53 protein-coding genes, 1 tRNA gene, 3 rRNA genes, 3 pseudogenes and 1 riboswitch (1 of these 61 running past the window's edge) are annotated in these 57,671 nt (G+C 71.4%); of the genes and pseudogenes, 47 read left to right on the forward strand and 13 right to left on the reverse strand.

Features of this window, described 5'->3' with window-relative positions:
- The 4 genes from A6R01_RS07245 to A6R01_RS07260 all read left to right on the forward strand — a co-directional run.
- Positions 1–198: ribosomal RNA gene (locus A6R01_RS07245) — 16S ribosomal RNA — on the forward strand; the annotation flags it as partial.
- Between the two features lie 514 nt (positions 199–712).
- Positions 713–3,805, forward strand: a 23S ribosomal RNA gene (locus tag A6R01_RS07250).
- A 167-nt stretch (positions 3,806–3,972) separates the two neighbouring features.
- A 5S ribosomal RNA gene (rrf, locus tag A6R01_RS07255) occupies positions 3,973–4,089 on the forward strand.
- A gap of 193 nt (positions 4,090–4,282) precedes the next feature.
- Entirely contained in the window at positions 4,283–4,657 is a 375-nt protein-coding gene (locus A6R01_RS07260; RefSeq protein ID WP_292604800.1) for a single-stranded DNA-binding protein, read from the forward strand.
- Here the strand turns inward: A6R01_RS07260 and A6R01_RS07265 are convergent.
- A complete protein-coding gene (locus A6R01_RS07265) occupies positions 4,632–5,663 on the reverse strand; it encodes a DUF1015 family protein (RefSeq protein ID WP_292604801.1) in 1,032 nt (343 codons plus the stop codon). The genes A6R01_RS07260 and A6R01_RS07265 overlap by 26 nt on opposite strands.
- A 22-nt stretch (positions 5,664–5,685) precedes the next feature.
- Between A6R01_RS07265 and A6R01_RS07270 the strand changes: the two genes are divergently transcribed.
- From A6R01_RS07270 to A6R01_RS07375, 22 genes are all read left to right on the forward strand, one after another.
- Positions 5,686–6,702 carry an HAD-IIA family hydrolase gene (locus A6R01_RS07270; RefSeq protein ID WP_292604802.1) on the forward strand — a complete coding sequence of 339 codons (1,017 nt, stop codon included), beginning with the start codon at positions 5,686–5,688 and terminating at the stop codon, positions 6,700–6,702.
- Between the two features lie 9 nt (positions 6,703–6,711).
- Positions 6,712–6,900, forward strand: a complete 189-nt coding sequence (locus A6R01_RS07275) for a hypothetical protein (protein ID WP_292604803.1) — start codon at positions 6,712–6,714, stop codon at positions 6,898–6,900.
- Between the two features lie 5 nt (positions 6,901–6,905).
- Complete coding sequence (locus A6R01_RS07280) at positions 6,906–7,757, forward strand: TlyA family RNA methyltransferase (protein ID WP_292604804.1); 852 nt, start codon at positions 6,906–6,908, stop codon at positions 7,755–7,757.
- Entirely contained in the window at positions 7,754–8,686 is a 933-nt protein-coding gene (locus tag A6R01_RS07285) for an NAD kinase (protein WP_292604805.1), read from the forward strand. The genes A6R01_RS07280 and A6R01_RS07285 overlap by 4 nt, the downstream gene beginning before the upstream one ends.
- The gene (recN, locus tag A6R01_RS07290; RefSeq protein WP_292604806.1) at positions 8,683–10,434 is read left to right on the forward strand and encodes a DNA repair protein RecN; all 1,752 of its coding nucleotides are present in this window, start codon (positions 8,683–8,685) and stop codon (positions 10,432–10,434) included. Before A6R01_RS07285 ends, recN begins: the two co-directional genes overlap by 4 nt.
- Positions 10,435–10,473: 39 nt before the next feature.
- Positions 10,474–12,165, forward strand: a complete 1,692-nt coding sequence (locus tag A6R01_RS07295; RefSeq protein WP_292604807.1) for a CTP synthase — start codon at positions 10,474–10,476, stop codon at positions 12,163–12,165.
- Complete coding sequence (locus tag A6R01_RS07300; protein ID WP_292604808.1) at positions 12,162–12,764, forward strand: NUDIX hydrolase; 603 nt, start codon at positions 12,162–12,164, stop codon at positions 12,762–12,764. Before A6R01_RS07295 ends, A6R01_RS07300 begins: the two co-directional genes overlap by 4 nt.
- A gap of 638 nt (positions 12,765–13,402) precedes the next feature.
- Complete coding sequence (gene ald / locus A6R01_RS07305; RefSeq protein ID WP_292604809.1) at positions 13,403–14,452, forward strand: alanine dehydrogenase; 1,050 nt, start codon at positions 13,403–13,405, stop codon at positions 14,450–14,452.
- An 11-nt stretch (positions 14,453–14,463) separates the two neighbouring features.
- A complete protein-coding gene (gene xerD / locus A6R01_RS07310) occupies positions 14,464–15,417 on the forward strand; it encodes a site-specific tyrosine recombinase XerD (RefSeq protein ID WP_292604853.1) in 954 nt (317 codons plus the stop codon).
- Positions 15,414–18,008: an RNA helicase gene (locus tag A6R01_RS07315; protein WP_292604810.1), complete on the forward strand. Its 2,595-nt coding sequence runs from the start codon at positions 15,414–15,416 to the stop codon at positions 18,006–18,008. Before xerD ends, A6R01_RS07315 begins: the two co-directional genes overlap by 4 nt.
- A gap of 105 nt (positions 18,009–18,113) precedes the next feature.
- Positions 18,114–18,440: a GNAT family N-acetyltransferase gene (locus tag A6R01_RS07320; RefSeq protein WP_292604811.1), complete on the forward strand. Its 327-nt coding sequence runs from the start codon at positions 18,114–18,116 to the stop codon at positions 18,438–18,440.
- Positions 18,441–18,514: 74 nt separating this feature from the next.
- On the forward strand, positions 18,515–19,396 hold the full coding sequence (locus A6R01_RS07325) for a ParA family protein (RefSeq protein ID WP_292604854.1): 882 nt from the start codon (positions 18,515–18,517) through the stop codon (positions 19,394–19,396).
- Between the two features lie 2 nt (positions 19,397–19,398).
- Entirely contained in the window at positions 19,399–19,752 is a 354-nt protein-coding gene (locus tag A6R01_RS07330) for a hypothetical protein (protein ID WP_292604855.1), read from the forward strand.
- The gene (locus A6R01_RS07335; protein ID WP_292604812.1) at positions 19,749–20,651 is read left to right on the forward strand and encodes a segregation/condensation protein A; all 903 of its coding nucleotides are present in this window, start codon (positions 19,749–19,751) and stop codon (positions 20,649–20,651) included. The genes A6R01_RS07330 and A6R01_RS07335 overlap by 4 nt, the downstream gene beginning before the upstream one ends.
- Positions 20,644–21,324 (forward strand): SMC-Scp complex subunit ScpB, encoded by a 681-nt coding sequence (scpB, locus tag A6R01_RS07340; RefSeq protein WP_292604813.1) that lies wholly within the window; start codon positions 20,644–20,646, stop codon positions 21,322–21,324. Before A6R01_RS07335 ends, scpB begins: the two co-directional genes overlap by 8 nt.
- Positions 21,321–22,091: a pseudouridine synthase gene (locus A6R01_RS07345; protein ID WP_292604814.1), complete on the forward strand. Its 771-nt coding sequence runs from the start codon at positions 21,321–21,323 to the stop codon at positions 22,089–22,091. The genes scpB and A6R01_RS07345 overlap by 4 nt, the downstream gene beginning before the upstream one ends.
- 58 nt (positions 22,092–22,149) lie before the next feature.
- Complete coding sequence (gene aroH, locus A6R01_RS07350; protein WP_292604815.1) at positions 22,150–22,539, forward strand: chorismate mutase; 390 nt, start codon at positions 22,150–22,152, stop codon at positions 22,537–22,539.
- 3 nt (positions 22,540–22,542) lie between these two features.
- Positions 22,543–23,628, forward strand: coding sequence for a prephenate dehydrogenase (locus A6R01_RS07355; protein ID WP_292604816.1), 1,086 nt, complete (start codon positions 22,543–22,545; stop codon positions 23,626–23,628).
- Positions 23,629–23,639: 11 nt separating this feature from the next.
- Positions 23,640–24,356 carry a (d)CMP kinase gene (cmk, locus tag A6R01_RS07360; RefSeq protein ID WP_292604817.1) on the forward strand — a complete coding sequence of 239 codons (717 nt, stop codon included), beginning with the start codon at positions 23,640–23,642 and terminating at the stop codon, positions 24,354–24,356.
- Entirely contained in the window at positions 24,353–25,123 is a 771-nt protein-coding gene (locus A6R01_RS07365) for a 1-acyl-sn-glycerol-3-phosphate acyltransferase (RefSeq protein ID WP_292604818.1), read from the forward strand. The genes cmk and A6R01_RS07365 overlap by 4 nt, the downstream gene beginning before the upstream one ends.
- Positions 25,120–26,484 carry a ribosome biogenesis GTPase Der gene (gene der, locus A6R01_RS07370; RefSeq protein ID WP_292604819.1) on the forward strand — a complete coding sequence of 455 codons (1,365 nt, stop codon included), beginning with the start codon at positions 25,120–25,122 and terminating at the stop codon, positions 26,482–26,484. The genes A6R01_RS07365 and der overlap by 4 nt, the downstream gene beginning before the upstream one ends.
- 82 nt (positions 26,485–26,566) lie before the next feature.
- Positions 26,567–26,640: transfer RNA gene (locus A6R01_RS07375), tRNA-Pro, on the forward strand.
- Between the two features lie 259 nt (positions 26,641–26,899).
- Here the strand turns inward: A6R01_RS07375 and A6R01_RS07380 are convergent.
- The 4 genes from A6R01_RS07380 to adhP form a co-directional block, all read right to left on the reverse strand.
- Positions 26,900–28,155 (reverse strand): IS3 family transposase gene (locus tag A6R01_RS07380; protein ID WP_292604820.1). Its coding sequence is split into 2 segments (ribosomal slippage): positions 26,900–27,870 and positions 27,870–28,155, totalling 1,257 coding nucleotides; the frame shifts between segments, so codons are not numbered across the junction.
- A gap of 212 nt (positions 28,156–28,367) precedes the next feature.
- Complete coding sequence (locus tag A6R01_RS07385) at positions 28,368–28,607, reverse strand: hypothetical protein (RefSeq protein WP_292604821.1); 240 nt, start codon at positions 28,605–28,607, stop codon at positions 28,368–28,370.
- A 29-nt stretch (positions 28,608–28,636) separates the two neighbouring features.
- Positions 28,637–29,674 (reverse strand): nitroreductase/quinone reductase family protein, encoded by a 1,038-nt coding sequence (locus tag A6R01_RS07390; RefSeq protein ID WP_292604822.1) that lies wholly within the window; start codon positions 29,672–29,674, stop codon positions 28,637–28,639.
- Between the two features lie 5 nt (positions 29,675–29,679).
- Positions 29,680–30,696: an alcohol dehydrogenase AdhP gene (gene adhP, locus A6R01_RS07395; RefSeq protein ID WP_292604823.1), complete on the reverse strand. Its 1,017-nt coding sequence runs from the start codon at positions 30,694–30,696 to the stop codon at positions 29,680–29,682.
- A 159-nt stretch (positions 30,697–30,855) separates the two neighbouring features.
- Here adhP and A6R01_RS07400 point away from each other — a divergent pair, with 159 nt between their 5' ends.
- From A6R01_RS07400 to A6R01_RS07425, 6 genes and pseudogenes are all read left to right on the forward strand, one after another.
- Positions 30,856–31,260, forward strand: a complete 405-nt coding sequence (locus A6R01_RS07400) for a pyridoxamine 5'-phosphate oxidase family protein (protein WP_292604824.1) — start codon at positions 30,856–30,858, stop codon at positions 31,258–31,260.
- Between the two features lie 9 nt (positions 31,261–31,269).
- A complete protein-coding gene (pta, locus tag A6R01_RS07405) occupies positions 31,270–33,366 on the forward strand; it encodes a phosphate acetyltransferase (RefSeq protein WP_292604825.1) in 2,097 nt (698 codons plus the stop codon).
- The gene (locus A6R01_RS07410) at positions 33,363–34,565 is read left to right on the forward strand and encodes an acetate kinase (RefSeq protein ID WP_292604826.1); all 1,203 of its coding nucleotides are present in this window, start codon (positions 33,363–33,365) and stop codon (positions 34,563–34,565) included. The genes pta and A6R01_RS07410 overlap by 4 nt, the downstream gene beginning before the upstream one ends.
- A gap of 83 nt (positions 34,566–34,648) precedes the next feature.
- Positions 34,649–37,063, forward strand: coding sequence for a phosphoketolase (locus A6R01_RS07415; RefSeq protein ID WP_292604827.1), 2,415 nt, complete (start codon positions 34,649–34,651; stop codon positions 37,061–37,063).
- Positions 37,064–37,143: 80 nt separating this feature from the next.
- Positions 37,144–37,362, forward strand: a pseudogene (locus A6R01_RS07420) (ATP-binding cassette domain-containing protein); the annotation flags it as partial.
- Positions 37,363–37,930: 568 nt separating this feature from the next.
- On the forward strand, positions 37,931–38,950 hold the full coding sequence (locus A6R01_RS07425; RefSeq protein ID WP_292604828.1) for a hypothetical protein: 1,020 nt from the start codon (positions 37,931–37,933) through the stop codon (positions 38,948–38,950).
- Positions 38,951–39,000: 50 nt separating this feature from the next.
- On the opposite strand, the gene A6R01_RS07430 is transcribed toward A6R01_RS07425, so the two are convergent.
- The 5 genes and pseudogenes from A6R01_RS07430 to A6R01_RS07450 form a co-directional block, all read right to left on the reverse strand.
- A complete protein-coding gene (locus A6R01_RS07430) occupies positions 39,001–40,011 on the reverse strand; it encodes a S66 peptidase family protein (protein ID WP_292604829.1) in 1,011 nt (336 codons plus the stop codon).
- Positions 40,008–40,226, reverse strand: a complete 219-nt coding sequence (locus A6R01_RS07435; protein ID WP_292604830.1) for a hypothetical protein — start codon at positions 40,224–40,226, stop codon at positions 40,008–40,010. Before A6R01_RS07435 ends, A6R01_RS07430 begins: the two co-directional genes overlap by 4 nt.
- A gap of 97 nt (positions 40,227–40,323) precedes the next feature.
- Positions 40,324–40,770, reverse strand: a pseudogene (locus A6R01_RS18265) (MBL fold metallo-hydrolase); the annotation flags it as partial.
- A gap of 88 nt (positions 40,771–40,858) precedes the next feature.
- Positions 40,859–41,176 carry a hypothetical protein gene (locus A6R01_RS07445; RefSeq protein ID WP_292604832.1) on the reverse strand — a complete coding sequence of 106 codons (318 nt, stop codon included), beginning with the start codon at positions 41,174–41,176 and terminating at the stop codon, positions 40,859–40,861.
- 24 nt (positions 41,177–41,200) lie between these two features.
- The gene (locus A6R01_RS07450; protein ID WP_292604833.1) at positions 41,201–42,880 is read right to left on the reverse strand and encodes an AarF/UbiB family protein; all 1,680 of its coding nucleotides are present in this window, start codon (positions 42,878–42,880) and stop codon (positions 41,201–41,203) included.
- 183 nt (positions 42,881–43,063) lie between these two features.
- Here A6R01_RS07450 and A6R01_RS07455 point away from each other — a divergent pair, with 183 nt between their 5' ends.
- Entirely contained in the window at positions 43,064–44,299 is a 1,236-nt protein-coding gene (locus A6R01_RS07455; protein ID WP_292604834.1) for an NADH:flavin oxidoreductase/NADH oxidase family protein, read from the forward strand.
- An 18-nt stretch (positions 44,300–44,317) separates the two neighbouring features.
- Here A6R01_RS07455 and A6R01_RS07460 read toward each other — a convergent pair whose 3' ends face one another.
- Positions 44,318–44,605 (reverse strand): DUF1330 domain-containing protein, encoded by a 288-nt coding sequence (locus A6R01_RS07460; protein ID WP_292604835.1) that lies wholly within the window; start codon positions 44,603–44,605, stop codon positions 44,318–44,320.
- A 52-nt stretch (positions 44,606–44,657) separates the two neighbouring features.
- Positions 44,658–45,152: a hypothetical protein gene (locus tag A6R01_RS07465; protein ID WP_292604836.1), complete on the reverse strand. Its 495-nt coding sequence runs from the start codon at positions 45,150–45,152 to the stop codon at positions 44,658–44,660.
- A 369-nt stretch (positions 45,153–45,521) separates the two neighbouring features.
- On the opposite strand from A6R01_RS07465, the gene A6R01_RS07470 reads away from it, so the two are divergent.
- Together A6R01_RS07470 and A6R01_RS07475 are read left to right on the forward strand one after the other, a co-directional pair.
- Entirely contained in the window at positions 45,522–46,295 is a 774-nt protein-coding gene (locus A6R01_RS07470; protein WP_292604837.1) for a spermidine synthase, read from the forward strand.
- Positions 46,292–46,780: a hypothetical protein gene (locus A6R01_RS07475; protein WP_292604838.1), complete on the forward strand. Its 489-nt coding sequence runs from the start codon at positions 46,292–46,294 to the stop codon at positions 46,778–46,780. Before A6R01_RS07470 ends, A6R01_RS07475 begins: the two co-directional genes overlap by 4 nt.
- Positions 46,781–46,793: 13 nt before the next feature.
- Here A6R01_RS07475 and A6R01_RS07480 read toward each other — a convergent pair whose 3' ends face one another.
- Positions 46,794–47,843 (reverse strand): hypothetical protein, encoded by a 1,050-nt coding sequence (locus A6R01_RS07480; protein ID WP_292604839.1) that lies wholly within the window; start codon positions 47,841–47,843, stop codon positions 46,794–46,796.
- Between the two features lie 181 nt (positions 47,844–48,024).
- Between A6R01_RS07480 and A6R01_RS07485 the strand changes: the two genes are divergently transcribed.
- The 12 genes and pseudogenes from A6R01_RS07485 to gcvP all read left to right on the forward strand — a co-directional run.
- Positions 48,025–49,380 (forward strand): hemolysin family protein, encoded by a 1,356-nt coding sequence (locus tag A6R01_RS07485; protein ID WP_292604840.1) that lies wholly within the window; start codon positions 48,025–48,027, stop codon positions 49,378–49,380.
- Positions 49,377–50,450: a hemolysin family protein gene (locus A6R01_RS07490; protein ID WP_292604841.1), complete on the forward strand. Its 1,074-nt coding sequence runs from the start codon at positions 49,377–49,379 to the stop codon at positions 50,448–50,450. The genes A6R01_RS07485 and A6R01_RS07490 overlap by 4 nt, the downstream gene beginning before the upstream one ends.
- Positions 50,443–51,036: pseudogene (locus A6R01_RS07495) on the forward strand (CDP-alcohol phosphatidyltransferase family protein); the annotation flags it as partial. The gene A6R01_RS07490 and the pseudogene A6R01_RS07495, both read left to right, overlap by 8 nt.
- 291 nt (positions 51,037–51,327) lie before the next feature.
- A complete protein-coding gene (locus A6R01_RS07500) occupies positions 51,328–51,816 on the forward strand; it encodes a DUF881 domain-containing protein (protein WP_292604856.1) in 489 nt (162 codons plus the stop codon).
- Positions 51,813–52,145, forward strand: a complete 333-nt coding sequence (locus A6R01_RS07505) for a small basic family protein (protein WP_179531229.1) — start codon at positions 51,813–51,815, stop codon at positions 52,143–52,145. Before A6R01_RS07500 ends, A6R01_RS07505 begins: the two co-directional genes overlap by 4 nt.
- A gap of 11 nt (positions 52,146–52,156) precedes the next feature.
- A complete protein-coding gene (locus A6R01_RS07510; RefSeq protein ID WP_292604842.1) occupies positions 52,157–52,945 on the forward strand; it encodes a DUF881 domain-containing protein in 789 nt (262 codons plus the stop codon).
- 32 nt (positions 52,946–52,977) lie between these two features.
- Positions 52,978–53,361 (forward strand): glycine cleavage system protein GcvH, encoded by a 384-nt coding sequence (gene gcvH, locus A6R01_RS07515; RefSeq protein ID WP_292604843.1) that lies wholly within the window; start codon positions 52,978–52,980, stop codon positions 53,359–53,361.
- A gap of 161 nt (positions 53,362–53,522) precedes the next feature.
- Positions 53,523–54,041 carry an FHA domain-containing protein gene (locus A6R01_RS07520; protein WP_292604844.1) on the forward strand — a complete coding sequence of 173 codons (519 nt, stop codon included), beginning with the start codon at positions 53,523–53,525 and terminating at the stop codon, positions 54,039–54,041.
- Between the two features lie 69 nt (positions 54,042–54,110).
- Complete coding sequence (locus A6R01_RS07525) at positions 54,111–54,806, forward strand: MerR family transcriptional regulator (RefSeq protein ID WP_292604857.1); 696 nt, start codon at positions 54,111–54,113, stop codon at positions 54,804–54,806.
- A gap of 42 nt (positions 54,807–54,848) precedes the next feature.
- On the forward strand, positions 54,849–55,322 hold the full coding sequence (locus A6R01_RS07530) for a bifunctional nuclease family protein (RefSeq protein ID WP_292604845.1): 474 nt from the start codon (positions 54,849–54,851) through the stop codon (positions 55,320–55,322).
- A gap of 292 nt (positions 55,323–55,614) precedes the next feature.
- Positions 55,615–56,199 (forward strand): MerR family transcriptional regulator, encoded by a 585-nt coding sequence (locus tag A6R01_RS07535; RefSeq protein ID WP_366925097.1) that lies wholly within the window; start codon positions 55,615–55,617, stop codon positions 56,197–56,199.
- Between the two features lie 46 nt (positions 56,200–56,245).
- Positions 56,246–56,342: riboswitch (glycine riboswitch) on the forward strand.
- An 84-nt stretch (positions 56,343–56,426) separates the two neighbouring features.
- A protein-coding gene (gene gcvP, locus A6R01_RS07540; protein WP_292604847.1) for an aminomethyl-transferring glycine dehydrogenase crosses the window boundary here: on the forward strand, positions 56,427–57,671 show its start. 1,614 nt of this gene lie beyond the right edge of the window; the window shows 1,245 of its 2,859 coding nt (coding positions 1–1,245); the start codon lies at positions 56,427–56,429; the stop codon falls past the right edge of the window.

Consider the following 57,671-nt stretch of genomic DNA (forward strand, 5'->3'; position numbering starts at 1 on the left):
GTAATCGCAGATCAGCAACGCTGCGGTGAATACGTTCCCGGGCCTTGTACACACCGCCCGTCACGTCACGAAAGTCGGCAACACCCGAAGCCGGTGGCCCAACCCTTGTGGAGGGAGCCGTCGAAGGTGGGGCTGGCGATTGGGACGAAGTCGTAACAAGGTAGCCGTACCGGAAGGTGCGGCTGGATCACCTCCTTTCTAAGGAGCACACGCCCCGATCACCAACGAGTGTTTGGTGACGCATGGTGGTGTTCACTAGTGGAATCGTCGACGTACGCTGCCGATCGGTTCGGTTCGTGTCCTCAGTACTACCCGATGTCTGCCCCGCTGTTGTGTGGGGTGGGTGTGTGGGTGTGGAACCTGGGTGCGGAACGGTCTGGTGGGTGGTTGGCACACTGTTGGGTGTCTGAGGGATCAGATGCCTCTGTTGCCTGAGCTGGTGCTCATCTTCCTTGGATGGGGGGTGGGTGGGGTTCTGGGCTTGATACCGCCTTGACCGGGTGGGCCTCCTTGGGGGGTTTGCGCCGGTGGGTGGGTTTGGTTTGTGAATAGTGGACGCGAGCATCTTGTAGCAATACGAGAGGTCAAGGTGGCCCTGGCCGGCGGCGCATGCGCATCGTTGGTGGTGTGGTGTGTGGTTGGTGGGGTTGTTCTTGGTCTTGTGTGTTAGCTGTAGTTTCTTTGTAGTTGTGTTTCTTGTTGAGTGTTTGTGAGACAAGCTATGAAGGGCACATGGTGGATGCCTTGGCATCAAGAGCCGATGAAGGACGTAGTAGCCTGCGATAAGCCCTGGGGAGTTGGCAAACGAGCTGTGATCCGGGGGTGTCCGAATGGGGGAACCCAGCACGAGTCATGTCGTGTTACCCGCGCCTGAATATATAGGGTGTGTGGAGGGAACTCGGGGAAGTGAAACATCTCAGTACCCGAAGGAAGAGAAAACAACAGTGATTCCGAGAGTAGTGGCGAGCGAAATCGGATGAGGCTAAACCATGCACATGTGATACCCGGCAGGGGTTGTGTGTGTGGGGTTGTGGGACCGCGTGGATCTATCTGCCGGTAGGTCGCACAGTAAGAAAGTACGCGTGAAGTCGAAGTCCGTTGGAAAGCGGCGCCGTAGAGGGTGATAGCCCCGTAGGTGTAAGTGTGTGCCTGTGTCGCGGTATCCCAAGTAACACGGAACCCCTGAAATTCCGTGTGAATCTGGCGGGACCACCCGTTAAGCCTAAATACTCCTTGATGACCGATAGCGGACCAGTACCGTGAGGGAAAGGTGAAAAGTACCCCTGGCGGGGAGTGAAATAGTACCTGAAACCGTGTGCCTACAATCCGTCGGAGCTAAGCCCTCGTGGTGAGGTGACGGCGTGCCTTTTGAAGAATGAGCCTGCGAGTTTGCGTTGTGTGGCGAGGTTAACCCGTGTGGGGCAGCCGTAGCGAAAGCGAGTCCGAATAGGGCGTGTTAGTCGCACGATCAAGACCCGAAGCGAAGTGATCTATCCATGGGCAGGTTGAAGCGCGGGTAAGACCGCGTGGAGGACCGAACCCACTTAGGTTGAAAACTGAGGGGATGACCTGTGGATAGGGGTGAAAGGCCAATCAAACTTCGTGATAGCTGGTTCTCCCCGAAATGCATTTAGGTGCAGCGTTGTGTGTTTCTTGCCGGAGGTAGAGCACTGGATAGCCGATGGGCCCTACCAGGTTACTGACGTTAGCCAAACTCCGAATGCCGGTAAGTGAGAGCGCAGCAGTGAGACTGCGGGGGATAAGCTCCGTAGTCGAGAGGGAAACAGCCCAGACCATCAGCTAAGGCCCCTAAGCGGTGACTAAGTGGAAAAGGATGTGGAGTCGCATTGACAACCAGGAGGTTGGCTTGGAAGCAGCCACCCTTGAAAGAGTGCGTAATAGCTCACTGGTCAAGTGATTCCGCGCCGACAATGTAGCGGGGCTCAAGTCATCCGCCGAAGCTATGGCATTCGTACATCAACCACCAACGTGGGTACGGATGGGTAGGGGAGCGTCGTGTTCCGAGTGAAGCGGCCCAGTGATGGAGTCGTGGATGGGACACGAGTGAGAATGCAGGCATGAGTAGCGAATGACGTGTGAGAAACACGTCCGCCGAATGATCAAGGGTTCCAGGGTCAAGCTAATCTGCCCTGGGTAAGTCGGGACCTAAGGCGAGGCCGACAGGCGTAGTCGATGGACAACGGGTTGATATTCCCGTACCGGCAAAGTAGCGCCCATGACGAACCTGGTGATGCTAACCATCCGAAGCCACCCATGACCGATCCCTTCGGGGTGAGGCGGGGTGGTGGAGCATGGGACCCGAGCTGGTAGTAGTCAAGCGATGGGGTGACGCAGGAAGGTAGCCCAACCACAGCGATGGTTGTCTGTGGCCAAGCGTGTAGGGAGTCAGATAGGCAAATCCGTCTGACGGTGCGCATGCACGATCCTGAGACGTGATGGGGACCCCGTATGGGGGAAGTGGGTGATCCTATGCTGTCGAGAAAAACCTCTAGCGAGCTACGCGCCGCCCGTACCCCAAACCGACTCAGGTGATCAGGTAGAGAATACCAAGGCGATCGAGCGAACCATGGTTAAGGAACTCGGCAAAATGCCCCCGTAACTTCGGGAGAAGGGGGGCCCGGATCGTGTACCCACTAGCTGGGGAAGCGTGAAGGGCCGCAGAGACCAGGGGAAAGCGACTGTTTACTAAAAACACAGGTCCGTGCGAAGTTGTAAGACGATGTATACGGACTGACTCCTGCCCGGTGCTGGAAGGTTAAGAGGACCTGTTAGAGAGCAATCTCGAAGCGGAGAATTTAAGCCCCAGTAAACGGCGGTGGTAACTATAACCATCCTAAGGTAGCGAAATTCCTTGTCGGGTAAGTTCCGACCTGCACGAATGGAGTAACGACTTTCCCACTGTCTCAACCGTGGACTCGGCGAAATTGCACTACGAGTAAAGATGCTCGTTACGCGCGGCAGGACGGAAAGACCCCGGGACCTTTACTATAGTTTGGTATTGGTGTTTGGTTCAGACTGTGAAGCAGCCACGCCAGTGGTTGTGGAGTCATCGTTGAAATACCACTCTGGTCGTACTAGATGTCTAACCTAGGTCCGTTATCCGGATCAGGGACAGTGCCTGATGGGTAGTTTAACTGGGGCGGTTGCCTCCTAAATGGTAACGGAGGCGCTCAAAGGTTCCCTCAGCCTGGTTGGCAATCAGGTGGCGAGTGTAAGTGCACAAGGGAGCTTGACTGTGAGACAGACATGTCGAGCAGGGACGAAAGTCGGAACTAGTGATCCGGCCACGGCATGTGGAAGCGTGGTCGCTCAACGGATAAAAGGTACCCCGGGGATAACAGGCTGATCTTCCCCAAGAGTCCATATCGACGGGATGGTTTGGCACCTCGATGTCGGCTCGTCGCATCCTGGGGCTGGAGTAGGTCCCAAGGGTTGGGCTGTTCGCCCATTAAAGCGGCACGCGAGCTGGGTTTAGAACGTCGTGAGACAGTTCGGTCCCTATCCGCCGCGCGCGCAGGAAACTTGAGAAAGGCTGTCCCTAGTACGAGAGGACCGGGATGGACGAACCTCTGGTGTGCCAGTTGTCCCGCCAGGGGCACGGCTGGTTAGCTACGTTCGGAAGTGATAACCGCTGAATGCATCTAAGCGGGAAGCACGTTTCAAGATGAGGTTTCCCACCGGGACAACCGGGTAAGGCCCCCAGCAGAACACTGGGTTGATAGGCCGGAGGTGTACAGCAGCAATGCCCAGCCGACCGGTACTAATAGGCCGAGGGCTTGTCCCACACTCACTCAACAAGACACACAAACACACATGTGTCACGACGATGGTGAGACTGCACTGCGCACACGTGTTCGCGTCCACACACAAATCACACATAGATTTGACCACCACACCCCGCCACCCGCACGTGGGGGCACACACCCCGGGGTTGTGGTGAGTCGCCAGAGTTACGGCGGCCATAGCGAAAGGGAAACACCCGGTCCCATCCCGAACCCGGAAGTTAAGCCTTTCAGCGCCGATGGTACTGCGACCGCGAGGTCGTGGGAGAGTAGGACGCCGCCGGACATATCAGAGGCGGGGCTGCTCGCATTTCACCCCCAACACCCGCGACTCCGGGCCCCTCTCGTCGTCCCGGCTCCCGGTCTCAGCCCCCTGGTCATGCACAGGAGTGCGCTGAGGTCGATCGGTCCACAGGCCGCGGAAGCCGTCTACTGCTGCCAGCCGGCCGTGGGCACAGTGCCTCCCGGAGGTGGTGCAGATGGCACGTGAGAAGACCGAGATCGAGCAGCGGACCGATGACCGGCCCGCCGATCGCAACGACCTGGTGCTGGTCGGGAGGGTGTCGGCCGATCCCGAGGTGAAGCAGCTGCCCAGCGGGGACTGCGTGTGGCTCTTCCGACTGGTCGTGCGGCGACCCGAGGGAGCGGCGTCGCGACAGACGGTCGACACCCTGGAGTGCAGCGCCTGGTCGCCGCGCGTCCAACGCAGCGTGAGCGGGTGGCGGGAGGGGGACATGGTCGAGGTGACCGGCTCGGTGCGACGGCGCTTCTTCCGCGCCGGTGGGGTGCCCCAGAGCCGGGTCGAGGTGGAGGTCGCGACGGCGCGGCTCAGACGTCGCGCAGCCGCCGGGTGAGGACGCCGGGACGCGGCTTGGGCTGGAAGGACGTGGCCTTTTCCGGGAGCAACCGGCCTTGGCGCACGACGGCGAGCACCTCGTCGAGCGTGGGAGCGGGGAGCAGGATCGCGCTGCGCTCTCGGCGCCGAGCCTCCGAGAGCGCGGCGTCGGCTTCGTGGTGGTAGGCCGTTTCCGTGAGCGGCAGTCCGCTCAACATCCGGTCCAGTGCGAGCACCGGCATGGTGGCCGTGGTGACCAACCCCGATCCTCCCGGTGGTCCCGGGGTGGGCGGGAGCGTCAGGACGTGCGTGCGGCCCGACTCCCAGACGACGATGCGACCGGGGGCCATCTCGTGCAGGGGGTTGCTGGTCGCGGTGGGCGTGACGCCCCAGCCCTGCCGGCGGGCGGTCTCGACGACGCGGCCGGGAACCACCCGGTGGATCGCACCGAGGTGCAGGGGAGTGTCGTCGTGGTCGACGAGGACGCTGAGGGCGCGGTCGGCTCCGCGCGTGCCGGAGGTGTGCAGTCGCAGGTGTGCTGCGTATCGGTGATGCCCGTCCGCGAGCAGGGCGCTGGTGCGCGAGAGCTCGTCCGCCACGAGGTCGAGCTCGCTGGGTCGGGCGAGGGCCCACACCCGGTGACGTTGGTCGCGCAGGATGCGTACCAGGCGGGGAGGCTCGGAACAGACCTCGTCGAGCAGAGATCGCAGGGGCGCCGACCCGTGGTGGGCCAGCAGGATGGGCGCCGTGTCGACACGGCCACGGGCCATCCGTCCGGCGAGCTGCTGGACCTGGTCGGCGTGGACACGCTCGTGCGGCAGGACGACGGCCTGGCGGGAGGTGCAGGGGCCGCCGCTGAGGTCGAGGAGCCCCACGAGGCCGCGGACGGTGAATCCGGAGGAGGTCCACTCGTGCACGAACAGGGTGCGGGTGCCGACGTCGGGACGACCACGTGGACGGAAGGTGTGCAGGCGGAACGGCCCCGCCAGCGGTGGGGGAGCGACGGCCGGGTCGGACTCGTCCATCGGACCATCGTAGGCTGCGCGCGTGCTGGGCTGGAGCGATCAGGAGCTGTGCGCCGTCCACGACCTGGTGATGCTCGACCTCGACGGTGTCGTCTACGTGGGGGGTGCGGCGGTGCCCGGCGCAGCGGCCTCGATCTCGGCCGCCCGGGAGCGGGGGATGCACCCGGCCTTCATCACCAACAACGCCTCGCGCACGCCTGAGACCGTGGCCGGTCACCTCACCGAGCTCGGCGTACCGGCCCGGGACGCCGACGTCGTCACCTCGGCCCAGGCCGCGGCGAGGGTGCTGGCGCAGGACCTGCCCCGCGGAGCGCGGGTCGTGCTGCTGGGAGCCGCGGGCCTCGAGCAGGCACTGGAGGCGGAGGGGCTCGAGCCGGTCGGGGTCGAGGACGACGCCGAGGCCGTGGTCACCGGGTACGGCCCGGACGTGCTGTGGCGCGACGTGATGCGGGCGGCGGTCCGCATCCGCGACGGACTGCGGTGGGTCGCCTCCAACACCGACATGTCGATCCCGACCCCCTACGGCACCGCCCCCGGCCACGGGGTGCTGGTGGAGACGTTGCGCCGGTTCACCGGCGTCGACCCGGTCGTGGCAGGCAAGCCGGAGCGCCCGCTGCTCGAGGAGACGATCAGGCGGGTGGGTGGTGAGCGTCCGCTGATGGTGGGGGACCGGCTCGACACCGACATCGAGGGGTCGGTGGTCCTCGGCATCCCGTCGCTGCTGGTGCGCACCGGGGTCAGTGGTCTCGGCGAGCTGGTCGCCGCGCGTCGCGAGGAGCGACCGACGTACCTGGCAGCCGACCTGTCCGGACTGCTCCGCCCGCACCCGCAGGTCCACCGGGACGGTGGCGCCTGGGAGTGCGGTGGCTGGAGCGCGGAGGTGGTGGACGGCGCGCTGCGGGTCGTCGGGAAGGGCACGCCCGACGACTGGTGGCGGGCAGCGGTCTCTGCGGCGTGGACGCACCTGGACGAGGTGGGCGACGTGGTCGACGTGGCGGCCGTGCATCCGCCCGCGGACGACGTCGGCGCCGCGCGATAGCCTCGCCACATGGACGAGCAGGTGCGCACGGGGGTGGCGTCGGTCGACGCCGTCATCGAGTCGGTGGAGGCGCTGGCCGATCGCCCGCTCGCCGAGCACGCGGCGGTGTTCACGGCGGCTCAGGAACGTCTGCGCCGCGCGCTCGACGCGGACCCGCAGGCCTCCCCCCAGCCCTTCCCTCAGCACGAGGAGGGCTGAGCGGGGTGCCGCCTCGCCGACTGCGGCTGGACCAGGAGCTGGTCCGCCGAGGTCTCGCCCGCTCCCGCGAGCACGCCAGTGAGCTGGTGGCCGCGGGCCGCGTCACCGTCTCCGGCGCACCGGCCCGCAAGCCCGCGACCGGGGTCACCACCGACGTGGCCATCGTCGTGCGCGAGGACGTCGACCGTCCCGACTACGTCTCGCGCGGCGGTCACAAGCTCGCCGGGGCGCTGGACGCGTTCGCCACGCTCGGTCTGACGGTGGACGGGCGTCGCTGCCTGGACGCCGGGGCATCCACCGGGGGCTTCACCGACGTGCTGCTGCGCAGGGGTGCGTCGCGCGTGCTCGCGGTCGACGTCGGCTACGGACAGCTGGCCTGGTCGCTGCAGAGCGACGAGCGGGTCGTGGTCCACGACCGCACCAACATCCGCGAGCTCGACCTCGAGGTCGTGGGCGACCCGGTCGAGGTGGTGGTGGGAGACCTTTCCTTCATCTCGCTCTCGCTGGTGCTCGACGCGCTGATCGGCGTCACCCGTCCAGACGGGGACCTGGCGCTGATGGTCAAGCCGCAGTTCGAGGTGGGCAAGGACCGGGTGGGCAAGGGCGGCGTCGTGCGGGAGCCGTCGCTGCGCGCCGAGGCGGTGCTGGGCGTGGCCGACGCCGCTGCCCGCCGCGGCTGGGGAGCGGTGGCCGCGACGACGAGCCCGTTGCCCGGCCCCTCGGGCAACGTGGAGTTCTTCCTGTGGCTGCGCCGGGGGCCGGCCACCGTGACCGCTGAGCAGGTCGAGGCGCTGGTCCGGGGAGACGACCCGCTCGCCGCGGCCGCGACGTCGGCGGGTGAGAGGGTGGAGCCGTGACCCGTCGTGTGCTGCTGCTGACCCACACGGGGCGCGAGGACGCCTGCGAGGTCGCGCTGGCCTGCTGCCGGGCGCTGTCGGCGCACGGCATCGTGGTGCGGATGCCTCCGGGCGAGATGGCCGACCTGGGCATCAGCGCGGACGACCCCGAGATCCGGGTGGAGCCTGCCGCCGAGGGCGACCAGGCCGGCGTCGACTGCGAGCTGGCCCTGGTCCTCGGCGGGGACGGCTCGATCCTGCGCGCCGCCGAGGTGACCCACGCCACCGGCACCCCGCTGCTGGGGGTCAACCTGGGGCACGTCGGCTTCCTGGCCGAGGCGGAGCACGACGACGTCGAGAGCACGATCGAGGCGGTCGCGTCGGGTCGCTACGCGATCGAGGAGCGCACCACCCTGGACGTGCGGGTCGTCCGCGACGGCGAGGTCGTGACGTCCACGTTCGCCCTCAACGAGGCCAGCGTGGAGAAGGCCGCGCGTGAGCGGATGCTCGAGGTGGTCGTCGAGGTCGACGGTCGCCCGCTGTCACGGTGGGGCTGCGACGGCGTCGTGTGCTCGACCCCGACCGGGTCGACCGCCTACAACTTCAGCGCCGGCGGACCGATCGTCTGGCCCCAGGTCGACGCCCTGCTGCTCGTGCCCATCTCGGCGCACGCGCTGTTCGCCCGCCCCCTCGTGGTCGCACCCACCTCCGTGATGGCGGTCGAGGTGCTGGCCAACACCGAGGGGTCGGGCGTGCTGTGGGCCGATGGCCGGCGGGCGGTGGACCTGCCGCCCGGCGCCCGGATCGAGGTACGCCGCGGCGAGCGTCCGGTGCGCCTGGTGCGTCTGCACGAGGCGCCGTTCACCGACCGGCTGGTCGCCAAGTTCGGGCTGCCGGTCGAGGGGTGGCGCGGCTCGGCCGAGCGCCGGCGTCGGAGCGAGGCGCCATGATCGAGGAGATCAGGATCCAGAGCCTGGGGGTCATCGACTCCTCCACCCTCGAGCTGGGACCCGGGCTCACGGTCATCACCGGTGAGACCGGTGCCGGCAAGACGATGGTGGTCACCGCCCTCGGCCTGCTGCTGGGTGGCCGCGCCGACAGCGGAGCGGTCCGCACAGGGGCCCGCACGGCACGTGTCGAGGGGGTCGTGGTCACCGACGACCTGCCTGAGCTCGTCGACGGCGTCGAGGAGGCCGGCGGCACCGTCGAGGACGGACGGGTCGTGCTCGCCCGCAACGTCTCCGCCGAGGGGCGCTCGCGTGCCTTCGTGGGCGGGGCGTCCGTGCCGGTGGCGACCCTGTCCGGGGTCAGCGAGCCGTTGGTGGCGGTGCACGGCCAGTCCGACCAGCACCGGTTGCTGCGGCCCCGTGCCCAGCGCGACGCCCTCGACCGGTTCGGCGGGGAGCCGCTGGCCGAGGCGGCCGCGGCGTACCGCCAGCTCTTCGACCGGCTGCGCGCCGTCGAGGAGGAGCTGAGCGACGTCGTCACCCACGCCCGCGAGCGCGCCCGGGAGGCCGACCTGCTGCGGCTGGGCCTCGAGGAGGTTGAGGCCGTCGCCCCGCAGGCCGGTGAGGAGGACCAGCTCGCAGCCGAGGAGACCCGCCTGGGGTTCGCCGACACCCTCCGTGCGGCCGCAGAGCAGGCACGGGAGGCCCTGTCGAGCGAGCAGGGCGGTCCCGACGCGATGGGCACCGTCGGGGCGGCGCGCACGCTCCTGGACGGCGTGCGTGACCACGACCCGGAGGCAGCCGCGCTGGCCGACCGGGCCGCCGAGCTCGGCTACGTCCTCGCCGACCTGGCGACCGACGTGGCGTCGTACGCATCGGGGATCGACACCGATCCTGCGCGCCTGGCGGCGGTCTCGGAGCGTCGCGCCGACCTGACCAAGCTGACCCGGAAGTACGGCGAGACGCTCGAGGAGGTGCTGGAGTGGGCCGAGCGCTCGGCCGCGCGGCTGCTCGAGCTCGACGGCTCCGACGAGCGGGTCGAGGCCCTGCGCGCCGACCGTGCCCGGCTGCGCACCGAGCTCGCGGCCGCGGCCACCGTTCTCAGTGACCTGCGCACCGACGCGGCACGTCGCCTGGGTGAGCAGGTCAGCGACGAGCTGACCCTGCTGGCGATGCCGCACGCAACCCTGTCGGTGGCGGTCCGTCAGCACGAGACCGACGCGCCTCAGGACGCGGACGCCCCCGGCGTGCCGTTGCAGGTCGGGGAGCGGTGGGTCCGCTTCGCGCCCAGCGGCATCGACGAGGTCGAGCTCCTGCTGGCGGCCAACACCGGCTCGGACCCGCGCCCGCTCGACAAGGGAGCCTCCGGTGGTGAGCTCTCGCGCGTGATGCTCGCCGTCGAGGTCGCGCTCGCCGGCACCAGCCCGGTGCCCACGTTCGTCTTCGACGAGGTCGACGCCGGCGTCGGTGGAGCGGCCGCGGTCGAGGTCGGTCGTCGGCTCGCCGAGCTCGCCCGAACCTCGCAGGTGCTGGTCGTCACCCACCTGCCCCAGGTCGCGGCGTACGCCGACCGGCACGTCGTGGTGCGCAAGTCCCACGACGGCACGATCACCAGCTCGGGACTCACGCTGCTCGGCGAGGAGGAGCGCGAGCACGAGCTGTCGCGGATGATGGCCGGCCTGACCGGCTCGGACACCGCGCTGGCCCATGCGCGGGAGCTCCTCGAGGTGGCGAGGACCGCGCGCGCCTGAGTCCTGAGCACGGCAGGTCATGCCCTAGGATGGAATCCCGTGAGGAACTCAGGCCCGACCAAGCACGTGTTCGTGACCGGAGGCGTCGCCTCCTCGCTCGGGAAGGGTCTCACTGCCTCCAGCTTGGGGCGCCTTCTCCGCTCCCGCGGGCTCTCGGTGACGATGCAGAAGCTCGACCCGTACCTCAACGTGGACCCCGGGACGATGAACCCGTTCCAGCACGGCGAGGTCTTCGTCACCAACGACGGCGCCGAGACCGACCTGGACATCGGTCACTACGAGCGGTTCCTCGACGCCGACCTCTCCGGTCGCGCCAACGTCACGACCGGTCAGGTCTACTCCAACGTGATCGCCAAGGAGCGTCGCGGCGACTACCTCGGTGAGACCGTGCAGGTGATCCCGCACATCACCGGGGAGATCTGCGAGCGCATCCTCGCCATGCACGGCGACGACGTGGACGTCGTCATCACCGAGATCGGCGGGACCGTGGGCGACATCGAGTCGCTCCCGTTCCTGGAGGCCGCCCGCCAGGTCCGTCAGACGATCGGCCGCGACAACGTCTTCTTCGTCCACGTCTCCCTGGTGCCCTACATCGGCCCCTCCAAGGAGCTGAAGACCAAGCCGACCCAGCACTCGGTCGCAGCCCTGCGCCAGGTCGGCATCCAGCCCGACGCCGTCGTGTGCCGCGCGGACCGCGAGCTGCCCGAGGGCATCAAGCGCAAGATCGCCGACATGTGCGACGTCGACCGCGAGGCCGTCGTCACCGCTGCCGACGCGCCGTCGATCTACGACATCCCCAAGGTGCTGCACCGGGAGGGCCTCGACGCCTACGTGGTGCGCAAGCTCGACCTGCCCTTCCGGGACGTCGACTGGCGCGAGTGGGACGACCTGCTGCGCCGGGTCCACCACCCCGAGGAGGAGGTGACGATCGCGCTGGTCGGCAAGTACATCGATCTGCCCGACGCCTACCTCTCGGTGGCCGAGGCGCTGCGCGCCGGTGGGTTCGCGCACCACGCGAAGGTCAACATCGAGTGGATCCCCTCCGACGAGTGCGCGACCCCGGCCGGAGCGGCCAGGAAGCTGCAGGACGTGGACGCGGTGTGCGTCCCCGGAGGCTTCGGCATCCGGGGCCTCGAGGGCAAGCTGGGCGCGCTGACCTACGCCCGCACCCACGGCATCCCGACCCTCGGCCTGTGCCTGGGCCTGCAGTGCATGGTCATCGAGTACTCCCGCACGATGCTCGGGCTGGAGAAGGCCGGGTCGACCGAGTTCGACCCCGAGACCCCCGAGCCGGTCATCGCGACGATGGCCGAGCAGAAGGAGTTCGTGGAGGGAGCCGGGGACCTCGGCGGGACCATGCGCCTGGGGATGTACCCCGCCCACCTCAAGGCCGGCTCGATCGTGCGCGAGGTCTACGGCGACGAGGTCGTCTCCGAGCGGCACCGGCACCGCTACGAGGTCAACAACGCCTACCGACCCCGCCTGGAGGAGGCCGGCCTGGTGTTCTCCGGCACCTCGCCCGACGACACCCTGGTCGAGTACGTCGAGCTGCCGCGCGAGGTGCACCCCTACTACGTCGCCACCCAGGCCCACCCCGAGCTGCGCTCGCGTCCGACCCGGCCGCACCCGCTGTTCAAGGGGCTGGTCGGCGCCGCGATCGCGCGCCAGAGGGAGCTGCGCTTCCCGATCGACGAGAAGGGCCTGCGGCGCGAGCCCGCCGACGACGAGTGACCTCCTCCAGCCACCCGCCGCTGCGCGACGAGCCCGGCTCCTGGCCGGTCGTCGAGAGCCGCGACCTGCACCGCGACGAGTGGGTCGTGGCGCTCCGCGAGGACCGCATCACCGTGCCCGACGGGTCGGGCGAGCCGTTCCGCCGCCTGGTGCTCGAGCACCCCGGGGCCGCGATCGTGCTCGCCGTCGACGACGACGGGCGGGTCCTGTGCCTGTGGCAGTACCGCCACGCCACGCAGCGAACCTTCGTCGAGATCCCGGCCGGGCTGCTGGACGGCGGTCCTGACGAGTCGCCGCTGGACGCCGCGCGGCGCGAGCTCGTCGAGGAGGCCGGGCACGAGGCCGAGGAGTGGACCCACCTCGCGACGACGTACGCCTCGCCGGGCATCTCGGCCGAGGTCGCCCACATCTACCTCGCGCGCGGTCTGCGGCACGTGGGTCGGCACGGCTTCGAGCCCGAGCACGAGGAGGCGCACATGCGCACCGGCTGGGTGCCCTTCGCCGAGCTGCTCGCCGCGGTGCTGGCCGGCGACGTGCAGGACGCACCGGTGGTGATCGCCGTCCTCGCAGCCCACGCTCGTGGTCTGATGTCCTCGTGACAGCGCAGTCCGAGCCGGTCGAGGGCGCCCCATGAGGGTCACGTTCTGCGGGGTGCGGGGCTCCACCCCGGCCCCGGGCCCCGACTTCGTGCGGTACGGCGGGCCCGAGCAGGTGGCCGGTCGCCCGGGCGACGCGCACGCGACGCTGGCACGGTGCTTCTCGCCTCCGCACTTCCCGGTCGAGCCTCGCGAGCTCGGCGGGGGATGGACCTTCGCGGAGATCGCCGAGGGCACCCGCGCGCTCGAGGGCTTCGAGGTGCTGGCTCGCCAGATCCCGCACAAGGGCGGGCGCACCTTCGGCTACCGCGTCTCCGACGGCACCGGCTCGATCGCCTACCTCTCCGACCACAGCCCGACCAGCCTGGGGCCCGGCTCCGACGGGCTGGGGGAGCGGCACGAGTCCGCCCTCGCGCTCGCCGACGGCGTCGACCTGCTGATCACCGACGCCCAGCACCTGGCCGCCCAGTTCCCCGACGTCGCCTTCCTCGGCCACGCCACGCTGCTTCCCGGGACGCGGGTCGGGTCGGGGATCACCTGCGCCCTCGGGACGCTGTCGGTGCGCGCAGCGGTCGCCGCCTCCTCCGACGAGGTGCAGGTGGCCGTGCGCTCGGAGCAGGTGCAGGTCGTGCCAGCTCGGCGTGCACGAGCTGACCGCGCACGGGCACGAGGTGCTGATCGAAGAGGGGGCCGGTCTCGGGTCCCAGATCACCGACGAGGAGTTCGTCGCCGCCGGTGCACGGATCCTCAGCACGGCCGACGACGTGTGGGCCACCGCCGAGATGGTGCTCAAGGTCAAGGAGCCCGTCGCGGAGGAGTACCACCGCATGCGGGAGGGCCAGACCCTCTTCACCTACCTCCACCTGGCTGCGGACAAGCCCCTGACCACCGAGCTGCTGGACCGCAAGGTCACCGGCATCGCCTACGAGACCGTCCAGCTCCCTAACGGCTCGCTCCCCCTGCTCTACCCGATGTCCGAGGTCGCGGGCTGCCTCGCGCCGCAGGTCGGGGCGCACGCCCTGCTCAAGGCCCAGGGCGGACGTGGCGTGCTGCTCGGTGGCGTCGGCGGCGTCGCCAGCGCCAAGGTCGTCATCATCGGCGCCGGCGTCTCGGGCCAGAACGCCGCGAACATCGCGCTGGGCATGGGTGCCGACGTCACGCTGCTCGACACCGACCTGGACAAGCTGCGGATGTCGTTCTGGCGCTACAACAACCAGGTGCACGGCCTGGCCTCCTCCAAGCTGGCCATCGAGCAGCACGTGAAGACCGCCGACATGGTGATCGGCGCCGTGCTGATCCCCGGCGCCGCCGCGCCCAAGCTGGTCACCAACGACCTCGTCGCGCAGATGAAGCCCGGCTCCGTGCTCGTCGACATCGCCGTCGACCAGGGCGGCTGCTTCGAGGACACCCGCGCGACCACCCACTCCGACCCGACCTACCAGGTGCACCAGTCGACCTTCTACTGCGTGGCCAACATGCCAGGGGCGGTCCCGGTCACGTCGACCTACGCGCTCACCAACGCCACGCTGCCCTACACCGTCGCGCTGGCCAACAAGGGCTGGCGCCAGGCGCTGACCGACGACGCGAGTCTCGCCAAGGGGCTCAACACCCACGCGGGCTCGCTGACCAACAAGCCGGTCGGTGAGGCGGTCGGGATCGACGCGGTGGGCCCGGAGACCGTCCTGGCGTGAAGGCACCCACCATGACCGGGGCTCCCGGAGCCGTCGAGCGGGCGGTGCGCACCTACCTCGACCACCTCGTGGTCGAGCGCGGCGTCGCCGCCAACACCCTCTCCTCCTACCGGCGCGACCTGCGGCGCTACCGCGCCTACCTCGCCGAGCGGGGGATCACTGACCTCACGCAGGTGGGGGACGGCGTGGTCGCCGACTTCCTGGTCCGCCTGAGGGAGGGCGACGCCGAGCACCAGGCGCTCTCCTCGACCTCGGCGGCCCGCACCCTGGTCGCGGTGCGCGGCTTCCACCGGTTCGCCGTGGCCGACGGCCTGGTCGAGCACGACCCGGCCGCCGGCGTACGACCTCCGCAGCCGGCCAAGCGGCTGCCCAAGGCGCTGCCGCTCGCCGACGTCGAGGCGATCCTGGAGGCGGCCGGGTCGCCGGGCACCTCCCTGGCGCTGCGCGACCGGGCGCTGCTGGAGGTGCTCTACGGCACCGGCGCACGCATCTCCGAGGCCGTGGGCCTCGACGTCGACGACCTCGACGTCGACCCGACCACCGGGCAGGGCACGGTGCTGCTGCGCGGCAAGGGCGGCAAGCAGCGGCTGGTGCCCGTGGGGTCCTTCGCGCTGGAGGCGGTCGACGCCTACCTGGTGCGCGCCAGGCCGGAGCTGGCCTCGGTGGCCAGCGGCGCTGGGGCGCGGGGAGCGATGTTCCTCAACGCCCGGGGCGGCCGGCTCTCGCGCCAGTCCGCGTGGACGGTGCTGACCCGCGCGGCCGAGCGGGCCGGCATCACCCGTGAGGTCTCCCCGCACACGTTGCGGCACTCCTTCGCCACCCACCTGCTCGACGGCGGCGCCGACGTCCGCGTGGTCCAGGAGCTGCTCGGGCACGCCTCCGTGACGACCACGCAGGTCTACACGCTGGTCACCGTCGACAACCTGCGCGAGGTCTTCGCCACCGCGCACCCCCGCGCTCGGTGACCGCCCCCAGCTGGCCGGCCGCCGGGTCGAGCCCCGACGAGGTCTACGCCGCGGTGACGGCGTACGCCGAGTCCAGGGGGCTGGAGCTCTACCCGCACCAGGACGAAGCCGTCATCGAGCTGCTTGCCGGATCCAACGTCGTGCTGGCCACGCCGACCGGGTCGGGGAAGTCACTGGTGGCGCTGGCCGCGCACGCGGCGGCGCTGGCGAGCGACCGGGTGAGCTTCTACACCGCTCCGATCAAGGCGCTGGTGAGCGAGAAGTTCTTCGACCTGTGCCAGGTCTTCGGCGCCGAGGACGTCGGGATGCTGACCGGCGACGCGGCGGTCAACCCCGACGCCCCGATCATCTGCTGCACCGCGGAGATCCTCGCCAACCTGACGCTGCGCGAGGGCAGGGCCGCCGACGTCGGCCTCGTCGTGATGGACGAGTTCCACTACTACGGCGAGCCCGACCGCGGCTGGGCCTGGCAGGTGCCGCTCCTGGAGCTGCCGGACACGCAGTTCCTGCTGATGTCGGCCACGCTCGGTGACACCACCGAGCTGCGCGAGGACCTCACCGCACGCACGGGCCGCGAGTCGGTGCTGGTGGACCAGGCCGAGCGGCCCGTGCCGCTGTCCTTCACCTGGTCGCTGGACCCGGTGGCCGAGAAGCTCGAGGAGCTGGTGACCACCGGCCAGGCCCCGGTCTACGTCGTCCACTTCACCCAGAAGGACGCCGTCGAGCACGCCACCTCCCTGCTCAACGCGGGCTGGGTCTCGGCCGCGGTGTCGAAGGAGCGCAAGGCCGAGCTCGCCGAGCGGATGGCCGGTGTCCGCTTCGCGGCCGGCTTCGGCAAGACGCTCGGCAAGCTGCTCAGACGCGGCATCGGCGTCCACCACGCCGGCATGCTGCCTCGCTACCGCCGGCTGGTCGAGCAGCTCGCGCAGGCCGGGCTGCTCCAGGTCATCTGCGGCACCGACACGCTCGGGGTCGGCATCAACGTCCCCATCCGCACGGTGCTGTTCACCGGGCTCGCCAAGTTCGACGGCAACCGCTCGCGGGTGCTGCGGACCCGGGAGTTCCTGCAGATCGCGGGCCGCGCGGGTCGTGCGGGCTACGACACCTCCGGCTTCGTGGTCGTGCAGGCACCCGAGCACGTCATCGAGAACGAGAAGGCCAAGGCCAAGGCCGCCGAGCGGGTCGCGGCGGGGAAGAAGAAGAGCAAGGCCCAGCTGAAGAAGCCGCCGGAGGGCACCGTCGTCTGGACCGAGGCGACCTTCGAGAAGCTCGTCGCGGGGGAGCCCGAGCCGCTGGTGCCCCGGATGCGCGTGGACAACGCCATGCTCCTCAACGTCGTCTCCCGGGAGGAGGACGCGTTCCCGGTGCTGCGTCGGCTGCTCACCGAGAACCACGAGCCCCGCCGCCAGCAGCTGCGGCTGGCCCGGCGCGCGCTGCGCCTGGCCCGGTCCCTGGTGCACTCCGGTGTGCTCGAACGCCTCGACGAGCCCGACGAGCACGGCCGGCGCTACGTCGTCGGGGTGGACCTGCCCGCCGACTTCGCGCTCAACCAGCCGCTGGCGCACTTCGCGCTGGCCGCCCTCGACGTCCTCGACCCGGAGGCGGAGACCTACGTCCTCGACGTCGTCTCGGTCATCGAGGCGGTGCTCGAGGCTCCGCGCCAGGTGCTGATGGCCCAGCAGTTCGCCGCGCGGGGCGAGGCGGTCGCGGAGATGAAGGCCGACGGCCTGGAGTACGACGAGCGGATGGCGCTGCTGGAGGAGATCACCTGGCCGCAGCCGCTGGCCGAGCTCCTCGGAGCGACGTACGAGATCTACCGGCAGTCGCACCCGTGGCTCCCCGAGGACCTGCTGTCCCCGAAGTCCGTGGTGCGCGAGATGTGGGAGCAGGGGATGTCCTTCACCGACGTCGTCTCCCGCTACCAGCTCGCGCGATCGGAGGGCCTGGTGCTGCGCTACCTCACCGACGCCTACCGCACGCTGCGGCAGACCGTGCCGGAGCAGCACCGCACCGAGGAGCTCGAGCTGCTGGTCGACTGGTTGGGCGAGACGATCCGCCAGACCGACTCCTCGCTGCTGGACGAGTGGGAGTCGCTGACCGACCCGGAGGGCGCGCTGGCGCGCCTCGGCGAGGAGCTGACCTCGGCGCACGCGCCACCGCCGCCTCCACGACCGCTGTCACAACAGGGCCGCGCCTTCGAGGTGATGGTGCGCAACGCCATGTTCCGCCGGGTCGAGCTGGTGGCCAGGGACGACCTCGACGGGCTGATGGCGCTCGAGCGGGCCGCTGCCGATCGCACCGAGCCGCCGCGCGAGGTGCTGATGACGCGGTCGGCGTGGGACGAGTCGATCGAGGCCTACTACTCCGACCACGACTCCGTCGACATGGGCCCCGATGCCCGGGCACCGCAGCTGCTGGTGCGCGAGCCGGGCACCGACGACGAGACGGGGGCGCGGGTGCTGCGCGTCCGTCAGACCGTCCACGACCCGGAGGGGCACCACGACTGGGTGGTCGAGGCGGTCGCCGACCTCGACGCCACCGACGCGGTCGGCGAGCTGGTCATGCCGACGGTGGCCTTCCGTCGACTCTGAGCCACCGGCGCCGGACAGGCTGACGACGCGGGGACCGCGGAGCAGAGCAGCGGCGGGTCGGGGACGCCCCAGGTGCGGAACGGCTGTCGGCATAGTGTGGCCGGCATGAGTGACTCCGGTGGTCCCCACGGCACGGTCCAGGTCCGGCACGAGCCGGAACAGTGGCGGTGGGCGGCGTACGTCGACGGCGTGGAGGCCGGGTTCGCCGAGTACGTCCTGGTCGAGGACCCGGCCCGGATCGTCTTCCCCCACACCGTCACGCACCCGGCGTACGGCGGACGCGGTGTCGCCTCCCAGGTGGTGGCTGCCGCACTGGCGTGGGTGCGCGACACGGGGGAGCGTCGGGTGGTGCCGCAGTGCTGGTTCGTGGCCCGTCACCTCGAGCAGCACCCCGAGCTCGGCGACCTTGTGGCCGGCCCCTCGGGCACCTAGAGTCACGGCCCAGCGCCCCCGTTGCTTTGTCGACTTGGGGGCCGGGTGAGGAGACCTTCGTGACCGATGGTGGGATGGCCCCTGTGAGCGATCCGCTGCCCTTCGACGGTCCGGCCCCGCTGGGTCCGACCGGTCGTCCGATGCCCGTCCTGCCCGAGCCGATGCCGCTCACCGAGCACGGCAACGCCCGCGTCATCGCCATGTGCAACCAGAAGGGCGGCGTGGGCAAGACCACGACCACCATCAATCTGGGTGCGTCGCTGGCGGAGTTCGGCCGCAAGGTGCTGCTCGTCGACTTCGACCCCCAGGGCTCGCTGTCGGTCGGGCTGGGGCTCAACCCCCACGAGATGGACTTCACCGTCTACAACCTGCTGATGGAGCGTGACGTCACGCTCGAGGACGTCATCGTCCCCTCCGGCGTCCCGGGGATGGACCTGCTGCCCTCCAACATCGACCTGTCCGCGGCCGAGGTGCAGCTGGTGCACGAGGTCGCGCGCGAGCAGACCCTGCAGCGGGTGCTGCAGCCGGCGCTCGCCGAGTACGACGTCATCCTCATCGACTGCCAGCCCTCGCTCGGCCTGCTGACCGTCAACGCGCTCACCGCCTCCGACGGCGTCATCGTGCCGCTGGAGTGCGAGTACTTCGCGCTGCGCGGTGTGGCGCTGCTCAAGACCACGATCGACAAGGTGCGCGAGCGGCTCAACCCCAAGCTGGAGATCGACGGCGTGCTCGGCACGATGTTCGACGGTCGCACCCTGCACTCGCGCGAGGTCATGGAGCGACTGGTCCAGGCGTGGGGCGACAAGGTCTTCCACACCGTCATCCGTCGCACGGTGAAGTTCTCCGACTCCACCGTGGCCGGCGAGCCGATCACGACCTACGCCTCGTCCTCCGCAGGCGCCGACTCCTACCGCCAGCTCGCCAAGGAGGTGCTCGCCCGGTGCCTCGACGGGTGAGCATGCCCACCGCGGACGACCTGTTCCGCCCCACCTCGGGGCAGCAGGCCGAGGCGGAGGCTGCCCCGGCAGAGCCCGAGCAGGCGAGCGAGAAGCCGGGCAAGGCTCCGGAGAAGGGCCCGGACAAGGGACCCGCCAAGCCCAGCGGGCGGGTCCGGCACGACGAGAAGATGACGGTCTACCTGTCCTCGGCCGAGCTGATGGCCATCGAGCAGGCCCGGCTGCGGCTGCGCGGGGAGCACGGGCTGGGGATCGACCGTGGCCGCCTGGTCCGCGAGGCCGTGGCGCTAGTGCTGGCGGACTTCGAGGAGCGCGGGGAGTCCAGCGAGCTGGTCACCCGGCTGGTGCAGGAGTGAGCAGCGGCGTCGACGAGGTCGCGCCCGCCGAGCCGGGCACCGGCTTCGCCGTACGCCTCGACAACTTCGAGGGTCCCTTCGACCTGCTGCTGCAGCTCATCTCCAAGCACAAGCTCGACATCACCGAGGTGTCGCTCTCCAAGGTCACCGACGAGTTCATCGCGCACGTGAAGGCGATCTCGCGTGCCGAGGGCCAGCAGACCGCGCCGGGCGGTGTCGACGACCTCGAGGAGACCACGTCGTTCCTGCTCGTCGCGGCCACCCTGCTCGACCTCAAGGCGGCGCGGCTGCTCCCGCAGGGCGACGTGGAGGACGAGGAGGACCTCGCCCTGCTCGAGGCGCGCGACCTGCTCTTCGCCCGGCTCCTGCAGTACAAGGCCTTCAAGCAGGTCGCCGGCGTGCTGGAGCAGCGACTGGCGGGGGAGGCTCGGCGCCACCCGCGCGCGGTGGGCATGGAGGAGCGGTTCGCCTCGCTGCTTCCCGAGGTGCTCATCGGCATCGGCCTCCAGCAGTTCGCCCAGCTCGCCGCGAAGGCGCTCGCCCCGAAGCCGGTGCTGGAGCTGCCGACCCACCACATCCACGCCCCCGCGGTCTCGGTGCGCGAGCAGGCGGCCATCGTGGTCGACCGGCTCCGCAGGTCCGGGACGCTGACGTTCCGCTCGCTGGTGCGTGACAGCCCGGACACCCTGACCACCGTCGCGCGGTTCCTCTCGCTGCTCGAGCTCTTCCGCGAGGGGGCGGTGGCCTTCGACCAGATGACGCCCCTCGGTGAGCTGACGGTCCGGTGGACCGGCGACGACGACACCGAGGCCGACGACCTGGTGACCGACGAGTTCGACGGCGCCCCGCCCCCCGGCGACGCGACGCCCGACCAGCCCGAGGAGGGCACCGATGACTGAGCCCCACCCGCCGGCCGCGCCGGAGGAGACCCTCGACGTGCCCGTCGCCGCGCTGCGTCCCTCGCTCGAGGCGGTGCTGATGGTCGCCGACCAGCCGCTGGACGCGGTGTCGCTGGCCACCGCCGTGGGCCACCCCGTGGAGGACGTGGTGGCGGCGCTGCAGCTGCTCGCCGAGGAGTACGCCGAGCAGGACCGCGGCTTCGAGCTGCGCCACGTCGCCGGCGGCTGGCGCTACTACACGCGCGAGGAGTACGCCCACGTCGTGGAGTCCTTCGTGCTGGAGGGCCAGCAGGCGCGGCTGACGCAGGCGGCGCTGGAGACCCTCGCGGTCGTGGCCTACCGCCAGCCGGTCTCGCGTGCCCGGGTCTCGGCGATCCGCGGGGTCAACGTCGACGGTGTGATGCGCACGCTCCTGACCAGGGGCCTGGTCGAGGAGGCCGGCACCGACGCGGAGACCGGTGCGCACCTCTACCGCACCACCGGCTACTTCCTGGAGCGGATCGGGATCACCGGCCTCGACGAGCTGCCCGAGCTGGCGCCGTACCTCCCCGAGCTCGACGACATGGAGGAGGAGCTCGGCGCCCTGGTGACCCCGGCGGCGCCCGTCCAGCCCGACAGCACGACCAGCACGACCAGCACGACCGACGACGAGAGCACGGAGGAGCCTGCGTGAGCGGCCCCGAGATCCCCACCGACGACGAGGGCCTGGTCCGGCTGCAGAAGCTGCTGGCGATGTCGGGGGTGGCGTCGCGACGCAAGTGTGAGGAGCTGATGCTCGCCGGCGAGGTCGAGGTCGACGGCCAGGTCGTCACCCGCCTCGGCACCAAGGTCGACCCGACCCGGGCCGTGATCCGCGTGGAGGGCCGACGGCTGCCGCCGGTCTCGCCGCACGTCTACCTGGTGCTCAACAAGCCTCGGGGCGTCGTGTCCACGATGTCCGACCCCGAGGGCCGCCGCTGCCTGGGCGACGTGGTCGCCGACCGCCCGGAGCGACTCTTCCACGTCGGACGGCTCGACACCGACACCTCGGGGCTGCTGCTGCTCACCAACGACGGTGACTTCGCCCAGCGGATGGCCCACCCGTCCTACGAGGTCGACAAGACCTACGTCGCCGAGGTCGAGGGCGAGGTGTTCCCCCGCACGCTCAAGCAGCTCAAGGAGGGCGTCGAGCTCGACGACGGCCCGGTGGCCGTGAGCAGCGTCAAGGTCGTCGCCGGGCGGCACGGCCGCAACCAGCCGGGGCGCTCCGTCGTGGAGCTGGTCATCCACGAGGGCCGCAACCGGATCGTCCGCCGCCTCCTCGCCCACGTCGGGCACCCGGTCAAGCAGCTGACCCGCACGAGGATCGGGCCGGTGCAGCTGGGCCGCCTGGGGGTGGGGGAGATCCGTGACCTGACCAGCGAGGAGCTCGGCCTGCTGCTGGACAGCGCGCAGCTGTGAGACCGGCGGGTCAGTAGCCTGACCCCGCACACCAGGACGGACGAGGGAAGGACACACCGTGGCGGTTCGGGCCATCCGGGGAGCGACGCAGCTCGAGGAGGACGTGCGTGACCACATGCTCGAGCGGGTCGCGGAGATGGTCACCGACGTCATGGAGGCCAACGGCCTCGAGGTCGACGACTTCATCTCGGTGATCTTCACCGCGACGAGCGACCTGGTCTCGGAGTTCCCGGCGTACGCCGCACGCCGCCTCGGGTTCGGGGAGATCCCGTTGATCTGCGCGCGCGAGCTGGAGATCGACGGGTCCATGCCGCGCTGCGTGCGGATGATGGCGCACGTCGAGACCGACCTGCCGCGCGCGGACATCACCCACGTCTACCTGCACGGCGCGGCGGCGCTGCGCTCGGACCTGACGCGCGTGCGCTCGGTGCCCGACGGTGACGAGTGATCGATGAGTGAGAACCGCCAGCGGGGCGAGTGGCTCACCGGCCCGGTCCTCGTGGTCGGCGCCGGGCTGCTCGGCACCTCGGTCGGCCTGGCGTGCCGTCGCTCGGGCCTCGAGGTGCTGCTGAGCGACCTCGCCGGTGAGCACGTGCGCACCGCCTCGGGCATGGGCGCCGGGCGAGCCCTGGTCGACGGCGACTCGCCCCAGCTGGTAGTCGTCGCGGTGCCGCCCGACCACCTGGGCACGGCGGTGGCTGCAGCGCTGGAGGCGCACCCGGACGCGGTCGTGACCGACGTGGGCAGCGTCAAGACGGGCCCGTGGCGGGCCGTGGCCGACAGCCCCGCCTCCGACCGGTACGTCGGGGGGCACCCGATGGCCGGCAGCGAGCGGTCCGGGCCCCTGGCCGCCTCGGCCTCACTCTTCGACGGACGGCCCTGGGCCATCACCCCGCACGCGGAGAGCCGACCGGCCGCCGTGGAGGTCGTGGAGGACCTCGTGCGGCTCTGCGGCGGCGTACCCGTCTGGTTGACGCCGGAGGAGCACGACCGCGCCGTGGCGCGCACCAGCCACGTCCCGCACCTGCTGTCGGTGCTGGCCGCGGCGCGCCTGGCCGAGGGCCCGGAGAACCACCTGGCCCTGTCGGGCCAGGGGGTCCGTGACGTGACCCGGGTGGCCGCGGGCGACCCGCGGCTCTACAGCCAGATCGTCGGCGCCAACGCGGGGGCCGTGCTCGACCTCCTCACCGAGGTCCGCGCCCAGCTCGACAGCGTGATCGCTGCGGTGGGCGCCGGTGACCGGGCCGGGCTCGAGGAGCTGCTGGCCACGGGAGTGGCCGGCACCCGGGTGATCCCCGCCAAGCACGGCGGCCCGGCGCGACCGATGCGCTCGGTGTGGGTGTCGGTGCCCGACCACCCCGGCGAGCTGGCGCGGCTGCTGGGCGACGCGGTCGCCTCCGAGGTCAACGTCGAGGACATCCGCATCGACCACGACCCCGGTCGCCCGGTCGGTCTGGTGGAGCTGGTGGTCGAGGACAGCAGGGCCGAGCACCTGCTGGTCTCTCTGGAGTCTCGTGGTTGGGAGACTCACCGGTAGGCTGCCGCCCCGTGAGCGACACCCAGCACCCCTCCCACCACGACCGGACCACCGGGCTCGTGGTGGCCGTGGACGGCACCTCCGGCTCGGGCAAGTCGAGCACCTGCCGAGCGGTCGCGGGTCGCCTCGGCCTGGCCTACCTCGACACCGGCGCGATGTACCGCGCGATGACCTGGTGGATGCTCGAGCACGGCGTGGACGTCCACGACGCCGCCGCGGTGGCGCTGCGCAGCGGCGAGGCGACGGTGGTCTCCGGCACCGACCCGGCCGCCCCGACCATCCACGTCGACGGCACCGACGTGTCCGAACCGATCCGCGGTGAGGCCGTCACCGGTGCCGTGTCGCCGGTCGCGACCGTCAAGGAGGTCCGCGAGCGGATGGTGGCGCTGCAGCGCGCGATCATCGCCGAGAAGACCAGCACCGGACCCGGCATCGTCGTCGAGGGACGCGACATCGCCAGCCACGTGGCCCCCGACGCGCAGGTGAAGGTCTACCTGACCGCCGACCCCGCGGCCCGTGCCGCGCGCCGCGCCGCGGAGGAGGGCGGCAGCGACCTGGCTGCCACCGAGGCCGTGCTGCGCAGCCGCGACGAGATCGACTCCGGCCGGGAGACCTCGCCGCTGACGATGGTCGACGGCGCCGCGCACATCGACTCCACCCACCTCACCCTCGACCAGGTCATCGAGGAGGTCGTGGCGCTGGTCCGGGCGGCGGAGGTGCAGGCGTGAACGCCCACCTCGAGCTGCCGCGCACCGACACGGTGCCGCACCCCAAGCGCTACCTCCTCGAGCCGCTGCGGCCGCTCGCACGCTGGATCATCCGGCGGCGGTACGACGTCGTCGTGCACCACCCGGAGCGGGTGCCGGCCACGGGGCCGGTCGTCTTCGCCGCCAACCACGCCGGGGTGATCGACGGGCCGCTGCTGGCCATCTTCGCGCCCCGGCCGGTGCACGCGCTGACCAAGATCGAGATGTTCGGCGGGCGGCTCGGCACGTTCCTACTGCACTCGGGCCAGGTGCCGCTGGACCGGTTCCGCACGGACGTGGCAGCCGTGCGCAGCTGCCTGCGGGTGCTGCGCGACGGTCGGGCGATCGGCATCTTCCCCGAGGGTCGTCGCGGGTCCGGCGAGCTGGAGCGGTTCCACCGCGGCGCGGCCTACTTCGCGCTGGCCGCGGGGGCCACCGTGGTCCCGGTGTCCTTCTTCGGCACCCGGGAGCCAGGTGCGGCCAGCGGGTCGCTCCCGCCCCGTGGGGGCCGGATCGACGTCGTGATCGGCAGGCCCACCGGCGTACCCGCTCGTGCGTGGCCGCGCACGCGGGAACAGGTGGAGGCCACCTCGCGTTCCCTCTGGGAGCACATGCGCGCGGAGCTCGACGACGCGCGCCGTCTGACAGGTCGAGAGCTGCCGGGGCCGTTGCCCCCGGGCGACCTCGAGCCCGACCCCGCGACCGGGGTCCTCAGCCTTCCCGAAGCACCCGACACAGGAGCACCATGACCGAGCAGTCCGACCAGCCCCTCGACGCGACGCCCGGCGGCGACGCTCGGGTGCCCGTGCTGGCCATCGTGGGACGCCCCAACGTCGGCAAGTCCACCCTGGTCAACCGCATCATCGGCCGCCGCGAGGCGGTCGTCGAGGACATTCCCGGCGTCACGCGCGACCGGGTGCCCTACGACGCGTCCTGGAACGGTCGCGCGTTCACCGTCGTCGACACCGGCGGCTGGGACCCCGACGCGCGCGGCATGGCCCAGCGCATCGCGGGTCAGGCCGAGATCGCGATCTCCCTGGCCGACGCGGTCCTCTTCGTCGTCGACGCCACCGTCGGCATCACCGACGCCGACGAGGCTGTCGTGCGGATCCTGCGCAAGGCCGACAAGCCGGTCGTCCTGGCCGCCAACAAGGTCGACGACGCACGGACCGAGGCCGAGGCGTACTCGCTGTGGAACCTCGGGCTCGGCGAGCCCTACCCGGTCTCCGCGCTGCACGGCCGGGGCTCAGGCGACATGCTCGACGCGATCCTCAAGGCGCTGCCCGAGACGCCGCCGGAGTCCGAGCCGGAGATCGGCGGGCCCCGTCGCATCGCGATCGTCGGGCGCCCCAACGTCGGGAAGTCCTCGCTGCTGAACAAGCTGGCGGGGGAGGAGCGCGTCGTCGTCGACAACGCCGCCGGCACCACCGTCGATCCCGTCGACGAGCTGGTCGAGCTCGGTGGCCGCACCTGGCGCTTCATCGACACCGCCGGCATCCGCAAGCGCGTGAAGTCGGCCTCGGGCCACGAGTACTACGCCTCGCTGCGCACCGCGACCGCCATCGACCGTGCCGAGGTGGCGGTGCTGGTGCTGGACGCGCAGCAGAACATCTCCGAGCAGGACGTCCGCATCCTGCAGACCGTCCGTGAGGCCGGCCGTGCGCTCGTCATCGCGTTCAACAAGTGGGACCTCGTCGACGAGGAGCGCCGCCACTTCCTGGAGCGCGAGATCGAGCGCGAGCTGGTGCAGGTCCAGTGGGCGCCGCGGATCAACGTGACCGCCCGGACCGGCTGGCACATCGACCGGCTGGTGCCGGCCCTGGACCGCGCCCTGGAGGGCTGGGAGACCCGCGTGGGCACCGGCGCGCTCAACACGTTCCTGGGCCGCCTGGTCGCCGAGCACCCGCACCCCGTCCGGAGCGGCAAGCAGCCGAAGGTGCTCTTCGGTACCCAGGCCACCACCGCGCCCCCGACGTTCATCCTGTTCACCTCCGGCAAGCTCGACGCCGCCTATGAGCGGTTCATCGAGCGCCGGCTGCGCGAGGAGTTCGGCTTCGTCGGCACCCCGATCGTGCTGCAGCAGCGTCCGCGGGAGAAGCGCAAGAGGTGACGTCTCGCCCCGATTCCGGGGTCAGGAGCACGCTGTTGTAGTGTTCACGCGCCGCGAGGTCGCGATCCGACTGAGCGGCGTTCGGGCTGTGGCGCAGCTTGGTAGCGCACTTGACTGGGGGTCAAGGGGTCGCAGGTTCAAATCCTGTCAGCCCGACCGATCAGAGGGTCACTTTCGGCGGAAACGCTGGGAGTGACCCTCGTCCGGTTTCGAGCCGATCTGCCAAAGTCACGGTTTACTCGCGGTTTTGCGTCCCGCGACTGGCGCGAAGCAGCCTGACGCCGGTTGAGCGAGGTGAGCCGTCAGGGTGACTCGCTTGTCGGTGGCGCCTGTGATGGTGCTGCCATGAGAACTGCGTGTACGGCTAGCCACGACATGCCCAGCGATAAGTGGTGAATCGCACTGGGTTTCGTTCCTATGCGTTCCCTTGGCCAGCGAGTGCTGGCCGGGGTGATTCTTGGGCAGCGTAGTACGCCGCCTCGACCTCGAGCGGGGTCCTCATGTCGAGCTCCCCGTGCAGGCGCTGGTTGTTCCACCACCACACGTACTCCAGCGTCGCGAGTTCGACCTGCTCGATCGTGCGCCACGGCCCACGCCTGCGGATCAGCTCGGTCTTGTACAGCCCGTTGACCGCCTCCGCGAGGGCGCTATCGAAGGAGCCGCCGACGGTGCCCGTGGATGGCTTCGCTCCGAGTTCGCCGATCCGGTCGGTGTAGACGATCGAGAGGTAGTTCGACCCGTGGTCGGCGTGGTGGACCAGCCCGGTCAGATCAACGGCGCCCTCGCGCTTGGCGTCCCAGGCGGCCATGTCGAGTGCCTGCAGCGGGAGGATGTCGGCCTTCAACGTCGCAGCGACGTTCCACCCAGCGATCCGCCGGGAGTAGACGTGGGTCACGAACGCCACGTAGGCGAACCCCGACCAGGTCGCGACGTAGGTGATGTCGACAACCCACAGGCGCCGCGGCGCTGGGGCGTGGAAGCGGCGTGGGACCAGGTCGGCCGGCTTCACCGCCGCCGGGTCCGGCTTAGTGGTGAACACCTTCTTCGACCGCTTCACCCCCCGCACGTCGGCGATCTTCATCAGCCGCGCGGTCTGGTCGCGCCCGATCTCCCAGCCTTGCCGTCGCATCAGGGCGTGCATCTTCCGCACCCCGTAGACGTCGTAATTCTCCGAGTGCAACCGGACGATCTCCGGGACGAGCAGGTCGTCCTTGAGCTGACGGGCCGAGGGCGGCCGTGTCTTCGCGGCGCGGTAACCACGGGTGGTGATAAACCCACTCACTGCCGGGCGTAGCACCTGGCAGATGGCCTCGACCCCGAACTGATCCTTGTGCTCGTCGATGTAGCGGATCACTTCGTCGTGGGACGGTCGAGCTCCTTGGCGAAAAACACCGATGCGAACTTCAAGATCTCATTTGCCCGGCGAAGCTCAGCAACCTTGCGCTTGAGGCGCTTGATCTCCTCCCCATCCTCCGAGGTCGTCCCCGGACGAACTCCGGCATCGACCTGGGCGCGGTGGACCCACAGCCGCAGGGTCTCGACGTTCATCCCCAACAGTCCCGCGACGTGCCGCAGCGCGGCCGTCTCGTGCGGGTGCTCCGGGCGGACCTCGGCCACCATCAGGACCGCCCGCTCACGCATCTCGTTCGTGTACCTGGCCATCGTTCCCATCCTGACTCATCGAGCGGAACGAAACCCAGTGCGAGTCAGCACCGTGGTCGCGCTTGTCCAGGACGCCCAGAAAGCCATCGAGCTCTCTCCCGACTTCCCGGGTGTAGCGATGTGCAGGTGCGCACGTGGCCAGCGACCGGCCCGGATCTCCAAGGCGACGAACGGCACGAGCGACGCACATCTCTACGTGCCGACGGTGTGCCGCGCCGGTGTCATCTCAGACTGTCCGGGATGCAGCAGCGCTGTCGATCAGCTCGCTGCACCTGCTCGGTCACGCGGGGCCTCACCACGACGACGGACTCGGCCGCGTGGTTGCCGTAGCGGTCGACCGGACAGATGTCGTACGCGTGGGTGGCATCCGGGTCGAACCACCCGACGTCGCGGACGTAGACGAGGTCGTTGCCGCAGGTGCGGCAACGACCGGCCAGGTGCGTCACTCGTTCCCGACGCACGAGTGCTCCATGTCGGTGTCGACCGGCGGTCACAGCTGCTCATCCCGGCCGGGGGCGGTGACGACGATGATGGGCTGGGTGTCAGGCAGCACTCGGCGCGGCCACCGACGTAGGTAGGCGAGACGCGCCGGTAGGTAGTCGGAGTCGCCGTGAACCAGGAGGCGAGCCGTCGCCGGCGACCAGGCGCCCTGGCGGAGCACGCCGACCTGCGTCGCCGAGCGACCGATGTTCCGCCACCAGGTCTTGTTGTCCGGGTGGCCGGGGACGACCACGAGGCGGTCGCCGTTCACGGCGTACTGGACGGGGAAGCGCATCCGGCGCCCGGAGCGGCGCCCGGTGACCTCGAGACCGATCACGGTGCGAGCGATCCCGGGCGCTCGGGAGCCGGCGAGCAGGTGGAGGACGAGGCGACCGCTCGCCGACGTGCCGTCGAGTGATGGGAGGAACCAGCCCGTCACCAGGCCGAGGATGGCGCCCGCGGTGACGCCGGTGAGGAGGCCGGTACCGATGATGGCTGCGACGGGCCAGCTCGCGTCCGGAGCGGTGGCCCCGAGGAAGATGACGGTCATCGTGGGGGCCCAGCCGGCGGCGCTGGCGCCGATCCACCGCCACGGGTGGGCGACGGCGCCACGGAGGGTGGTGGCCTGGGCCGCACCCAGGACCAGCCCCATCACGACTCCGAGCACGGCGGCCATCGCCGCGATGGCCACGAGGGGTGGTGTATCGGTGGTGTCCCCGTCCGCGAAGGCGGCGGGCGCTGATGCTGCCGCCCAGCCGAGACCCGCTACCGCGACGGTGGCGACGCCAAAGAGTCGACGCGAAAGGGCGGGGAAGGCCTGGGCGAGGACGCCGCCCTGGAACCAGCCCAGGGCGGCACCCTCGATGAGCCCGCCGACGACCACGAGGGCAAGCGCGGCGGCGGACCCGAGCCGGTCCGCCATGACGGCGGCGGACGAGGCGGCGGTCATGCCGATCGCCTCGGCCGCGACGCACGCCCGCAGCCACCGTCGTCGCAGGGCCGAGACCTGTGCCGGTGCCGCGGCGTGGTGCTGGGCGATGGACGGCATGGACGTCAGAACTCGAAGACGATCCGGGCCGGCGCCCGGCCGGCGAGCACATCGTCGATGGCCTCGTTGACCTCATCGAGCTTGCGGGTATCGGCGATGACGCGCGTGCGGCCGCGGGCGTGGAGCTCGAAGACCTCGGTGAGGTCCTGGCGGGTGCCGACGATGGAGCCGATGACCGAGATGCCCTTGAGGACGGTGGGGAAGATCGGCAGGGCCATCGGTCCCTCGGTCTCGGGCGGGAGCCCGACGCAGACCAGGCGGCCGCCGCGGCGCAGGGCCGCGAACGCGGTCTCGAAGACGCTCGGGATCACGGCGAGGACGATGGCCACGTCGGCGCCGCCGAGGGCTTCGAGGGCGGGGCCCGGGTCGGTCGTGCCGGCGTTGATGACGTGGTCGGCGCCGAGCTCGAGGGCCATCTCGAGCTTGGCGTCGTCGACGTCGACGGCGGTCACGGTAGCGCCGACGATCTTCGCGTACTGCAGCGCGAGGTGGCCGAGGCCGCCGATGCCGAAGATCGCGACCCGCTCGGTCGGGCGGATGCCCGCCACCTTCACGGCCTTGTACGTCGTCACACCCGCGCAGGTCAGGGGAGCCGCGTCGAAGGGAGTCACCCCGTCGGGCACGGGGACGACGTACGTCGCGTCGGCGACGGCGTACTCGGCGAAGCCGCCGTCGATGGAGTAGCCGGTGTTCTGCTGCTCCTCGCACAGGGTCTCCCAGCCGCGGACGCAGTGGTCGCAGTGGCCGCAGGCGTGGCCGAGCCAGGGGAGGGCGACGCGGTCACCGACCGCGCGGTGCGTGACTCCCTCGCCGAGAGCCTCGATGATGCCGACTCCTTCGTGCCCGGGCACGAAGGGCGGCGTCGGCTTGACGGGCCAGTCGCCGTGGGCGGCGTGGATGTCGGTGTGACACAGCCCGCTGGTCTCGATGCGGACGAGCACCTGGCCGGCGCCGGGCACGGGAACGTCTCGGTCCTGGATCTGCAGCGGCTCGGTGAAGCCGGTGACGACTGCTGCCTTCATGGGGGTCCTCCTCGGTCGGGGTGTGTCTCCAACCTCGCGGCTCGTCGGGCCGACCGGCAGGGGCCCAGGTCCTGTCGGCGCATGGCCTTCGGCTCTGCGCTCGCGGGTCCGGGGCGCGGAGGATGGGGCTGAGCCCCACCACGACCGAGGAGGCGGACGATGGACAACAAGACCGACACCGCGATCAGCGTCGAGGAGTGTTGGGACCTGCTCGAGGCCCACTCGTTCGGCCGGCTCGCTTACCGGCTCGTGGACGAGGTGCACGTCGTCCCCCTCGACTATGCGGTAGCGGGGAGGTCGGTGTACGTCCGCACCCACGCGGGCAACAAGCTGCTCGCCGCCGCGCTCTCCTCCGACGTCGCCCTCGAGATCGACTGCGACGCCGGTGATCATGCCTGGTCCGTGGTGGCGCGGGGTCGCCTGCGCCGGCTGGATCCACCCGAACTGCCGCCGGCGGTGGACTTCCCGCAGCGGCCGTGGTTCGACGAGCTCGCTTCCGAGATCGTCGAGCTGGTCGCCGACGCGATCGCGGGGCGGCGGTTCGGCACCGTCGGCGCCTCCTAGGCTGGCTGCGTGGAGAACAGCGTCTATGTCGCGTCCGCCGAGGGCTTCACGGGCAAGTCGGCGGTCGCGTTGGCGGTCCTCGACGCCCTGTCTCGCCGGGTGGAGCGGGTCGGTGTCTTCCGGCCCGTGGTCCGCACCGGGAGCGGGGCCACGGAGCGCGACTACGTCCTCGACCTGCTGGTCTCCCACGACGCGGTGACCCTGGCCTACAACGACTGCGCCGGCGTGACGTACGACGACGTCCACGACGACCCGGTCGCCGCGCTCGAGACCATCCTCGAGCGCTACCACCGCGTCGCGGACCGCTGTGACGCCGTGGTGGTGATCGGCTCCGACTACACCGACGTCGCGAGCCCGACCGAGCTCGCGTTCAACGCCCGCGTGGCGGCCAACCTGGGCGCGCCGGTGCTGCTGGTCCTCAACGCCGCCGGCCGGTCCGTCGCCGACCTCGTCGCGCTCACCGACATGGCCCGCGTCGAGATCACCGGCAACCACGCCCGGCTCTTCGCCGTGGTCGCGAACCGGGTGACGATCAGCGACCCCGTCGTCCTGGCCGCGGGTCTGGCCGCGGGGCTGGAGGGCCCGGACGCCCCGCTGGTCTACGCGCTGCCGGACGAGCCGCTGCTGTCGGCGCCGTCGATGGCCGACCTGGTCCCCGCCTGCGCCGGCACGCTGGTGGCCGGCGACCCGGCGCTGATGGACCGTGAGGTGCTGGGCGTCGTGGTCGCCGGGATGACGATGCCGAACGTCCTCGACCGGCTCACCGAGGGTGCGGTCGTGGTGACCCCGGGGGACCGGCCCGAGGTGGTCCTCGGCGTGCTGATGGCCCACCTGTCGGCGGGCTTCCCGCAGGTGGCCGGCATCGTGCTCAACGGTGGCATCGCCCTGCCGCGCCAGGTGGTGCGGCTGCTCGAGGGCTCGGGCGCGACGCTGCCGATCGTCGCGACCGACCTCGGCACGCACGAGACCTCGACCGCGCTCACCGCCGTCCGGGGCCGCCTCACCTCCGCCTCGCCCCGCAAGATCGCCGTGGCGCTCGCGCTCTTCGCCCAGTACGTCGACGCCGACACGCTCCTCGACCGGCTCGACGTCGCCCGCAGCACCGCGGTCACGCCGCTGATGTTCGAGCACCAGCTGACCGACGACGCGGTCCGCGACCGCCGCCACATCGTGCTGCCCGAGGGGGAGGAGCCGCGGATCCTGCAGGCGGCCGACCTGGTCCTGCGGCGCGGCATCGCCGACCTGACCCTGCTCGGCGACCCGGTCCGGATCAGCGCGGCCGCCGCGAGCGCGGGCGCCGACGTCACCGGGGCCCGGATCGTCGACCCGTCCGCCTCCGACCTGACCGAACGGCTCGCGGCCGAGCTCCTCGAGCGGCGCCGCCACAAGGGGATGACGGCGGAGGAGGCGCGGACGACGGTCCAGGACGTGTCGTACTTCGGCACCCTCATGGTCGAGCTCGGCCTCGCCGACGGCATGGTGTCCGGCGCGGTCCACACCACCGCGCACACCATCCGCCCCGCGCTCCAGGTGGTCCGCACCGTGCCGGGAGTCTCGGTGGTCTCCTCGGTCTTCTTCATGTGCCTGGAGCACCAGGTCCTCGTCTACGGCGACTGCGCGGTCAACCCCGACCCTGACCCCGAGCAGCTCGCGGACATCGCGATCTCCTCGGCGGCGACCGCCTCGGCGTTCGGGATCGAGCCGCGGGTTGCGATGCTGTCGTACTCCACCGGTGCCTCCGGGTCGGGCAGCGACGTCGAGAAGGTCTCGGTGGCCACGGAGCTGGTCCGCACCCGGGCGCCCGAGCTCCTCGTCGAAGGCCCCATCCAGTACGACGCCGCGATCGACCCCGCGGTCGCGGCGACCAAGCTGCCCGGATCGCCGGTGGCCGGTCGCGCGACCGTCTTCGTCTTCCCCGACCTCAACACCGGGAACAACACCTACAAGGCCGTGCAGCGCTCGGCCGATGCCGTCGCCATCGGCCCGGTCCTGCAGGGGCTGCGCAAGCCGGTCAACGACCTCTCGCGGGGGGCGACCGTCCGCGACATCGTCAACACCATCGCGATCACAGCCGTGCAGGCTCAGCGGGGTGGGGTCGCGCAGTGACCTCCCACGTCCTGGTCCTCAATACCGGCTCGTCCTCGCTGAAGTACCGCCTGCTCGACCCCGGGTCCGGCGAGACCGCCGCGGCCGGCCTGGCGGAGCGGATCGGCGACCGGTCCGGTGTCGGTGTCCTCACCCACACCGACGCCGCGGGTGAGCGGCACCGCAGCGAGCTCGACCTCCCGTCGCACGAGGCGGCGCTGAGTGCCGCCCTGGCTGCCTTCGACGAGCACGGTCCGGCCCTGACGACGTCGTCGGTGCGTGCGGTCGGCCATCGCGTCGTGCACGGCGGTGATCGCTTCTCCGCGCCCGCGCTGGTCGACGACGCCCTGATCGCGGCGGTCGAGGAGCTGGTGCCGCTCGCCCCGCTCCACAACCCCGCCAACCTCGCCGGCCTCCGGGTCGCGCGCCGGCTCTTCCCCGAGGTCCGGCACGTCGCGGTGTTCGACACCGCCTTCCACCAAACGATCCCGGAGCACGCCTACACCTACGCCGTGCCGATCGCCTGGCGCGAGGAGCACGGGATCCGACGCTACGGATTCCACGGCACCTCGCACCGCTTCGTCAGCGAGCGGGCCGCGCAGTTGCTCGGCCGACCGGTGGGCGAGGTCAACACGATCGTGCTGCACCTCGGCAACGGCGCCTCGGCCACCGCCGTCGCCGGGGGAGCCTCGGTCGAGACCTCGATGGGCGTGACCCCGCTGGAGGGTCTGGTCATGGGCACCCGCTCGGGTGATGTCGACCCGTCCCTGCACGCTCACCTGCACCGGCAGCTGGGCTGGTCGCTGGAGGAGATCGACGGCCACCTCAACCGCGACTCCGGTCTCAAGGGCCTGACCGGGCAGGGCGACTTCCGCGAGCTCGAGGCCCGGATGGCGGCGGGTGACCCGGCGGCCCAGCTGGCCTTCGCGGTTTGCTGCCACCGGCTGCGCAAGTACGTCGGCGCCTACTACGCCGTCCTCGGACGGGTCGACGCGATCGCGTTCACCGGCGGGGTCGGCGAGAACTCCGCCGTCCTGCGGGCGGCCGCGCTGGCCGGGCTGGAGCGGCTCGGGATCGCGGTCGATGCGGCGGCGAACGACGCCCCGTCCCGCGAGGCCCGGCGGATCTCGCCCGCCGACGGCGAGGTCGCGGTCCTCGTCGTCCCCACCGACGAGGAGTGGCAGATCGCGCGGGAGGCGCAGGCCCTGCTCGACGGGTGACCTTCGGCCCCTGTCGTGGGGCCACGCGACGCGGCAGCATGGGTCGCGGGGGGATCCGACGGACGACTTCTCGAGGAGACCACGTGACGCTGGACGATGCCGAGCTGGCCCGGTTGGACGCCTGGTGGCGGGCCGCCAACTACCTGTCGGTGGGCCAGATCTACCTGCTCGACAACCCGCTGCTCGACCGCCCGCTGGCGCGGGACGACGTGAAGCCGCGACTACTGGGCCACTGGGGCACCAGCCCCGGCCTCAACCTCGTCTACACCCACCTGAACCGGCTGATCCGTGAGCGCGACGTCGACGCGATCTTCCTCGCCGGTCCCGGCCACGGCGGACCGGCCGCGGTCGCGAACGCCTGGCTGGAGGGCACCTACTCCGAGCTCTACCCGCGCGTCGGCCCCGACCGCGACGGCATGCGGGAGCTCTTCCGCCAGTTCTCCTTCCCGGGCGGCATCCCCAGCCACGTCGCGCCGGAGACGCCCGGGTCGATCCACGAGGGCGGCGAGCTCGGCTACGTCCTCTCCCACGCGTACGGCGCCGCGATGGACAACCCCGACCTGCTGGTCGCCGCCGTGGTCGGCGACGGCGAGTTCGAGACCGGGCCACTGGCCGCGTCCTGGCACTCCAACAAGTTCGTCGACCCGGTCCGCGACGGGGCGGTGCTCCCGATCCTGCACCTCAACGGCTACAAGATCGCCAACCCGACCGTGCCGGCGCGAATCCCGCGCGCGGAGTTGGTCAAGCTGCTCGAGGGCTACGGCCACGAGGTGCTGACCGTCGAGGGCGACGACCCGGCCGACGTACACCGCCAGCTCGCCGCGGCGCTCGACACCGCGCACGACACGATCACCGATACCCGCCGCGCGGCCCGCGAGGACGGCGACCTGGAGCGGCGGCCGAGTCCGATGATCCTGTTGGTCACCCCCAAGGGCTGGACCGGGCCCAAGGTCGTCGACGGCCTGCCGGTCGAGGGCACCTGGCGCGCCCACCAGGTCCCGCTCTCGGAGACCCGCGACAACGACGCGCACCGCGCCCAGCTCGAGGAGTGGCTGCGGTCCTACCGCGCCGAGGAGCTCTTCGACGAGGCGGGCGTGCTGCGACCCGACCTCCGCGCCCTCGCGCCCGAGGGCACCCGCCGGATGAGCGCCAACCCGCACGCCAACGGCGGGCTGCTCACCCGTCCGCTGCGGCTGCCCGACTTCCGGACCCGCGCGGTCGACGTACCCGCGCCGGGCGCGACCATCCACGAGCCCACGAAGGTGCTGGGGGAGTACCTCGTCGACGTCGTGCGCGACAACCCCGACAACTTCCGCATCTTCGGTCCCGACGAGACCGCCTCCAACCGGCTCAGCCCGGTCTACGAGGTGACCGACAAGGTCTTCGCCGGCGAGATCCTCGACGTGGACGAGCACCTCGCCCGCTCCGGGCGGGTCGTCGAGATCCTCTCCGAGCACACCTGCCAGGGCTGGGTCGAGGGCTACACGCTCACCGGTCGGCACGGGCTGTTCAGCTGCTACGAGGCGTTCATCCACCTGGTCGACTCGATGTTCAACCAGCACGCCAAGTGGCTGAAGACGACCCGGGAGATCCCGTGGCGGGCCCGGGTGCCGAGCCTCAACTACCTGCTGAGCTCGCACGTGTGGCGCCAGGACCACAACGGCTTCTCCCACCAGGACCCCGGGTTCATCGACCACGTCGTGAACAAGCGGGCCGAGGTCGTGCGCGTCTACCTGCCGCCGGACGCCAACACCCTGCTGTCGACCATGCAGCACTGCCTGGCCAGCCGGCAGTACGTCAACGTCGTCGTCGCGGGCAAGCAGCCGTCGTACGACTGGCTCGACGCCCACCAGGCCGACCTGCACTGCGCCCGCGGCGCCGGCATCTGGGAGTGGGCCTCCAACGACGAGGGCCGGCCCGACGTGGTCATCGCCTCGGCCGGTGACGTGCCGACCCTCGAGGCGCTCGCCGCCACCAAGATCCTGCGCGAACGGCTTCCCGACCTGCGGATCCGGTTCGTCAACGTCGTCGACCTGATGCGCCTGCAGGACGAGGGCGAGCACCCGCACGGCATGAGCCAGCGTGAGTACGACAGCCTCTTCGGCACCGACGTGCCCGTGGTCTTCGCCTACCACGGCTACCCCTGGCTCATCCACCGGCTGACCTATCGGAGGGCGAACAACGAGCACCTCCACGTGCGCGGCTACAAGGAGGAGGGCACGACCACCACGCCCTTCGACATGGTGATGATGAACGACATGGACCGCTTTCACCTGGTCATCGACGTCGTCGACCGCACGCCCGGCCTGGGCACGCGCGCCGCGTCGTTGCGTCAGGAGATGGTCGACCTGCGCCGCGAGGCGCGGCAGTGGACCCGCGACCACGGCGATGACCTGCCGCTCGTGCGTGACTGGCGGTGGAGCGACGAGGGCGAGCGGCCCGGCGAGGGACGGTCCCCGTCGGTCACGGCGGCCGCTGCCACCAGCGCCGACGCCTGACGGGGCGGCCCGTACGACGCCCCGAGCATCCGGGACCTTCGCCCCATGTCGTGGTGTCCGGTCGGGCCTACGGTCGTGTCGTGACGACCCCAGCCATCGCGATCGAGGGCCTGGCCAAGACGTTCGGGCGGGTCCGAGCGCTCGACGGGCTGGATCTCACGGTGACTCCGGGGGAGACCCATGGCTTCCTCGGGCCGAACGGCGCCGGCAAGTCCACGACCATCCGGATCCTGCTGGGACTGGTGCGCGCGAGTGGGGGAGCGGTCCGCCTTCTCGGATGCGATCCGTGGAGTGACGCGACCCCGTTGTGCCTCCCGCACAATCCTCTTCCCGTTAGAGGGCAGGGCTCCCTCTTGCAGTGAGGGCCAGCGCGCCAATACTGACGGTGGCAGGAGTGTGCCGAGCTCAACGAATCTGAACCGCTCTCGCTTTACTCACGGTTTTCACAGCGGAACGATGACGAACGTTGATGAGCCAGTAGGCCCAAACGGGCGTATCGCCGCAGGTCAGAGCCGAGTTTGCCAACTATTGCAAAGGAAGTCCGGTGCTCGGCTCAAGACAAGGGGTCGCAGGTTCAAATCCTGTCAGCCCGACCGAACGAGAACAGCGCCTGACCTGCGGAAACGCGGGTCAGGCGCTGTTTCTGTCCCAGTCGCGTGCCACACGTGTCCAACGGCATGCGGCCGGGAAGCCATCTGCATCGGAGAGCCGCTCACAATCCCGGACGTTCGATGGACGCCGGTCGTGGAGGTCGTAGACGGCACCCGGTGCCGGACAGGACCTCCAATCGACCCGTCGGCTCGCGCTGCCGCCGTGCCTGTGGACGCAGCGAGGCGCGGGAGGACGTGTCCGCATAGCCTTGCCGGCATGACGACATCTCGGGGTCGCCTCGCGGCCGGCCTGCTCCTGACCTGCGCCCTCGCCACCGGTTGCGGTGGCACCACCGACGAGGAGACGCAGACGTTCGTCCTCGACGACGCCTTCGCCGAGGCGAGCGAGGCGACGAGCTACCGGATCACGTCCTTCACCGCGCAGGACCTGTCGTCCTCGCTGATGGGCGTCGACACCGAGACCGAGATCGACGAGGACAGCCCGACGCTCACGGCCGAGGTCAGCCCCGAGCTGAGCCACATGACGATGGACCTGTCCGCGATCCTGGGCCCGATGACCGGCGGCGGTGCCGACGTCGGGTTCGAGATGTGGGTCGGGCCCGAGCGGATCACCGTCGACTCCCGTGACTACGCCGCGCTGAAGGAGGCCAACCCCGAGGCCGACCTCGGCCCCTTCGAGCCCGGCATCTCCTACTTCGACCTCGCCGTGGTCCCTGAGGACGACTCCTCGATCGTGGAGCTGATGCTCGGGCAGGGCGTCACCGACCTGCGGCAGCTCTCCGAGGACCTCCCCGAAGTGCTCAAGGACGTCGAGCGCGACGGCGACACCGTCACCGGCACCGCGCCGTACGCCGAGGTGATGGCGGCCATGGGCGCCGACGTCGAGCAGTCCTCCCGCAGCGTCGCCGCCGGGCTGGCACTCAACCTGGGCGTCGACGTCGACGACCTCACCGACCTCTACGTCGACTTCTACGAGGCCACTCTCGCCGAGGTCACCATCGGGCTGGACGAGGACGAGCAGGTGTCCTCGGTGGAGTACACGGCGGACCTGTCCGAGATCTACGTGTCGATCTTCGACCGACCCGAGATGTTCGACCCGCGGCCGAGCGACGAGGAGCTGGCCCAGGTCGAGGACCTCGCCTCGGACACCGAGTGGGTCATCACCGTCCTGCAGCGCTTCGAGGTCGACGACGACCTGGTCGTGGACCCGGCCCCGGAGACCGACGACGACCGCACCGACCAGTGGGTGGCGTTCCTCGAGAACGCCGGCTTCTGATCGGCCCTCAGGCGGCGAGGATCGGCCCCGGCGGGTGGCGCGGCTGCGGGTCAGCGCAGCTCCTGCACGAGCTCGTGCACGTCGCCGTCCACGGTGATGGTGGTGAGCGCTCCGTTGACCAGGGGCAGGTGCGGCGGGACGTGCCCGATCTCGACGTCCAGGACGAGGGAGACGCCCAAGCGGCCGAGGGCGTCGAGCACCGCCTGCTCCTGGGTCATCCGTGGATGGTCGGGCGCGTTGGTGCGGCCGACGAGGATCGCCGAGGCGTGCTCGAACCAGCCGGCCAACCGCAACCCGTGCAGGTGGCGGCATATCGTCGCGGCACCGTCCTCGGCGGCCTCGACGTAGACGATCAGGCCCTCGTCCGCGTGGGCCTCACCGAACGCGGCGACGTCGCCGTACGGCGTGCCCGCCAGGTTGACGAGGGTCTCGATGCACCCACCGATGAGCCGCCCGCCGGCCACCAGCGACTCGGCACCGTGCAGCCGCCACCGGCCGCCGGTCACCTCGCGCCACTCGGTCGCCCGGGGGTCGCCCTGCCGGGGTTCCCAGTCCGCGACGACACCGGAGTCGCGCTGGACGTGCGGCCCCGGACCCTCCGCGAGCGCCGTCCACGGCAGCAGCCCCGCCGGCGGCTGGTAGGGGGTGTCGGCCAGGTTGTCGCCGTGGATCGTCGCCCAGCCCAGGCGGGTCGTGATCGGCAGCAGCAGGGTCGAGATGTCGGAGTACCCGACCAGCCAGGTCGGCTCTGCGGCCGCCAGCGCGTCCCAGTCCAGCCGGTCGACGAGGTCGACCGCGGTCTCACCGCCCCACGGAGGCAGCACGCACCGGACCGCGGGATCGCAGAACATCTCGGTGAGCTCGGCCGCGCGGCGCTCGGCGGACGCGGACGTGATGCCCGAGCCGTCCATGCAGTCGCCGACGACGACCTCGAACCCCTCGGACCGCAGCCACTGCACGCAGAAGTCGATCCGGGCGGCGGCCGAGCCCTCGACGCCGGCTGACGGCGACGTCACGGCGATCGTGTCGCCGGGACGCAGCGGCGCCGGGTAGCGGATCATGAGCCCGCCCCCGCGACGAGCGCCGCCGCTCCGGGGTCGTGCGCGGCGACGACCCGCAGCCCCGGCTCGGCGGCCAGCAGCTCGTTGACGGCCCGCGTGGAGGCCCGCTGCTGCGCGGTGGCGCCGGTGCCGGGGACCCGCTCGTCGGCGAGGAGCGCGGGGTCGTAGGTCAGGTCGCCGACCACGAGCAGCGGGACGGCATCGGGCCGGCGCACCAGCAGGCTCTGCGAGCCGCGCGAGTGCCCGGGGGGGGGGCAGCAGGACGAGCGTGCCGTCGTCGTACAGGTCGGTGCCGGTGGTGAACGGGCCCAGCGGCGCTGGCAGCGGTGCCGGGACCACCGGGGTGAACGTGACCGACGGAGGTGCCACGTGCTCGGGCATCACGCCGTGGGCTGCGGGCTGCTTCTCCTCCAGCAGCGCGAGCTCGTCGGCCGACACGAGCACCCGGGCGTGGGGGAGCAGACCGATGTTGCCCGCATGGTCCTGGTGCAGGTGGGTGAGGACGACCGTGTCGACGTCGCTGACCGACCGACCGATCCCGCCCAACCGTGCCGGCAGGTGGTCTGCTGCGTCGACGTCGAAGTCTGCCTGGCGGCGGTACGCCCATCCGAGCACGCCGCCCGGGTGGTAGCCCGGCTCCAGTGACGCCGGGCTCTGCCCCGTGTCGACCAGCAGCACGCCCTCGTCGTGCTCGACGACCACGACGTTGACCGGCAGCCACGGCGTCCACGAGCGGGAGAAGGCCGTCCACCAGAGCATCGGTCGCCAGGTGCCGGCGACGTTGTCGGGCCGCACACGGACCCGGCCGACCTGCAGGACGCTGACTCTCGAGACTCGTGGCACCTGCTCATCCTGCCCCGGAGTCGCCCCGACCCGCCCCCGGAAGGGGTACGCCGGCCGACCACCGCTCCTCGCGCTCGGCGTCGCTCTGCTCCCACCACGGCGTGCCGCGCTCGCCGAGTGCGACCTTGGCTGCCTGGACGCCCGCGCGGGAGGCGGCCTCCTCGTCGGTGTCCTTGGTGCGACCGACCTCCCGCCGCCACGCCATCAGGAGGCGGGTCAGCTCGGCGCGGCGCTCCTCGGGGATCGCGGGGTCGGTGGCCCGCCACCGGCGGCCGTCGATGACGACGTAGCGGCCGTCGGGGGTGCGCTCGGGCTCGCTCATGGGGGCTCGCTCATCGGGGCCCGCTCACGAGGTCCCCGGTCCTCGGCGGCGTCCGAGGTTGGCCCGTCGGGTCTGCAGCGCGATGCGCACCAGCATGCCCACCGAGCCCAGCACGGCCAGCACGAACACCGCCAGTGCCATCCGGCTGGTCAGCGACCCCTCGTCGTCGCTGCTGGCGGCCAGGATCGCGGCGGCCAGGATCATCGAGGCCAGGACCACCGCGGCGGCGAGGACGTTCGCGAGCTTGTGCAGGCCCCGCAGGAACTCGTCCTCGTCGATGGCGTCGACGCGCAGCTCGAAGTGCCCGCGCCCCAGGGCGTCGAAGGCCCGGTTGACCCGGCCGGGGAGCTCCTCGACGAACTCCTTGGTCTCCAGGAGCGTGGCCATCATCGCGGCGGGCGTCGTGCGCATCGAGGACTGCATGATCCTGGTGACGTGCCGCTGCAGGGCCTCGCGCGGCTCGAACCGGGGATCGAGGGCGGTCGCCACCTGGTCGAGGTTGAGCAGTGCCTTGCCGAGCAGGGAGAGCTCGGGCTCCATCCGCAGGCCGGCCTCCCCGGCACGGACGGTGAGCTGGAGCACGAGCGAGCCGATCTCCAGCTCGCCCAGGCTCGCGTCGGCGGCGCGCCCCACGAGCTCGGCGACGGCACGCCCCAGCGCCCGTTCGTCGAAGTCCGGCAGCGGCTGACCGAGCCGGATCGCGATCCGGGTGACCTCCTCGGGACGAGCGTCGGCGAGCGCCAGGAGCAGCTTCACCAGGTGGTCGCGCACGGACGGCGCGATCCGGGCGATCATGCCGATGTCGAGCAGCACCAGGCGTCCGTCCGGCGTCACCAGCACGTTGCCGGGGTGCGGGTCGGCGTGGAAGACGCCTTTGTCCAGGACCTGGTCGAGGTAGGCGGCGAAGAGCTCGTCGGCCAGCGCCGCGCCATCGAGGTCCATCCGCCCGAGAGGACCGATGTCGGTGATCTTGCGCCCCTCGACGTACTCCATGGTGAGCACGCGACCCGTCGTGAGCTCGGGCACCGGGGCGGGCACGACGAGCAGGTCTCGGCCCGCGACGAGCTCACGCACCCTGGCGAGGTTGTCCGCCTCGCGCCGGTAGTCCAGCTCGTCGACGAGCACCTTGCGGAACTCCTCGAGCAGGTCGGCGAACCCGAAGCGCCGGCCGGCGTCGGTGTGTCGGTCCAGCAGCCCGGCCAGGTCGGCGAGGACCTCCATGTCGTCGCGGATCCGCTCCCGGACACCGGGCCGCTGCACCTTGACCACGACCTCTCGCCCGTCACGCAAGCGTGCGCGGTGGACCTGCCCGATCGAGGCCGCTGCCATGGGGACCGGGTCGAACTCGGCGTACACCGACCTCAGCCTCACCTGGAGCTCGCTGCTCACGATGTCCTCGACCTGCTCGAGGCCGAACGGCTCGACGTCGTCCTGCAGCCGGGAGAGCGCCTCGACGTAGGCCGGCGAGATGAGGTCGACCCGCGAGGACATCAGCTGGCCGAGCTTCACGAACGTCGGGCCCATCGCCTCCAGGTCGGCGGCCAGGCGCTCGGCGTCGGCCTCGACGCGATCGGAGGCGGGCTCGTCCTCCAGGACCTCCGACAGGCCCGAGGAGCGGACCAGGTCCCCACGGCCGTGCCGCACGAGCAGGCCGGCGATCTGTCGGTAGCGGGTGAGATGGGCGGGGGAGAGGGAGAGCGACATGGCCGGTCCACGCTAGGCGGGCGGTGGGCTCTCCGCCTTCACCCGCAGGTGGGGATGGCCACCGGGGGATCGGGTACGCGACGGCAGGGGTGGCGGCCGGCCGCGTGCTCGACCGGATGCCGCTGACCCCCGCGGGCTGAGAACGACCGGGGCGAGCGGCGTGCCTCCACTACGGTGCCGCCCGTGCCCCGACTCAGTGACCCGCTGACCCTGCCCTCCGGACTCACACTGCCGCACCGCATCGCCAAGGCGCCGATGACCGAGAACCTCGCTGACTCCGAGCACCAGGCGACCCCGGCGCTGGAGGCGGTCTACCGCCGGTGGGCAGCCGGCGCGGCCGGGGGACTGCTGGTCACGGGCAACCTGATGGTCGACCGGCGCTACCTCGAGCGCAGCCGCAACGTCGTGGCCGACGAGCGGCTCGACGTGGCGCGGCTGGCCCGGGTCAGGCAGGCGTCGGGGGAGAGCCCGCTGATCGCCCAGCTGAGCCACCCCGGTCGCCAGACCAACCGCTTCATCACCGGGCGCCCGGTGGCGCCCAGCGCCGACGCGGGTGCGGTGCGGATGGCCGGGCTCTTCGCCAAGCCGCGTGCGCTCGAGGACGGCGAGACCGAGGCCATCGTCGCCGGCTTCGGCGCCTCGGCCCGGCGCTGCGAGGAGGCCGGCTTCGAGGGGGTGCAGGTCCACGCAGCGCACGGCTACCTGCTGGCGCAGTTCCTGTCGCCGTACGTCAACCGCCGCAGCGACCGCTGGGGCGGCGACCTCGAGGGTCGGTCCCGGGCGCTCGTCGAGGCGGTGCGCTCGGTGCGGGCGAGCACCGGCGACGGGTTCACCGTCGCGGTGAAGCTGAACTCCTCGGACTTCCGCCACGGCGGCTTCACCGAGGACGACGCCGAGCAGGTCGTGCGGATGCTGGTGGAGGAGGGCGTCGACCTCGTCGAGATCTCCGGTGGCACCTACGAGAACCCCGCCCTCTTCGGCGAGGTCGACGAGCTCGCCGAGCAGCGCGGGACCACCAGCCACAAGGAGGCCTACTTCGCCGGCTTCGCCCGCCGGGTGCGCGAGACAGCCGGTCGGGTGCCGGTGATGCTCACCGGCGGCATCCGCACCCGCGCCACGATGGAGCAGCTGCTCGACGACGGCGGCGTGGACCTGATCGGCCTCGGCCGCCCCCTGGCCATCGAGCCCGACCTCACCGCCCGGCTGCTGGCCGGCGGCGACGGGCACCCGCTGCCGCGCTACTCGCTGCCGACGGTGGCCGGGCTGGCCGGCGAGTCGGAGTGGTACGAGACGCAGATCGCCCGGATGGGGCGCGGCAAGGACCCCGACCCGGGCCTGCACGCGGCGGTCGCCGCGGCGCGCTTCGTCGGCGGTGAGATGGTGCGCGGGCTCGCGGGACGGCGTGCCCGCCGCGGCTGAGGGGGTCTCAGCGCCGGCTCAGGCGCCCGGCACGATCCGCAGGTCGCGCGCCGCGCCGTCGCCCAGCGCCGCCAAGGCCTCCTGATAAGCCGCGGAGTCGTGGCAGGCGACGGCGTCCTCGACGCTGTCGAACTCGATGACCACGCAGCGCTCCTCGCGACCTGCCTCGTACGTCGCCGCCGGGAGGCCCCGCGCCAGGAACCTGCCCCCGGCGCCGATGATGGCCGGACCGGCGAGCTCGGCGTACGCGCGGAGCTTCGCCTCGTCGGTGATCTCGAGGTAGCTGCTGACCCAGTAGGCGCTCATGGGCCCATCCTGACGGAGCCGGTCCAGGCGGGGCCGACCACCCCGGTCCGCGTCAGCGCCGCGGGGCCGGCTGCGTCGCCGCCGCCGGCACCGGGAGCAGGCCCAGCACCCCGTCGAGCACGTCGTCGAGGACGTCGGTCGTGGCGTCGGTGGTGCCGGTCAGGACACCGGTGACCGGCGACAGCGCGTCGCCCGTCACGCCGTCGACGGTGCCCACCAGGCCCCCCACGACCGGGTCCAGCAGGAGCGAGGCCAGCCCGGGGCTGCGTGACGGTGTCGTCGGGGTCGGAGGTGTCGTCGGGGTCGGGGTGCCGCTGGCGGTCGGAGCGGGGGCGGACGGTCCCGGCCCACCCGAGGGCGTGCTGCCCGGCTGCGGGGGGATCGGGTCCCCGGCGGCCACGACCGGCTGCGGGCTCGGCGCCGAGGTGGGCGACGAGGGTGCCGGCGGCGGCGTCGAGGACGAGGAACCCGCGTCGCGGGGCGAGAGGAAGGGCAGTACCGAGCCCAGCGGACCGGCGGCCACCTGGACGGCCAGCACCGCGGCCACACCGGCCGCCGCGATCGCGCCGGCGCCGGGACTCGGGTGCGCCCTCGGAGGTGGCCAGCACGTCGGCGTACCCCACGACGGTGCGGGTGGGCTGGGCCGGGTCGAGGACCACGCCGGACCAGGCCGGCCGCTCGCGGTGCAGCCACGCACCCGCACGCACGGTCCCGGCGGCGACCTCGGGGGCCACCGAGGGGTCCTCGGCCACGACGTCCTCCAGCAGGCGACCCACCAGGCCGCGGTCCGCCGGGCGCGGTGGCTCGACCTGCCAGGGGGCGGGCGACGTGGCGGGAGTGACCGAGGGGTCGGCGGGGGAGGGCATGACCTGCCCATCATGCCGTGTCCGGAGCATCCGCGTGGGAGGTTGGACCCGTGGCAGAGCGTGAGGTCCGGCTCATGGACGGTGGGCACGTCGTCCTCGTCGACGGTCGACCCCAGTCGCACGTCGACCTCGCCGACCCCACCCGGCTGGCCTTCGACTACGTACGCCGGATGGGCGACGTCGTCGACGCGCTCGGGGACCCCGGAGCCCCGATGCGTGCGATCCACGTCGGCGGGGCCGGCATGACCCTGCCCCGCTACCTCGCCGCCACGCGTCCCGGGTCACGCCAGACGGTCCTCGAGCCCGACGAGGAGCTGACCGCGCTGGTCCGTCGTGACCTCCCGCTGCCACCGCGCAGCGGGATCAAGGTGCGACCCGTCGACGGCCGCGCCGGCCTGGTCGACCTGCCGGACGGCCGCGCGGACCTCCTCGTCCTCGACGCGTACGACGACGGGCTGGTGCCGCCCGAGCTCCTGACCGCTCCCGCGCTGGCCGAGGTGGCCCGGGTGCTGGCACCGACCGGCGTGGCCCTGCTCAACGTGGTCGACCGGGCGCCGTTCCCCGTCATCCGGTCGACCGTGGCCGGGCTGCGGGCGGTGCTGCCGCACCTGGCGGCCGGGCTGGAGCCCGCGACCAGGCGGGCCCGACGCCCCGGCAACGTGCTGCTGCTGGCGGGCGCCGCGCCGGTCCCCGTGGAGGCGTGGCGGGCCCGGTCGAGCACCGGACTGTCGCCGTACCAGGTGCTGGACGGTGGGCAGGTCTCGTCCAGCTTCGGCGGGGGGACTCCCGCTCAGGAGGCGGACACGGCATGCTGGCCCGGGTGAAGACACTCAAGAGCCTGACCCATACCCTCCGCCGCCCCTCGGCCCTCCTCGGCGCCGGTGCGCTCGCGGCCTCCCTCGCCCTCACCGGGTGCAGCGGCAGCGACACCGAGGCCTACTGCGACTCCCTCGAGGGCGCCAAGTCCGACATCGACGCCCTGGAGGCGGGCGACCCCGGCGCCTTCAGCACCGCCTTCGAGGCCTTCGACGAGCTGGCCGACGAGGCCCCGAAGGAGGTCGAGGACGACTGGGCCGTCTTGCAGGACGGCGTGCAGGAGATCGAGGACGCCTTCGCCGACGCCGGCCTCGCGCTCGACGACCTGTCCGATGTCATGACCGGCGACATCCCCGAGGGCGTCGACCTCGAGAAGCTGCAGGAGCTCGGCACCACGCTCGAGGAGCTCGACAGCGAGGAGTTCAACGACGCCACCGAGGCGATCTCCGAGCACGCCGAGGAGGAGTGCGGGATCACCCTCGGCGAGGAGTGAGCACGGGCCTGGCTCAGGCCAGGTCGGGATGGGCGCGCCCCGCCACGAGCGGCAGGTCGAGGTAGGTCTGCACGCCGGGCGGGGCCGCCACCACGTAGGGGACCGAGTTCACGCAGTGCACCGCGGTCGCCACGATGCCGGGGTTGCGCAGCAGCCCCTCCTCGACGGTCTCGGGCTGCCAGCCCTTGATCGTGACGAAGGCGGGCGGGTCACCCTGCACCTCGACCTCGAAGCGCTCGCCCTCGGGCCCGAAGGTCCACGGCGGGTCGAGGTGCTCCTCGCCCATCAACCAGTTGACCGCCACCCGCACCACGCACTGCTCGCCGACCCAGGCCTCCCAGCAGAAGCGCTGGCCGGCGACGCGGCCCGGCTCGATCACCCCGATGGGCGACTCGATCGGCGCGGTGGCCACGGCCACCTCCTGGGAGGTGCGGATCTCGGCGTCGGGCGAGAAGCCCAGCACGTCCAGGCACATCCGCACCGACTGCTTGAAACCGCCGCTGAGCAGGCCGAGCATCGGCCCGCCGGACGCCTCCTCCGGTGTGCCGTCGAACATCATGATGTGGCGCACCACGTCGGGCGCGTCATAGGTGCGGATGTCGGAGAACTCCTCCCCGCGCACGTGCGTCACCGCCGAGGACAGGGCCGAGAACACCAACGGGTGCAGCTCGGTGATGCCGCCCGGGTTCAGCCCCGTGCCGTGCAGGGACACCCCCGCCTCGAGCGCCGCCGCCTCCACCACGGCCCGGTCCCGCTCGTGGGGGTAGAACCAGCCCACCGGCGTCACGACGTTCTTGCCCGAGCGCAGGATGGCCGCGACCTCCTCCGCGTCCGGCACGAGCGGGGCGTAGACCACGGCGTCGGCGTCCATCGCCAGCACGGCGTCGCGGTCGGCGCTGGCGGCCACGCCGATCTCCGCCCCGCCCAGGATCGTCCCCACGTCGACGCCGTCCTTGGCCGCCGAGTGCACCCAGCACCCGACCAGCTCGAGCTCGGGGTGCTTGAGGATCGCCTCGATCGCCGCTCGTCCCACGCCGCCGGTCGCCCACTGGATCACACGCATGCGCGGCAGCGTGGCAGAGGACGCCCGCGAGCGGTAGGGGTCGCCCGGGGTGCCCCGCTACACTTCGCTGGTCATCCGCCCTTGATCGCAAAGGACCCTGAGCTCCGCTGATGGACGGCTCCCAAAGTCGCCCGCTCTTCCCGCCCGTCGCCGCTGAGCGACCGTCCCGGGGAGAGCGCCGATGACCGCCCTGCTGCTCCTGCTGGCAGCCCTGCTCCTCGTCGTGGCCTGCGGCATCTTCGTCGCCGCCGAGTTCGCGCTCGTCACCGTCGACCGCAACAAGGTCGACCAGCTCGCCTCCGCGGGCGACGCCGGTGCCGTCGGCGTCCAGCGCGCCCTGCGCTCGCTGTCGACCCAGCTCTCCGGCGCCCAGGTCGGCATCACGCTGACCAACCTCGGCATCGGCTACCTCGCCGAGCCCGCGATCTCCTCCCTCATCGAGGACCCGCTCGGCGCCGCCGGGGTGCCCGACGGCGCGGTGACGCCGATCGCGCTGGCCCTGGGCCTGATCATCAGCACGATCCTGACCATGCTCTTCGGCGAGCTGGTGCCCAAGAACTTCGCGATCGCGCTGCCGCTGGCCACCGCCCGCGCGACCCAGCGCCCGATGCGGCTGTTCACCGCCGTGAACACCTACCCCATCCGGTTCCTCAACGGCGCCGCCAACGCGCTCGTACGCCGGCTCGGGATCGAGCCCCAGGAGGAGCTGCGCTCCGCGCGCAGCTCGACCGAGCTCGCCTCGCTGATCGCGCGCTCCGCCGACGAGGGCACCCTCGACGCGGACACCGCCGAGCTGATGGAGCGCTCGGTGGAGTTCGGCACCCGCACGGCGGGCGAGATCATGACCCCGCGGATGCGCACGCTGTCGCTGGAGCTCAACGACCGTGCGCAGGCGATCATCGACCTCACCCGCTCCAGCGGGCACTCGCGGTTCCCCGTGCTCGACGAGGAGCACAACGTCGCCGGCACGGTCCACGTCAAGCACGCCGTGGCGCTGCCGGTCCACGAGCGCTCGACCACCAAGGTCAAGCACCTGATGGCCAAGCCGATCGTCGTGCCGGACTCCCTGCGCCTCGACCCGCTGCTGCAGCTGCTGCGCGAGGACGGGTTCCAGATGGCCGTGGTCCTCGACGAGTACGGCGGCCACGCCGGCATCGTCACCCTCGAGGACGTCATCGAGGAGATCGTCGGTGACATCTCCGACGAGCACGACCGGCTCGGCTCCCGCGGCCGACAGCGCCGCGACGGCAGCTGGGTGCTCTCCGGGATGCTGCGACCCGACGAGGTCGAGGACCTGACCGGGATCGAGCTGCCCGAGGACGAGTCCTACGACACCGTCGGAGGCCTGGTGATGCGCTCGCTCGGCAAGGTGCCGGAGACCGGCGACATCGCGGAGGTGCCCGTGCCCGACCGCACCGACCCCGACGAGCCCCGCGAGCAGCTCGCGGTGCTGGCCGTGGAGCACATGGACGGCCTGCGGGTCGACCGCGTCTCGCTGCGGCTGCTCGACACCCCGACGGCAGGTGAGGAGGCATGAGCGACGCCACCGCCCTGGTCATCGCGGTCCTGCTGCTGGCCGCCAACGCGTTCTTCGTCGGCGCGGAGTTCGCCCTGGTCTCCGCCCGCCGCTCCCAGATCGAGCCGCTCGCGCAGTCCGGCTCGAGGATGGCGCGGAGCACCCTGCGGGCCATGGAGAACGTGTCGTTGATGATGGCCGGCGCCCAGCTGGGCATCACCATCTGCTCGGTCGGCCTCGGTGCCGTCGGCGAGCCGGCCGTCGCCCACCTGATCGAGCCGCTCTTCGAGCGGGCCGGGGTCACCGAGGCGCTGGTCCACCCCGTGGCGTTCGTGGTCGCCCTGGCGATCGTGGTCTGCCTGCACGTCGTCCTCGGCGAGATGGTGCCGAAGAACATCGCGATCGCGGGCCCCGACCGGGCCGCGCTCGTCCTCGGCCCGCCGATGCTGGGCGTCGTGACCGTGCTGCGGCCGATCATCGTCTCGCTCAACGCCATCGCCAACGGCACCCTGCGCCTGCTCAAGGTCGAGCCCAAGGACGAGCTGTCCTCGGCGTTCACGCGCGAGGAGGTCGCGGCCCTCGTGGAGGAGTCGCGCGGCGAGGGCCTGCTCGAGGACGACGAGTACGACCGGTTGGCCGGTGCCCTCGGTTTCACCGAGAAGACCGTCGCGGCCGTCCTGCTCGAGCCGTCGTCGCTGACCACGGTCTCGCGCGGGTCCAGCGCCGCGGACGTCGAGTCGCTGTGCGCCGCCACCGGCTACAGCCGCTTCCCGGTCGCCGGCGAGGACGGTGAGCTGGTCGGCTACCTGCACATCAAGGACGTGCTCGAGCCCGACGAGGAGCGCCGCAACCGGCCGGTCGAGGACAAGTGGGTGCGCCCGTTCGCCCCCGTGGGCCCCGACGACCTGCTGCACGACGTGCTGGAGCAGCTCCAGCGCCGGGGGGCGCACATGGCGCGGGTCGTGACCGCCGACGGCACCACCGTCGGGCTGGCCACTCTCGAGGACGTCATCGAGGAGCTGGTCGGCGAGATCCGCGACGCGGCGCACCACGACGAGCCGTCCGACGTCGTACCCCCCGTCATTGGCTAGGGTCCTGCGGGTGACCGAGCGAGCGACGGCGGGGACGGACGCAGGGGTGTGGACCCTGCCCAACCTGCTCAGCGCCATCCGGCTGGCCGGGGTCCCGGTCTTCCTCTGGCTGGTGCTCGGTCCCGAGGCCGACGCCTGGGCGCTGGGGCTGCTGGTCCTGTCGGGGGTCACCGACTGGCTCGACGGCTGGCTGGCTCGACGGCTCGGGCAGACCTCCGTCCTGGGGCAGGTCCTCGACCCGGTCGCCGACCGGCTCTACATCCTGGCCGTGGTCGTGGGCCTGGCCATGCGTGACGTCATCCCGTGGTGGCTGGCGGTGTCGCTGCCGCTGCGCGACGCACTGATGTGGCTGCTGGTGCCGCTGCTGCGCACCCGTGGGTACAGCGCGCTCCCGGTCCACTTCCTCGGGAAGGCCGCCACCTTCAACCTGCTCTACGCGTTCCCGCTGCTGCTGCTCGGCGACGGTGAGGGCACCGTGGCCGAGCTCGCCCAGGTCTTCGGCTGGGCCTTCGCCTTCTGGGGCGTCGGGCTCTACTGGTGGGCCGGGCTGCTCTACGCCTGGCAGGTCCGCAAGCTGCTGCGCACCACCGAGCGCCGCCCCCGACCCGCGCGGTCGGCAGGGACGGCCGGCACGGCGGGCCGTGGCACGCCGCACCGGACCGCGGCCATCGTCGTCGCCGCCTTCGGCGTGCTCGCGACCACCGCGGCCGTGCAGACCGCCCAGGGCGCCGACGAGGCGCAGTCGAGCCGGACGGTGCTCGTGGCCCGCGTGGTGGAGCGTCGCGAGACCGTCGAGCAGCTCCAGGACCGCATCCTCGCGCTGCGTTCGGAGGTCGAGGAGTCCGAGCAGCTGCTGCCCGCGACGCCCGCCAACCAGGTGACGGCGCAGAGCCGGCTGCGCCGGCTGCAGATCCGCACCGGGTTCATCGCCGTGCGCGGCGAAGGGGTGCGGATCACCATGAGCGACGCCCCGCCGGGTGGTGAGCTGATCCGTGACACCGACCTGCAGCTGCTCGTCAACGGGCTGTGGCAGGCGGGGGCCGAGGCGATCAGCATCAACGGTCAGCGACTCACGGTCCGCAGTGCGATCGAGAACTCCGGGTCGGTCGTCAACATCAACAGCCAGCCGCTGCGCTCGCCCTACGTCGTGAACGCGGTGGGGGACCGGCGTACCCTCCAGGCAGACCTGCTGGCCAGCGACAGCGGCATCGGGGTCGCGGACCTGGTGACACGGTTCGGGTTCGGCTTCGAGATGGTCAACGTCGAGGAGCTCGTCCTCCCGGCCGCCGCCCCCAGGACGCTGCGCCACGCCGAGCCGCTGCCCGCTGACGACGGACCCCGAGACCCCGAGGAGGGCACCCCGTGATCGCCGCCCTGGGCCTGCTGGTCGGGATCGTGCTCGGTCTCGTGCTCCAGCCCGACGTGCCGCTCTCCCTGGAGCCCTACCTCCCGATCGCCGTCGTCGCCGCGCTCGACGCCGTCTTCGGCGGCCTGCGTGCCTACCTCGACGGCATCTTCGACGACAAGGTCTTCGTCGTCTCCTTCGTCTCCAACGTCGTCATCGCCGCGGCGATCGTGTGGCTCGGCGACCAGCTCGGCGTCGGAGGCCAGCTCTCGACCGGCGTCATCGTCGTGCTCGGCATCCGCATCTTCTCCAACGTGGCCGCCATCCGGCGGCACCTGTTCCACGCGTGAGCCCGGCGCCCATGTCCGACCCGCAGCAGTCCGCCGAGCAGCCCCCGGAGATGCACGCCGTCCCGTCGGGTCCCGACGAGGACTCCGGCCGCCGGCGGCTGCGCCAAGCGCTCCTGCACCCCGGTCGCAGCCAGGTCGTGGTCGCGGTGCTGCTGGCCGTGGTCGCCTTCGCCGCGATCGTCCAGGTGCAGACCGCCGAGGACGACGACACCTACGCCGGCTACCGCGAGCAGGACCTCGTCAACGTGCTCTCCGGCCTCGCCGGCGCCTCGCGTCGCGCCCGCGCCGAGATCACGCGGCTGGAGGAGGCCCGCGACGAGCTGGTCTCCGACACCGACGCCGAGCGGGTCGCCCTGCAGCAGGCGACCAACGAGGCCGACACCCTCAGCGTCCTCGCGGGCCTGGTGCCGGTGACCGGTCCCGGCATCCGCATCACCATCACCGAGGTGACCGGACGGGTGCGCGCCGACACCATCCTCAACATGGTGCAGGGCCTGCGGATCGCCTCGGCCGAGGCGATGCAGTTCAACGGCCAGGTGCGGCTGGTCGCGCAGAGCTCGTTCACCAGCGCCGAGGGCGGGCTGGTCGTCGACGGCCAGCTGCTCAGCTCGCCGTACGTCGTCGACGTGATCGGCGACCCCAGCGCGCTCGCCGGGGCGATGTCGATCCTCGAGGGCCCGCGCGTGGACCTGGCCGAGGACGGGGCCGAGGTCGAGGTCGAGGTCCTGGCCTCGCTGGACATCGAGTCGGTCCGACCCGCCGTCGAGCCCGAGTACGCACAGCCCCAGGACGCGCAGTAGCCTGCCGACACCCGACCCCCAGGAGAGACACCTTGTACCCCGACGACCTGCAGTACACCGCGGAGCACGAGTGGGTCCGCACCCCGGGCGAGCACGAGGGCGCGGTGCGCATCGGCATCACCCACTACGCCCAGGACGCCCTCGGTGACATCGTCTACGTCTCCCTGCCCGAGGTGGGCGAGAGCGTCGAGGCCGGCAGCACCTGCGGTGAGCTGGAGTCGACCAAGTCCGTCTCCGACGTCTACGCGCCGGTCACCGGCGAGGTCGTCGCCCGCAACGAGGCGCTCGACGCCACCCCCGAGCTGGTCAACAACGACCCGTACGGCGGCGGCTGGCTCTTCGAGGTCAAGCCGGCCGGCGAGGTCGGCGACGGCCTGATGGACGCCGCGACGTACGAGGCCTCGCTCGAGGGCTGAGCCGGTCCGGTCAGCCCCTCCCGACGGCCCCTCCCGGACCTCGTCGGTTCGGAGTTGAACCACGCTGCACGGCTGATAGGTTCTCCCACGCCATCACCCTCCACCCGGGGGTGAGGGTTGGGAGCGTCAGCGACGCGAGTCCACCACCCGAGGAGACCCCGATGCCGTTCTGCACCGCCTGTGGTCGGCAGAACCCCGACGACGCCCGCTTCTGCTCGCAGTGCGGGACCCGTCTGGTGACGCCGGACGCCCCCGCGGAGCCCTCGCGCGGCGAGACCACCGCGACCATCTCCATCGGCGCCGGCGACTCGCGGGTGGAGACCTCGGACCGCCAGCTCAACCCGGTCGACGCCGCCGCCGTGGACGCCCTGCCGGTGGGCCACGCGCTCCTGGTCGTGCAGCGTGGCCCGGGCTCGGGCAACCGCTTCCTGCTCGACACCGACAAGGTCACCGCCGGTCGTCACCCCGACAGCGAGATCTTCCTCGACGACGTGACCGTCTCGCGCCGGCACGCGGTCTTCGACCGGGACGGCTCGACCTTCACGGTCTCGGACGTGGGGAGCCTCAACGGCACCTACGTCAACCGCGACCGCATCGACACCGTCCGTCTCAAGGACGGCGACGAGGTCCAGGTCGGCAAGTACCGCCTGGTCTTCTTCTCCGGCCACGAGGGCGCCTGAGTCGTGTCCACCGGCTCCGTCTCGTCCTCGGGAGCCTCCTCGGGAGCACGTCCCTCCGGCTCGGCCCGGATGAACATCGGGCAGGTGCTCGAGCAGCTGCGTCCCGACTTCCCGGGGGTCACGATCCCCAAGATCCGCTTCCTGGAGGACAAGGGCCTGATCAAGCCCGAGCGGACCCCCGCGGGCTACCGCAAGTTCTCCGCCGACGACGTGACGCGCCTGCGCTACGTCCTGCGGATGCAGCGCGACCACTACCTCCCGCTGAAGGTCATCGGCGAGCACCTCGACGCCATCGACCGCGGGATGGAGCCGCCGCCGATCGAGCCGGTGGTCCCCACGGTGCCGACCGTGGCGCTGGCGGCCGACGGGATGCCGAGTCCCGAGTCCTTCCGTCGACGTGACGACCTGCGACTCTCACGCAAGGAGCTGCTGAAGGTGGCCGAGGTCTCCGAGGAGCTGCTCGAGCAGCTCGAGCAGTTCGGCCTGGTGTCGCCGCGTCCCGGGACCGGGCACTACGACACCGACGCCCTCGTCGTCGTCCGCACCGCCCGTGAGCTCGCTGACTTCGGGATCGAGCCGCGTCACCTGCGCGCGTTCAAGGCGGCGGCCGATCGCGAGGTCGGGCTCGTGCAGCAGGTCGTGGCTCCCCTGGAGCGCGGCCGCGACGCCGCCGCCAGCGCCCGTGCCGCCGACGCCGCCTCCGAGATCGCGGCCCTGTCGGTGCGTCTGCACGCGACCCTGGTCAAGACCGGCCTGTCGCGCTGACCTGCCCGCCGCCTCTCCCCACCGGCGCGTAGGGTGGGAGACATGCGTGAGGTGGACGTCATGGGAGTCCGGGTCGAGATGCCCTCGAACCAGCCGATCGTCCTGCTGCGCGAGGTCGCGGGGGACCGCTACCTGCCGATCTGGATCGGTGCGGTCGAGGCCACGGCCATCGCGTTCGCCCAGCAGGGCGTGACCCCGCCGCGACCGCTGACCCACGACCTGCTCAAGGACGTGCTCGAGGCGACCGGCAACGCGTTGGAGGAGGTCCGCATCACCGACGTCAAGGACGGGGTGTTCTTCGCGACGCTCGTCCTGACCTCGGGCACCGAGGTCTCCGCACGTCCCTCCGACTCCATCGCCCTGGCCCTGCGCACCGGTTCGCGCATCGTGTGCTCCGAGGACGTCCTCGACGAAGCCGGCCTGGCCGTGCCCGCCGAGCAGGAGGACGAGGTCGAGAAGTTCCGCGAGTTCCTCGACCACGTCACCCCCGAGGACTTCGAGGCCCCCTCCGACTGAGGCCCTGATCCTGCCGAGCCGGCGTATCAATACGCCGGTTCGACCCACGCGCCCCGCCGAGCCGGCGTATCAATACGCCGGTTCGGCGCGAAGTCTCACTCTCAGGTTGAGGGTTCGACACGCCGCGAGAGTCTTTGACCCTGTCGGTGGCCGGGCTTACGGTGAGCCGTCTCTGTTGTAACTCCACCGTTGTGGTCCTCCCGCCCGGGAACGCCTGCGACGTCTTCCCCCTCGGAGTTACGGTGAACGGAGTAGACACCGGAGGACCCGCGTGAACGAGCACGAGCAGGAGCTGCGCGAGAGCGTCGACGCCGCACGCGCGGCCGAGGCCGCCGACGAGCAGGGACTCCTCTTCACCGACGACGTCTCACCCCTGCCCAGCGACCTCGGCTACCGCGGGCCCACGGCCTGCAACGCTGCCGGGATCACCTACCGCCAGCTCGACTACTGGGCCCGCACCGGCCTGGTCGAGCCGACGGTGCGGGGTGCGAAGGGGTCGGGCTCCCAGCGCCTCTACTCCTTCCGCGACATCCTCATCCTCAAGGTCATCAAGCGGCTGCTCGACGCCGGCATCTCGCTGCAGCAGATCCGCACCGCGGTCTCGCACCTGCGCGAGCGCGGCACCGACGACCTGACCCGCGTGACGCTGATGAGCGACGGTGCCTCGGTCTACGAGTGCACCTCCAACGACGAGGTCATCGACCTGCTCCAGGGCGGGCAGGGTGTCTTCGGCATCGCCATCGGTGGCGTGTGGCGCGAGATCGAGGGCACGCTCGCCGAGCTGCCCTCCGAGCGCACGGCCGACGAGGCCGCCGCCGAGGCCCCGGTGGTCGGCGACGAGCTCGCGGCGCGCCGCGCGGCCCGCTCCGCCGGCTGAGGTGGCGCCGGCCCTGCGCCGGCACTGGTAGATTCGCTCCCGCTGACCATCCCGCGCGGGAGAGTCTCCTCGTCTCAGGCGGGGGGCGCCGAAGGGGCAATTCCTCCCCGGAACCTCTCAGGCACCCGGACCGCGCAGGCCAGGCGACTCTGGAGCACCCCGGCACCCGCCGGTGACGTGACAGAGGGGGAGGGCCCGGACCCCGACGCCCCAGGAGCCCTACCCGCATGTCCTCCCAGCCCCACAGCAGCCCGACCGGCATCGCCATCTTCGCCGACCGACACATCGGCCCGCGGCCCCAGGACGTCGAGGCGATGCTCGCCCGGCTCGGGTTCGACTCCCTCGAGGCGCTGATGGCCGCGGCCGTCCCGGGCGGGATCCGCTCCGCGGCCGAGCTCTCGCTGCCGGAGGCGGCCACGGAGACCCAGGTCGCGCAGGAGCTGCGCGACCTCGCCGCGCGCAACCGGCCCGCCGAGCCGATGATCGGGCTGGGCTACCACGGCACCACCACGCCGCCGGTGATCCGGCGCAACGTGCTCGAGGACCCCTCCTGGTACACCGCCTACACGCCGTACCAGCCGGAGATCTCCCAGGGGCGCCTCGAGGCCCTCATCAACTTCCAGACCGTGATCGGCGACCTGACCGGACTGCCCACGGCGAACGCCTCGCTCCTCGACGAGGGCACCGCCGCCGCGGAGGCGATGACCCTGGTGCGTCGCGCCCAGCGCAAGGCGTCCGGGCCCTTCGTGGTGGACGCCGACGCGCTGCCCCAGACGATCGAGGTCGTGCGCACCCGCGCGGAGGCCATGGGCATCGACGTGGTCGTCGCGGACGTCTCCGCGGGCCTGCCGGACGAGCTCGAGCAGGTCTGCGGCGTGCTCGTGCAGTACCCCGGCGCCTCGGGTGAGGTGCGCGACCCGCGTCCGGCCATCGAGGCCGCCCACGAGCGCGGTGGCCTGGCCGTGGTGGCCTGCGACCTGCTCGCGCTGACGCTGCTGGAGTCTCCCGGCGAGCTCGGGGCCGACGTCGCGGTCGGCTCCTCCCAGCGCTTCGGCGTCCCGCTCTTCCACGGCGGGCCGCACGCCGGGTTCATGTCGGTCAAGGCCGGCCTGGAGCGCCACCTGCCCGGTCGCCTGGTGGGCGTGTCCGTCGACGCGGAGGGCCGGCCGGCCTACCGCCTGGCGCTGCAGACCCGCGAGCAGCACATCCGTCGCGACAAGGCGACCTCCAACATCTGCACCGCGCAGGTGCTGCTGGCCGTCGTCGCCGGGATGTACGCCGTCTACCACGGTCCCGAGGGCCTGCGCGGCATCGCCCGGGGTGCCCACGACCTCGCAGCGCGCGCCGCGGCGTCCCTGTCAGCGGCTGGCCTGGAGGTCCTCACGACCCGCTTCTTCGACACCGTCCGGGTCGCGGTGCCGGGTCGTGCGGACGAGGTCGTGGCCGCCGCTCGCGCCGAGGGGCTGCACCTG

The sequence above is a fragment of the Nocardioides sp. REDSEA-S30_B4 genome, from assembly GCF_001627265.1.
Lineage (GTDB): Bacteria > Actinomycetota > Actinomycetes > Propionibacteriales > Nocardioidaceae > Nocardioides.

Bases quoted from the DNA above. Each gene is read 5' to 3' on its own strand.
- A6R01_RS07260 (WP_292604800.1), top strand. From the start codon at position 4,283: ATGGCACGTGAGAAGACCGAGATCGAGCAGCGGACCGATGACCGGCCC.
- A6R01_RS07265 (WP_292604801.1), bottom strand. From the start codon at position 5,663: ATGGACGAGTCCGACCCGGCCGTCGCTCCCCCACCGCTGGCGGGGCCG.
- A6R01_RS07275 (WP_292604803.1), top strand. From the start codon at position 6,712: ATGGACGAGCAGGTGCGCACGGGGGTGGCGTCGGTCGACGCCGTCATC.
- recN (WP_292604806.1), top strand. From the start codon at position 8,683: ATGATCGAGGAGATCAGGATCCAGAGCCTGGGGGTCATCGACTCCTCC.
- xerD (WP_292604853.1), top strand. From the start codon at position 14,464: ATGACCGGGGCTCCCGGAGCCGTCGAGCGGGCGGTGCGCACCTACCTC.
- A6R01_RS07320 (WP_292604811.1), top strand. From the start codon at position 18,114: ATGAGTGACTCCGGTGGTCCCCACGGCACGGTCCAGGTCCGGCACGAG.
- A6R01_RS07325 (WP_292604854.1), top strand. From the start codon at position 18,515: ATGGCCCCTGTGAGCGATCCGCTGCCCTTCGACGGTCCGGCCCCGCTG.
- A6R01_RS07330 (WP_292604855.1), top strand. From the start codon at position 19,399: ATGCCCACCGCGGACGACCTGTTCCGCCCCACCTCGGGGCAGCAGGCC.
- scpB (WP_292604813.1), top strand. From the start codon at position 20,644: ATGACTGAGCCCCACCCGCCGGCCGCGCCGGAGGAGACCCTCGACGTG.
- A6R01_RS07355 (WP_292604816.1), top strand. From the start codon at position 22,543: ATGAGTGAGAACCGCCAGCGGGGCGAGTGGCTCACCGGCCCGGTCCTC.
- der (WP_292604819.1), top strand. From the start codon at position 25,120: ATGACCGAGCAGTCCGACCAGCCCCTCGACGCGACGCCCGGCGGCGAC.
- A6R01_RS07390 (WP_292604822.1), bottom strand. From the start codon at position 29,674: ATGCCGTCCATCGCCCAGCACCACGCCGCGGCACCGGCACAGGTCTCG.
- adhP (WP_292604823.1), bottom strand. From the start codon at position 30,696: ATGAAGGCAGCAGTCGTCACCGGCTTCACCGAGCCGCTGCAGATCCAG.
- A6R01_RS07400 (WP_292604824.1), top strand. From the start codon at position 30,856: ATGGACAACAAGACCGACACCGCGATCAGCGTCGAGGAGTGTTGGGAC.
- A6R01_RS07425 (WP_292604828.1), top strand. From the start codon at position 37,931: ATGACGACATCTCGGGGTCGCCTCGCGGCCGGCCTGCTCCTGACCTGC.
- A6R01_RS07430 (WP_292604829.1), bottom strand. From the start codon at position 40,011: ATGATCCGCTACCCGGCGCCGCTGCGTCCCGGCGACACGATCGCCGTG.
- A6R01_RS07445 (WP_292604832.1), bottom strand. From the start codon at position 41,176: ATGAGCGAGCCCGAGCGCACCCCCGACGGCCGCTACGTCGTCATCGAC.
- A6R01_RS07450 (WP_292604833.1), bottom strand. From the start codon at position 42,880: ATGTCGCTCTCCCTCTCCCCCGCCCATCTCACCCGCTACCGACAGATC.
- A6R01_RS07460 (WP_292604835.1), bottom strand. From the start codon at position 44,605: ATGAGCGCCTACTGGGTCAGCAGCTACCTCGAGATCACCGACGAGGCG.
- A6R01_RS07480 (WP_292604839.1), bottom strand. From the start codon at position 47,843: ATGCGTGTGATCCAGTGGGCGACCGGCGGCGTGGGACGAGCGGCGATC.
- A6R01_RS07485 (WP_292604840.1), top strand. From the start codon at position 48,025: ATGACCGCCCTGCTGCTCCTGCTGGCAGCCCTGCTCCTCGTCGTGGCC.
- A6R01_RS07490 (WP_292604841.1), top strand. From the start codon at position 49,377: ATGAGCGACGCCACCGCCCTGGTCATCGCGGTCCTGCTGCTGGCCGCC.
- A6R01_RS07510 (WP_292604842.1), top strand. From the start codon at position 52,157: ATGTCCGACCCGCAGCAGTCCGCCGAGCAGCCCCCGGAGATGCACGCC.
- A6R01_RS07520 (WP_292604844.1), top strand. From the start codon at position 53,523: ATGCCGTTCTGCACCGCCTGTGGTCGGCAGAACCCCGACGACGCCCGC.
- A6R01_RS07525 (WP_292604857.1), top strand. From the start codon at position 54,111: ATGAACATCGGGCAGGTGCTCGAGCAGCTGCGTCCCGACTTCCCGGGG.
- A6R01_RS07530 (WP_292604845.1), top strand. From the start codon at position 54,849: ATGCGTGAGGTGGACGTCATGGGAGTCCGGGTCGAGATGCCCTCGAAC.